The sequence below is a fragment of the Helicobacter rappini genome, from assembly GCF_900198625.1.
GTDB lineage: Bacteria > Campylobacterota > Campylobacteria > Campylobacterales > Helicobacteraceae > Helicobacter_A > Helicobacter_A rappini.
Window position 1 is genome coordinate 1 of record NZ_FZPK01000062.1, and the last position, 43,259, is coordinate 43,259.

A 43,259-nucleotide genomic window follows, 5' to 3' on the forward strand; every position below is an offset into this window, starting at 1 on the left:
TGTATTTTTTGTGGAATCTGCTATATTTTGTGGGATTTTACCCTGTGGCAATTTTGGTGGTAATTGTGTTGTTTGTGTATTCTGTGTGCTTAGATTAGGATTAATGGTAGTATCTTGTGATTGTTTTAAAAGGTTTGTGGTCTTTAAGCTTTCAAGTGTATTGTTAATGAGTTTATTATCATTTTCTGCTTGTGTTGGTGTGAGTATGTATCCCATGCAATGCCTTTTTTAAGTATTTGCATGAGAATAGCAGATGTTAAGAATTAAATATATGTCGGTTATTATCCACATCAAGTAATACTATGTGTGGCAATATTGCGAGACAATTTTAAGGGTTATTAAGCTTTTTGTGAGGGAGTGTATATATAATACATGACCGAAACAAAAAGTGAAAATTCCCTTAAAAGTGTCCGCCAAGATTGCCACACTAAGTTTTACTTATCGCATACACCTTTTGACACGCCCTAGTAAATAACTCTAGCAAGTCTTCTTTACTTAACTGATAGATACTCTCTTTTAGCTTCATCTTATAAGGTGCTACATCATAAGCTTCAAATAACTCATCTTTCATATCAGTAAAGTAGGCTTTTCTAAATATCTGCCCTATTGCCCCTACTTGAATATTATTTCCTACATTGATAAAATTTTGTCTTTTTTCAGGTGTATTGGATATATTGCTATCTCCAGCATGATTTTTTTGTGTTATCCATGTTTCTTTTACCTTTTGCATATCAAAACCTACTTTAGCTTCATCATATACAATAAACCAAAACAATTCATGTATATAATCAGTCTCTAGCGGGTCTTCCCAAACACAATTAAATCTATCTACCTTTAACTCATCGCTTGTTTCATTCCTTGCAATATAGCTATTTGGATTCTTAGAGAAAACTACATTTAAAGAGTCTAGCCCTTGTGGTGTTTGATTTATAGGGTCTTCAAGCCTTGTCCTTGTTATAACCCCTTGTGCTTCTTTAATCCATACTTCTAAATTATCTGTAAAATCAGCATTACTCATATTTTCCACTGCTTCGCTAAAAACATGCGTAAAAGTCATGCCTTGTTCTACACTCTCTTTTTCGATAATAAGACTCTCTAGTGTTTGCAAATGTGCTTCATCTTTGCTTTGTAAGAATGGATAAGCACTTATATGTGTAGAGAGTATTTGATAGCCAACAGGGGCATAACCTATTAGCGTTTGCTTTTGTGCGTAGTTTATTCTTTGTGTATCATATAAATCTTGCAATTCTTTCTTTCTCTTTTCAGTGATAGTTGTATGCAGCAAAGTCATATTATTATCATTTTGTGCGATTTTAAATAATTCCTGCCATACAAAGCCTATAACATACATATAAGCTAATTGTTCTGTATTCATTGTTTGCAAGTTAGGTAAAAGACTTGTGAAATTTATACTCTTAGGTGTGTTTTGTGGTGGTGTGGTAGTTGGCGGTGTAGGATTGATTATTACTTGTTTTTCAATCACTTTTATTGCTACCGCCCTTCTTATACTCTCATTATCCCTTATGCCCTCAATAGTTAGCATAGTATCACCTTGAATCTTTGCAGTGATTTCTTTTGTAGCTTCATTGAAACTTGCAATAGTATCATCTTGCATATTGCTTGTATAACTTGTAGCATTTGTGATAATCTCTATTGTTTGTGTAGCCCCTACTTCTAATTCTAGCTTATCAGGTTTTATCCCCAAAGTTAAAGGCAATGGCGGTGGCGGTGTTGGTGTTACTTGTGGTGGAGTAGGTGCAGGTAAAGGAATACCAGCAGTTACATCATTAGGCTGACTTGGTTTAGTGATAGCTTCATCATTGCCATTTCTTAATTCAAAATACACTATATCTACATGCCCTTTTACAAAGCCTTCCCCAACAGATATATTTACTACTTCATTAGGATTAAGTTTAAATACGCCAAATTTAATCTCGCCACTTGTGCCTAACAAATCCCCATCATACGCCCCACTAGAGAGTTTTACATTTTGTGTTTCATTCGCCCAATATGACCTTTTATATCTATCCCCTATTGCCCACCAGCCGTCCCACCCAGTGCAGAGCCATTGTCTATAAATCTGCTTATTTGTTATTGTATTTGCTTCTATACTCAATCCAGCATTAGAGCTAAGATAGCTTCCAAAGGTAGAAGGACTAGCAACACTTACAGGGGGATTGTGTATGTAGTTATTTTGTGTTGAGCTTTTATTATGTGCTTCAAACTTATGATTTACACCATTGCCTACCCCATGACTTGCGTTTGTTCGTATCTGCCACCCACCAACAGGATTGGTAAAAGCTACAGGAAACGCACCGCCAAAGCCTTTTGTATCAGTCCCATACCCATGTCCCCCAACACATAGCACAAAGACTACACAGCCATTATCTCCAGCTTGAAATATGCCATTTTCAGTATAGCTTTTACATACAGGGGCATAATAATCACTAGGATTTACACTCTCATTTTCAAACTTTAAAGTTTTAAAGACACTAGGCTTTTTTGGTATCCATTCTGTCTTTATCTCTGTGTTTGGTTTAAACTGACTTGTATATTCATCTCTTGGTTTAGCAATAGTTGAGACTTGAATTTTATTCATATTTTATCCTTGTGTATTTTTAAACAAATACTATACAAAAATAGCTAAAGAATAAATGTCGGTTAAGAGGGTAAGAAAGTGGTATCAAACAATGCCTCCTCTCTGTTACCTCTAGCATGTAACAAAAAGTAAATTAACTAGTCTATATATTAATAAATCGGTTTAGCTAATGCTAAAATAATTATAATTAATAGTATAATAAGCCTAATCAATCCCATTGATTGTTACCTCCTTTCTAACTTACCGCTAGAAAGTAAGTAAAACTATCCCTTTAAGTTGGTCGCTTAAAGGGACACTCTAATTATACATCATTTTTTCACTATAAATTCCAATGGCTGTTTTTAATTTCTTAAATATATAATCAAATGAGAATATATTGACTAGTAAGCATTCTACTCTCATGCGTTCGATAAATATCTCTCTGCAATTCCCTAATCTCACTCTCATACAATCCCCTATAAAATCCCACTTCTTGCAAAGCATTTTGACTAGGCTTTTTTTGCAATAATAAATACATTGCATAAAACAATAAAGCATTATTAGCAATAAGTGGCAGATTAAAGCTATCATGCTTATCTACAATCTTGTAATAACAATAATAAGTCATTACATAATCCCCAGCATGATTAAACACAATCTTATCATTACTAATACTCACATACTCACCACTTGTTATATGCTTTGCTTGATATGCCCTAAGTATTGGTATCTCTTTTTTGTTTCTTATTACATTCTTTACATCTAAAAAGTTTGTAGGCAAGTCTTGTATAAAGTCTTTTTCTACCTTATATTCTTTTTGTTGTAAAAATAGTCGTAACACCCTTGCTAGATTCACATAGCTAAGGTTAAGGCAGTCTAGTATTTCTGTATCATTCCACTTTTGCATAGATTCATCATGCAGCCTTGAGCGGATTTCGAGTAATAGGGTAAAGACTTCCATTTTCTTATTAAACCTTTCTTGTTAGAGATTTCACTTTGATTATACATTTAAGAGATTAAGCCTTTTTATAGTAGTCATTACCGCTTAAGGTAACTCCCACTATAAAAAAGGCTTAAAACTATTAAAGCCATAATGCAACCTTAAAAATCTAGTTTTGCTTACTTGCAAGGCTTTCACCCACACTTGCAAAAATGACAAGCACAAAGCCAACTCTCTGTGCGGCAGTATTTTGAGTCGATTTTGTTTGTTTTCGAGTAAAAGTCAAGGGAGTGTATATATAATACATGACCGCAGACTTTTACGCAGAATCAAACAAAAGCGACCAAAAGACAACGCACCCATAAAAAGCTAGTTATTCACAGAATAACTAATACTCACAAACCCACTACTTCTTCCACCCCCAATCGTTACATTCACACTAGTCCCCCCATCTAAACATGCAGCAAAAAATGCACACTCCCCATTACTTCCCCTACCAGCAGTAGAGCCAAGTCCCCCTTGAACGCTTTTTAAATCCCCAAAGCTAGTAATACCCCCATTATCAGCAGAGTTATCATACCCACTTCCCCCTTGTAAGAATATGAGATAATTCCTTTTTGCCCCTTGTGGTGCAGTCCAAGTTTGACTAGCAGTTAAGTGTTCTGTCCTAAAATCTTTACCAAAAGCTATTAACTCACCTTTAATGCCTAATATTTCAGCATTAAGCCTTGCCATTTCAGCCATAAATGTTTTACCAGCCCCAGCAAATGCTTCATTAATGCTATTTATAGAATCTGTTTTAGTATCTTGTAATTCTACAATATAATCAGCCTTATGCTGTGTTAATTCTTCTATACCTTCATCTGTTACATGTTTAATCAAATCAACTGCTATCTGTTTAGCACTATTTAAACTCGCAAGACTTGATAAAGTCGTAATGTTAATTTCATCTAAGGCTTCAAGCTTCTTATCATCTATTAATTCTATAATCTCTTTTGAGAGAGATTCCATTTCAGCAGTATAACTTTTAAAGTCGCCAGATAGTAATGCCCTATAATCTAGCAATATTTCTTTTAATTCAGCCTTATATCTATCCCCTAATAGCGTAATAGCTTCTAGCATTTCTTGCTTTTTAGCTTCCCCCATAGCATTAATGATAGCTTCTAATTGATTGACTTTAGCCACCAATCTATCATAGCCCATATTTACAAGGCTTGTATGCCAAAACTCTACTTGGTCTCTATAATTTCTTGCTTCTTCTTTGATAGCGTCAATATCTATCTGTATTGCTTTCATATCATCACGCAAAGTGATACAATCATTCTTTAAGTTAGCACATAAAGTAGCATAATCATCACATAAAGCATATAATGCAAAGGTTTCATTATAATAATATTCTGTCTCTTGCTTTAAAAGCTCATATTTTTCTCTCTCTTGTGTGAGTGTCTGCATAATCGCTTTTATATCTTTTACTTCAGTCTCTAAAGCAGTAATAATAGTTTCAAATTGCTTTAGGGCTTCATCTCTTTTATCTAAAATCTCTTGCAAGGCTTGTTTTAACTCTTCTTTAAACTTATTCACATCACCTTGAAAGTCATTATTCACATAATCAAGTGTAGCTAAAAGCCTTAAAAGCTCCCTTGAAGTATTGAGTGTCTCTCTTACTTGTGCGAATATATCACTATTTGCATCTACTAGTGGGTTTAAGTTAAAAGGGGGGAAGTTATGCGGATTTTTTAGAATCTCTTTTATAATCTCTTGTGCTTTTATAGGGTCTTTTAATATATCATTTAAGATAAAATCAGGGCTTAAGCCATTCTCTAAACCTTCAATCTGCTTTTTAATAGCTTCTAATTCTTGCTTAGTTACAATATCTTCATTGCTATTTGCTTCTAAATCCGCTTTAATCTTATCTTGTTCTAAAGCTTCAGCGGCAGCTTCTTGTCTTAATGTGTCAATCTGCTTTTTTAAATCCACTAAAGTAGCTGCAAGTGTTGGGTCATTAGGATTTACAGGCTGATTTAATAATAAATCATTAATCTGCTTTTCTAACTCTGCAATCTTGTCATTTTTCTCTTTTAATTGTTCTGCAAACTCTTTGTTTAATTGCTCTAGGGCTTCTTTTTGCTGTTCGATAATCTCTTTTAGGGCTTCATCGCCTAAGCTTTGATTTAACTTCTTAAGAATATCTGCTAGATTTTTCTCTGTTACATAAGTATCGCCTGTTGTTTTATCTGCCACTTGATTTTGTGCTTGTGGTGTAGTTTGTGGCACTTGTGGCGTTACTTGTTGTGCTTGAGTTTGTATCTGTGTTTGGTCTTGTGGTGTTTGTGTATTTTGTGTAGGCATTATAGTTTCTCCCATAATAAAATGCCATATTGTAGAGAAAAACGCATTAAAAACAAATATCGGTTAAAACTTGACGATATTTGTTTTATAATATTAAAGAAGCTTTACTGCTTGTAGGACATAAAGGATGAGTTATGGCAAATGTTGTAAATGTTGCAAACTATTTTTTGTTACTAAATAAAAGACGATATGAGAAAATATCTAGTGAGGACGATAAAGACAGCAGGTTTCAAACAGAGGCAGACATGATTACACATTTAAAATTACAAAAGCTAGTCTATTATGCACAAGGATTATATTTAGCATATTTTAATAAACCGCTTTTTACACAAAGTGTTGAAGCATGGCGGCATGGTCCCGTTGTTAATGATTTATATCATATATTCAAGCCATATCACAAAAATGATTTAATGCCACTCGCAGACAAAATAAATGAGAATGATTTACAATTGGATGATAATGAGAAATTCATTATTAAAATGACATTTAAGCGTTATGGAGGATTAAGTGCAAATACACTAAGAGATAAAACACACGAAGAACCGACTTGGTTAAATACTTATGAGCTAAACAAAAATAATGTTATAGATAACGAGCTAATGAAAAGCTTTTTTGTAGAACAAATTAAACAAGATTTAGATAGACTATATACAGAGAGATAGTATATGTCAATTGATATAGTAATCTTTATTTTGAGAGATTTAGTTATTCACTACAATATGAATGAAACACAGGAAAGAATGCTGTATGCGAAACGATATTTATTAGATAAGGCTTTCACAAATATATGCAATCTTAGCGACAAACTTACAAAAGATATGTTGCTTGGGGCTATATCAAAGATTGACGATGAGTTTTATAATATTTTGGACGATGATAGAGTAAATATTGAACCATTTTTATGCAAATTGGTTGTGAAACATTGCGATACTGCTAGAAACTTTTAAGATTACTCAAAAAAGTCTTTCGCAGAAATTCCTAACTTTTGCAAAAACTCTTCTTTTTCTGTTTGCGTATATGTAACTTCTGTATCTCTAGCATTCAATGTAACATCTCCTGTAGATTCAAGGTTACCGCAATCAATCTCGTCGCAAAATACACTATCATCTATATCGCATGTTGGCAGTAAAAATTTTTCACTCATACTATCAATTCCTAAAAACAAAATTCTTTAATGCTATCAATATCGACCTTAAATGTCAATATTTTGTCCTTCAAAGTCAAGTTAATGCCAAAAAATACACATTTCCCCTACTTATCCCCCCTTAGGTAGCTTTATATCATCTGCCTTAGCTTGAGCCTCATACTTCATAGCCTTAGCTTCTTTCTCTTTAGCAGTCGCATTTAAGACTTGTAATTGTAATTGCTGCATTTGCATTTGTAATTGCTGCATTTGCTTAGCCATAGGATTATTTTGTGCTTCTTCTGCTTTTTGAGCTAATACCTTTCTCACCTTAGCACTCACGCTAGAATCTGAATCATCTAATACTAAAGGTAATATATCATTCATAGCTTCTTGTGGCACAAATCCACTCTTAATGAGTTCTACCCATTGACTAAATCTCTCTTCTCTTGTAGAGTTATTCTTAGCCTTAGTTTCTATGACTATATCATAGCTTCCTATCTCTATTTTATTTGTATCATTTGTATTGATTTCAAAGTAATTCTCAAATGTATCTTCTTCTACAATCCTAAAGACTTGTGCCTTATCAAAGTATTTAGTAATATACTCTAAACATACAGAAAACACGCTTTTATCAAATAAATCACTCGCAGTTAAAAATCTCTGTATCCCCATAAGCCCTGCATTTGTTCTTTGTTGCACGACTACACCACTAGCACGACTTGTTACCTGTCCTAAGGCTTCATCATTAAAACCTGCCTGCATTCTTGCTATTTGTCTGTGTTCATTACTCTTTGAGCTAAGACTTGCTACATCATTTGAGTGATTTTGAAATTGTATTTTAGAGCTACTTAATGCCCCATCTCGCACACCTACAACAGCATTATCTAAGCTTACATGCTTACTGAACTCTTCAGCATTATCCACAGCACTCATCTCATAGAGTATCTTTTGAGAGCCTAGCATATTTGCCATTCTATTTTCTGCAAAATTTACATAGTCTTGGTGTGGCTTTACATTCCTAAAGATTCCATAAAAGGCATTTGCAGAATCTACATATAGCTTTCTTATCACAATAGGGCAATGTCTTAAGTCAAATATGCTTGTATCAGTCTGCATAATGCCTGTTTTATCCCATATAAACCTATCATATTTCCTTGTCTTAGGATTTAGCACAAAGCTTTCAAAGTATCTTACCCTTTCTCTGTAAGCATTCATGCCTACATTATTTATAATATCATATTCTCTTTTTCCATATAACTCTATCATATCATCTTTATCGTTATATAGCACTTTATGATAGTATTTACAATCGCTTCCATCTTCTTTTTGTGAATAAGGGTCAATATATAAAGCATTTATTGGTATATGCTTAATTGTTATTTTTAAATCATTATCTATTTCACTCTCACTAAGCCATACTTCAGCAGCACATATTCCACACATTAAGTCTAAATCGCATTTTTGCTTATTGATTTGATAATCCTTTGTTTGTGTTATGCTTTTTAATATATTTGTTAGAATCTGTGCTTTTTCTCTATCTTTCTTTTGAAAGCCTACTGCATTCATCTCTGTTGAAGCATTCAGCTTATAACCTAAAAGCTTTTCGCCTATTAAAGCATACATATTTTCAAAGAGTATAGGCTGTCCCCTACTTGCGAGTATGCTTTTAATATAATCGGGTAATTGATTACCCTCATAATACTCTTTTGCTTCTAAAAACTCATCATAGCTTTCTTGTAAGAGATTGAGAGATTCTTTAAGACTTTGGAGTAATTTATCGTGTGTTTCATTTGCATTCATTTCTTTACCTTTTAAAAGCTTTCACCTTGATTATACATTTAAGAGATTAAGGCTTTTTTATAGTAGTCATTACCGCTTAGGTAACTCCTACTATAAAAAAGCCTTAAAACTATTAAGCCATAATGCAACCTTAAAAAGCTAGTTTCCTTTTTGCAAGGCTTTATACCTTGCATTCCATTTTCCTTTCTCTGTTGTTATGTTACCCTTTCTTGTCATGTTGAGCCGAAGGCGAAACATCTATAACACTAAGATTTGCAAAGTAAGTCGTGGCAATCCACACTCGCACAAAGTAGATTCTATATGCGGCAATATGAGCTGTGGCAATTTTCAATGTTGTTGAGATTTTTGCGAGGGAGTGTATATATAATACATGACCGAAGCAAAAATTGATAACTCAATACGAAAAGTGTCCGCTAAGATTGTCGCACATTAAGAAGCCTCTGTGCCATCTTCTTCATAGTCGTTATTATCAGTATCTATACTCTCACTATGTCCCACAGGCATACCACCAGCACCACCAAGTGAGAGTGTAGGCATATTTCCACTACCTCCTAATTCTGTATTATCTGTGTTTGGAGTTTGCGTGGAGTCTATACTTCTTGCATTCGCATTTGAGTTAGCACCCATAACTTGCCCTTTTCCAGCACCACCAAAGATTAAGCCATTTCCGCCTAACTCATTTTTGATAGCTCCCATGCTATTTTGTTTCATGTCATAACTTGCATATTGTGAGTAATCTATCGTAGGGGCTACTTCACCACTACCGCCCCAAGCCTTATCAATACTTGCGGCTAATTGATTATTTGCTAGTTCATGTTTTTGTTGTTTTTCTAACTCTAAGTTAAAATTCTTTTTAGCTAAATCCATTTGTTCTTTCATCTGCTTGTTTGCTTCTATAGTATTGTATATATCCATACCTAAACCAGCGACACTTGTTAAAGCCTGAACGGGTGCGGCAAACTTGCCTACCTTATCTAAACCTTGAGATAGCTTAGAAACTTTTCCAACATCTGCTACATCGTCCAATGTATCTGCCATTGCTCCTATATCTTTAACACTATTTGCTACATTGTGTCCTTGTTTGGCTAAATCTTTTGTTTGTTGCATTACTTGTTGTGTCTGCCCTAATCCCAATCCAAGCGGGTCGTGTCTTTGCAATGCTTGTGCGGCTGCTTGTTTATTTATATAAGTTTTTTGTAAGACAGGGACAGAAACAGGTTTTATTATAGGTGGCATATTTCATTCCTTTAATATCAAAATAAACAAGATTATACATAATTTGCAATGATTAAAAAATGTCGGCTAAAATTACACAAAAGAAAAAAGGACAACAATGTATGCTATTGCATTTGATTTAAAGATTGATGACTTAAAAAAGCATTATGGTGAGCCTTACAACAAAGCCTATGATGAGATAAGGCAAGAGTTAGAAGCATTAGGTTTTGAATGGACGCAAGGCAGTTTATACATGAGTGTAAGTGAGAAAAACACTCTAGCAAGTGTGTATAAAGCAATCAATAGACTGCAAAATATTAAATGGTTTAAGCAATCTGTGCGTGATATAAGGGCGTTTAAAGTAGAGGATTGGTCGGACTTTACCGAGATTGTTAAAGGTTAGAATGAATTTGCAATTAAAGATAAACACGCAAACCCCCATATTCTAGCATTTGCATTATAACTTGAATTCGCCTTAAGGCTTTTAGAATCTGCACAAAGTTAGATTCTATATGCGGAAGTATTGCAAACCATAAAAACAGACTCTCGTGCGGTAATCGAATTGTAGCTACTTGCCTTGCGTTTAAGATTTTTGCAAACAAAACGCAAAAAGCAGATTCCATGTGCGGAAGTATTTTGAGTCGATTTTAAGTGTTTTCAAATAAAAGTCAAGGGAGTGTATTATACATACATGACCGCAGACTTTTATGCAGAATCGCTTAAAAGCGACCAAAAGACAACGCACTACTTATGTATAAATTCCTTAGCTACTATATATTCCAACATAAACGCCAAATTACTCTCTTGTGCCACAAAAAGCTGTGCTGTGCTTTTCATTAAATAGCTTGTTAATTCATAGTTTTTCACAAACTCTTTAAACAATACTTCAAGTCTTGGCAATACTTGCAATGAAAAGTCATAATTATCAAGGATACTTTTACTCTCTATGCGTATTCTTCTTATCATTGCATCTCGTATTTCACCTGTATAATTTTGCATGATATATTCAGTTACCGCCTTTGTGTCTAGATTCTTTGCTAGATACTCTTTTACCGCTTCATTGACTTGATTTCTATCTAAGTTTATAAGATTGCCTAAGCCATATTTATTGATTAAGGCTTGTCCTATATCATTATAGAAACTCTCACTTGTGAAATACTCATCTTTAATGAATTGTTCGTGCATAATATCTAAGATGTTCTCATCACTTATTTTCTCATCTACTTCTGCTTTTAAAACTTTGAATTCCTGCTTTGTAGATTGCAATTCTTGCTGTGTAGTTTCATTTGCTTGAATCATATTTTGGATTAAATCAGTTAAACTTGCCATATTTATCCTTTCTTATTTTAAAAACTCTGTATATTTTAATCTTTTACTACTAGCATAATCGCAGTAAAAAAGCTAAGTAAGCCAAATATAATAACACCACTTGCTAATATTTCCATTTACAGCTCCCCTATTTCTTTGATAATCTTTAGTATTTTCCTTTGCAACACAATTACACCTACTCCAAGCAAGACAACACCAAACGCACATAAACCTAAAAACCACAAATTAAGTTCAGTCATCTTAGTAAAAACAAAGCCTACTACTGCCAATAGCGAAGTAAGTGCGAAGTTCCTATACACTCGCAATTCATCAAGCCTTGCCTTTTTCTCATCTAACTTAGACACAAACAACCTTTAATATTGCTTCTTTATCCATTTGCGAACACCTGCCTTTTATTTTCTTTGCATGGATATTACTTGATTTTAACTTAACTTGCAATAAAAGACTTAAACCAACATGAAGCTATATGTAAAGTTGTTTCAAAGTATCACACACTAAGCTAGATTGAGTTCCTTTTTAATCTCTGCTAGATACACTTCACCTGCTTTATTATAACTCCATCTAGCCTTATAACCCCTTGTATCTAAATGCACGAATCCCCTAAACTCATCATTAGGATTTATGCTTATTGCAATCCCAAAAGGCTTGTCATTATATGTTTTTAATACATGCTCGAATACCTTTTTAGTAGGAATGCCTTTTACCACAAAATCCACAGCGTCCCCTGCTATATGCCTTGACTTTGAAGCTCCACCTATCTTTTTATTATGTGTAGGACAGCGATAACCGCTATTTATAGTAATAGGGGCGTTAAAATGCTCTCTAATCTCTACTAATGTATCGATTAACTCATCTGTTGGCATACCTTTTGGCAACTCACATTTACCACATTTGCATTTGAATTCAGATTCTTTAAAATACTTGTTCTCTTTCATTTCTCATTCCTTTATTAAAATTCAGTTTTGGCATTTCCACTTCGTATATTGTCGTGGCAATCCAAACACAAAGCATAACAAAGCTATAAATAAATTCAAATGTCGGTTAAAACATCGTTATATTCCTTTTTGCATTCAAAAATGGACTTATTCCAAAGTAAGTCGTTTTACTCTTATCTTTTTCTTTATGATATATCGTTACTTCCACATAGTCCTTGCTTGGTGTATCAGCCACTGCCACAAAAAATTTTTTATTGCTGCCGATGATGATAAACTCATCACCATATTCCCCATCGATATATGCAAAACGAGTTTTTGTGTCAAAATACCTGCATACATCTGTTCTTACGACTGCTTTTTCTATAATTTCTTTATTACCATTAGTAAAACTAGGCGGTATAACAATTTCCCCCTCTATTGCTTCAAAATGTGGCACACAAGGCGTTTTTAACTCTTCTGTTATAAATATCTTCTCTGTATAGGAAACAGGATATCCCCTTGCCCTAAATCGTATCCTAGCCTTTGCTTCTTCTCTTACTAGCCATTTATAGCATTTATAAGTCTGTGCGATAGGCTCTGTTTGCTTTATCCCTACTGCCTTATTTGTCCCTACTTCTTTTATACTCTTATAATATTTTACTTCCACTCCGCCATAATTCCATACTTCATATTCACATTCATAGCTTTTATTTACATCTACAATCCTTCTTCCATGCTTTACAAAAGCATTTGCCCCCTTTTTTTGTAATAGTATGTTATCCATAGCACTGAATCTATCACTACTCTTAAAAAGCCTATTTATGTTTCTATGATATGTATTAGTATCACTGAGAATATAAAAGAGTTGTATATCACTGCCTTTTAGTGTTTTCTTTTCACTCTTTACAAGCGTAATATTTGCATGTTCTGTTATATTATGTGTCTTTTTCTCTGTTTTGTTATCATTATCTTTATCCCATTGTGTCTTTGTGCTATGGATACAGCCTACAACTACTTGTATTTTTTCTAATGGTCGCCCTCCTAAGTCAGTAGCACTTAGTCCTAAATCACTCGTCTTTGCTTCCATATAATAAGTCGATACAATCGCAGTAAATCCCATGACATCATTTATATTCTCAAACTCTATGTTAGAGAATCTATTCAAATACTCATCATCATCATCATCAGGGTGATTCTCATACAGATAATATGTCCCTAAATCATTTTTAGATAGCCATTTAAAACACGCTTCTACAATCTTAGTCCGCATACTTAGATATATAGGCACAGCACCATTTAATACAGCTTTTAAGCTAGAAGGATTACTCCATTTTGCATCACTATATAGATTACTTAGATATTGGTCTCCTCCTGCACTCTTTTCATTCTTATTATTTAATATATCATACATATCGCTATCTTTAAACTTATCATCTAATGCTCTATAAGGCTCATGCGGCAACATTTGGTCATATCTCTCTCTACCTGCTGCCCCCTCTTTCCATAATCTACCATTTGCATACATAGAATAAGGGTCAGTTATAGCAGTATCTACAAAGTTAGCACTCTTAGGCATATTTCTTAGCATTAAATCATTTGTTTTTTGCGTTATCTCTTTCATTTCTTCTTCTTGTATGGCTGAAGATATCATATTATAGACTGATAGTATCATACTTGCAGCACTTGCTACATACCCTACAATCTGTGCGACGAGTAACCAGCCTGTTACAGCTTGTCCGCCCGGGATAAAAGCAGTCCCAATCGCTACAATAATGCTTACAACAAGCATAAATGCCTGCCAAAACTTCTTATCCTCTGCTACTTCTTCAAACCAGTCTTTTCTCTCTTGCATTTCAAGCAGGGCAAGTAATATCGCTTCATCAATCATTATATCATTTCGTAATATATGCCTTACTTTACATACATTAAGATTGCTTTCTAAGGCTTCTATTGCACTCTGTCGTTTTATAGGGAATCCATGCGTTTTAAAATACCTTAAAACATCATCATAAGTCCATGTGCTTTGGTATTTGAGAGTAGAATCAAACACCTTTTTATAACCGATATTTTTCCAATCACTTAAAACTTTATTTTTTTTATAATTTTTTAGGTAATTTTGGTATATATTGTCTCTATTGTTATGGATTGCTTGGATTTTTTCTTCTCTTTGTCTTATGCGTTCTTTTTTTGTTTCTTCGCTAACATTGTCATACCACTCCCATTGTTTCGTAGCTTCATTATACTTTTGATGAGCACTATAAAACCAAACCCAAACCCCTTGTATTTGCCTTTGTATCTCTTTCTCTGTTGCTAGACTTGCTTGTATTAACTCATTTTTAAAGTAGTCATCACCCTTGCCTAAAACCTGTTCTGCTATAAATAAATAATATGCAGTCTCATCATACACATTATTCATCTCACAATTTGCCATAAACATACTAGCGATATGGTCTTTGTCTATGAATTCAACTTCGCTTCGGTAGGTTTCTTGTTTTTTTAGCATGTTTTACCCTCTTGTAGATTCACACTTGATTATACATTTTGCAAAGTCCTAATACTTGTTACATATTCCCCCCTTATTGTCATGTTGCCTTTTTTCCTTGTTATGTTCTTTTCTCTTGTCATGTTGAGCGAAGCGAAACATCTAGCCCTTTTGCAAGTAAAGATTTTTCGTGCCATGCACTCAAAATATGACAAGTGGAAACAATCCATATTCTAGTATTTGCATTATGGCTTTACGAGCTTTAAGGCTTTTTTATAGTAGGAGTTACCTAAGCGGTAATGACTACTATAAAAAAGCCTTAATCTCTTAAATGTATAATCAAAGACGAATATCTACACTATAAGTTATCATTCCCTAGATACTCCCTAATCTGCTCGTCCGTAAGTCCTGCAATCTGTTCTTTACTAATAACCCCATTATTCAAAATAGCCTTAATATTTACCTGCGTATTATCTTGGTTAGGATATAAGCACTTTTTCATATCAGTAAAGATACTTACCACATCTTTTGCAGCTTGTATCACTTTAGGATTAGGCACACTTGATTTCACACTAAGACTTGCAAGTCTGTTAAACTCACTTTGTGCTATTAATGCAGTCTTTGTGATTTGAGTATGTATAAAAGTCTCACTCATCGCTTTTAATAGCAATTCATCAGCAGTATTATCAAGTATTCTTTCTTCATAAATGCTATATAGATTTTGCATATTTTCACGCATATTATGCTTTATTGCATTCTTTGCTATGCCTATATTATCTAATACATCTTTATCATTTAAAAGCTTATTTGTAATCGCCTTTAACTCTGTATTTTTAACGAGTTTTCCTTTTTCCCACTTCTCTGTTTGTATCCAATTATACAAAGTCCTTTCATTGACTTTAAAAAGCTTTGCTACTTGCTTTATATCTTCATAATGTGCTTCATAATATGTTCTTACTTCTTTTTTTAAAAGTTCTTTTTCACTTTTTGTCATAGCTTTATCCCATTATAAAATAAGATATGCTAATATATATAAAAGTGAGTGTAAATATCGGTAAGGCAAAAAAATGAGTGTAAATTTTAATGAGAGTTTTAAAGCTTTAGTGCGTGAAGTATTCCAAGATAAAAGCGAAGGTGTTATACATATTTTAGATGAAGTTGTAAGTAATAAGGCAAGTGAAGACACACAAAATATAAACAATCTTAAACAAGAAGCGATAAAAGATATAAGAAGTAATATTGCTACAAACGACTTTGTAAGAGCAGAAATTGCCGAGTTAAGAAGCGAATTAAAACAAGATATAGCAGATTTAAGAAGTGAGTTAAAACAAGACATAGCGGAGTTAAGAGAAGAAGTTCATGCAGAATTATCTAAAATGGATTCTAAAATTATGCAATTTAGAGCAGAATTAAAGCAAGATAATGCTAACTTAAAAGCAGAGTTAAAGGACGATATAGCAAAAAGCAAGGTAGATATTATAAAATGGGTGTTTGGTTTGCAGTTTGCTACATTAGCTCTTATTGCAGGTATGCTAAAATTAATGCTTTAAAGGTGTGTTTATGAGAATAGCAATATTATCTAGTCTGTTTATGTTTAGTGTATTGTATGCAAAATGCGATTGTCTTTGTGTAAATGGTAATGTAGAAGCAATATGTAGCAATGCTTATGAAGTCCGCCCTGTATGCAATCCTAGAGTATGTCCTATTGTCCCCCCAAGCATAGAGCCATTACAGACTCCACAACTCCTACCTTTAGGCACTACTTCATGTCATCAAGCACAAGTGTATAATGAATATACAAGGCAGTATGAATGGCAAAGTATTTGTAAGTAATTCTTACAAATATTCATCTTTGATTATACATTCATAAGATTAACCTTTAAAATAGCTACTATTTTAAAGGCTAAAACTCACAAAGCCATAATGCGAATATTAGAATATGGTTTGCTTTGTTAATCCTTTGTCATGTTGAGCATAAGCAAAACTCTTGCTTATGCTATTTTATCATCTTTCTATAAGAGCTTGTCTTAATTTAACAAAGCTATTATATTGTGCTTGAGCCATAGGCGTAAGAATTTGCACTCCACCAAAATTCTCTGTGCTATATTCAATATCTTTTATCATTTTATTTAAGGCACTTACTAACACACCTTCATTAAATGCCCCACTTTTTCTTAAATCACTCACTTGTTTCCTAATGATATTCATATCCATATTGCTTAGTGTTCCCTTTAAAGCACTTGTGCCAAGAGAAGTTAAGATATTGCTTTGTGCTGCACTTAATTCCCCATATTGTTTTGCGTTATCTCCGCCCACATACTGCCCTAAAAATCCAATAAAAGTATTTAACCTATCTTGCCCTGCAATTTGTTGCATTTGTTCTGCCGCTAAGGCATAACCGCCTACCTTTTTATATAATTCTTTAATGTCTTTTTCGGTAGCTAATGTAGCTCTAGCCTTTTCTTTTTGTTCTTCTGTTGCATTAGCGTCTCTAAAAATCTTAACAGCGTCAGCAACTTGTTCTCTAAAAGTCATATCATTTTTATTGTTTATACTCACCCCACCAATACCACCGCCATTTCCCCTAAGCATTCCATTACCTAACATACTTGCCATTTCAACAGACATTTTAGTTCCATTTCTTAATGTTATTTGAGATTCATTATTTCTAGCTGCTTCACCAAGTTTATACACAATGTCATCATAAGTATCCCCACTCGCTTGAATAGACGTTTTTGCTTCATCATACATTTTATTTTGCTGGTCTCCCATTTTCATATTAAATGTATTCTGTGCTTCTTGTGCTTGATTTCCTGCTACCACTTGTCTATTATCACTAGTGAATCTGTTTTGATATTCTCTTCTATTCTGCTCTTTTTCTGCATTTCTTTTCATTCTTGCTTCGGCAGTTGCAGAATCCATTGCTTGTGTGCGTTTTGAATTATAATAGTAGTTTCCTTTTCCATCTGTATAAACATTTTCTATCTCATAATTAGCTCTCTCCATATCACTATATTTTTTACTAGTTTTTGCTTGTGATGAAGTCGCATAATTTTGGTTATTAGTTGCATTAACTCTACTAGCACTTGTTAATTTTTGTTCTTCATTCAATTTTGCTTGATAGTTATTATTAAGTTTCATTTGTCTTTCAGCCTGTTGTTCCTGCCCCACTCTATAATCATGCGTATCACTTTTAAACTTAATATCTAAATCATTCATCATCTCTTGTTGGTGTGTCTGTGCCACTCTTGTATCATGTGTATCTGCTAGATACGCATTGTTATGTTTTGCAGTTTGTATTTGCTCGTCTGTTAAAGCACGATTACGCATTGCTTGTTCGTGGTTATCATGTGTTTGCACTGCATTACTTAAGCCTTGATTAAAGGCATTTGCCATTGCAAGACCTTGATTACTTGTCTTTGCCCTAATGCTATCGCTATAACCTTGCATAACAAGTTGCAGTGCTTGATTGTTGCCATCTCTAAACATTTTCTATCCTTTCTTTAATATAAACTATAAAGCTTTCACCTTGATTATACATTTAACAGATTAAGCCTTTTTTATAGTGGTCATTATCGCTTTGTCATGTTTTACTTTTTCCTTGTCATGTTGAGACAAAGTCGAAACATCTTTAACCTTTCCTAAAAGATCTGCATTCTCATGTATATTGACAATGACTTCTAAGCATTCTAATTTATTATTTTTTTGTAGCCATTATTTCTGTTGTTATAAATGCTTTGTAGCCTTGTGCCACAAATCTGCTTGAAATTCTGTTTCAATTTCTGGGCTTACAATGTAAAATGTATTTCTAACATACACTACTAAATTGAGTATCTTTTTTCATTGTAGCATACCCTACAATACATTCTCATAAGTCTTCGTGTCATTTTTATCGCAAAATCTACTCCATAGTTTCACTATATCGCTAGGCTCTAGAGATCATATCACAAAGTCTTAGGACCGACATTATTTTAGCCCCAGTATCTCATAATCTAAAATATTACTCACTTTTAATCTAGCATTTACTAAACTCTAGGCAGATAAACTTAAGAATAAAAAGATTTAAAATAAGCGAGATTCTAAAGCTTTAATATGATAGCTTTTGCGGTGGATTGGGCTGTAGCCATGTTTAGCGATAGATTCTATATGGGCTTTTGTGAGATAGCCTTTGTTGCTTTTAAGATTATATTGTGGATACAAGTCATGCAAAGTAAGCATTTCAGAATCTTTATTTGTTTTAGCAAGGATAGATGCCGCAGAGATTAGGACATGTTTGCTATCTCCCTTTATTAGCGTGTCAATTTCTTGCACACCAAAGTTTGTATTCCCATCAAATATAATACTTTTACATTGATGTTTTTTTGCGTGAAGTAAAAGCTCTTTTAAGCCCATTTGCATACATTGCCCTAAACCTTTAGAATCAATATTTACAGAATCAAAACTTACAATTTTTACCCTACCTCCATGCTCTCTCAAAAACTCTTGTATAGAATCTGCTCTTTCTTGTCTTTGTGTCTGTGTGAGTTGTTTGCTATCTCTTATATCAAGCTTTTTAAAAGATTCAAAATAGCATTCATCAAGCATAACACTTGCGATAAATAGACTACCAGCTACACAGCCTCTACCAGCTTCATCAATGCCACAAATTAAAGCCATATTAATAGCCCAATAAACCTGTAACTTCATGCCCGATAAATGCGAATGTATAGGCGGCAAGTGTGGTGAAAATAAAGAGATAGATTCCATAAATTTTCTTTCCGCTTTCATTAATAAAGGCGATAGTCGCAGCAAAGCATGGTATATACAGCATGATAAAAAAGATAAAGGCAACAGCAGCTTTTGTGTCGATACTAGCCCTTAGCTCTTCTTGCAGACTTTGATTTTTCAAATCATCATCGACTGCCTCTTCACCAAGCGCATAAAGCACACCAAGCGTTGTTACCACCATCTCTTTTGCGGAAAATCCTGTGATAAGTGCAACAGATAATCGCCAGTCAAATCCAAGCGGGGCAAATACAGGCTCTAGTGCATGTCCTAGTCGCCCTGCAAAGCTGTATTCAAGTTGTGATTCTAAAAGGTTGTTTTCATATATTTTTTGCTTTTCTTCAAACTCTCTCTCACTTAGATTCTGTGTTTCTAGTGCTTGTATGTCTCTATTAAATTCTTCTTGCAATAGTGTGCTTTTAGGAAAGTTTGCAAGTATCCACACAAGGATAGCCCCAATGAGTATCACGCTTCCAGCTTTCTTTAAAAAGAGATAGCTTTTACCCCATACGCTAAACCATATTACGCGAAGAGTTGGGATTCTATAACGGGGCATCTCCATGACAAAAGGCTCACTCTCCCCGCGAAATACAAATATTCTTAGAATCTTAGCAAGTATTAAAGCGATAATAAAACCGCATAAATAGATTCCAAAAAGTATAATTCCAGCGTATTCTGCCGAGAAAAATGCACCAACAAAAAGCAAATAAATAGGCAATCTAGCACTACAACTCATAAAGCCGATGATAAAAAGCGTGAGTAATTTATCCCTTTTATTCTGCAAAGTTCGTGTCGCCATATACGCAGGGACAGAGCAACCAAAGCCCATAACAAGCGGGATAAAACTCTTGCCATGCAGACCAAACTTAAAAAACAAGCCATCAAGCATAAACGCCACTCTAGCCATATAGCCACTACTCTCTAAAAGGCTCAATCCCAAAAATAAAGTAGCAATCAAGGGCAAAAAGCTAAGGACTGCCCCAACGCCTTTAATAATCCCATCACCTAAGAGTGAAGCTAAAAGCTCATTTGTTATAGAATCTTTTGTAAAAGTCGCAAGTGTGTCAATACCAGATTCTATCAATTCCTTAAAAAAATCCCCAAGCACAAAGCTAAGCTGAAATACAAGAAACATAGCAAGTAAGAAAATAGGAATACTCCAGATTCTATGTAGTAAAATAGAATCTAGTTTAGCACTCCCTGCGGCACGAGGCTTTGTAACCTTTTGGATATGATTGACTATAACTTGTGCATTTTGTGCGAGTGTGCTTGTAATGCCTATGTTGTTATGTTTATGCTCTTGTATCTCTTCTTGTGTATTGTGCCATTTTATATTATTAGAATCTTTTTGTATAGATTCTGTATCTCTAGTTTTCATATAAGATTCATGTGTGGCAATCAATGTATCAAGTAAGATATTTAGATTTTGCTTCTTTGTAGAAGACACTTCGCATACATTTACATGTAGCATTTGACTTAGCTGTTTTGTGTCAATCATTATGCCATCAATTTTAGCTTCATCAATCATGTTTAGGGCGATTAGCTTTGCTTTATCTAGCTGTTGTAATTGCAAGGTTAAGATGAGATTATGCTCTAGGTTTGTAGAATCAAGCACATTTAGGATAATATCATAACTCTCATTATCTAAAAAATCCTTGCAAACTCTCTCTTCTGTCGTATAGCCATTTAGAGAATATGTCCCGGGTAAATCAATCATAGTGATCGTGTAGTCTTTGTAGTTTAGTGTAGCTTCTGCCTTTTCAAGTGTAACGCCACTAAAGTTTCCCACTCGCATTTTTGCATTGCTTAATGCGTTGATTAATGAGCTTTTGCCGACATTTGGTTGCCCTACTAAAACGACTTTGAGTGTTTTCATGTTATATAAGCATTCCTAAAATGAGTGATTAAAATAATATTAATTTTTATTTTAACTTGTAAATATGAAGTTTATATTTACCTATAAAGCCCTATGACACAGGCAAAGAGAGAATCTTTATAAAATAAAAGTTTAAAATATATAAAAAGATAGGAATATTATATAAAAAATAGATTGTAGTGCTTATTTATTATATATTTTATAGTATTTAGTAGAAAAATATAATGAGATAGTGAAAAGCAAAACTTAATAAATAGTTTGTATTATCACAATTATAAGATATATGAGAATCTGTAATATATAAGATTTTCTAGCGTCCGCCCCTCACAGAATAAAAAATAACCTTAATAAAAATCGTAAAAAAGATTCCCTCAAAAGTGGCTGCAATAATGAGTGAATAATATTGCTCTTGTGTGATAGCGTGTAAATCTAGCCCAAGCTTTGCAATGGCGACTAAAAAAGTAAGCGGCATACAATCACTTAGGGCAAAAAGTGTAGTATTTTTAATGCTTTTAAAATACGACCCAAAGGCAATATTTGCGGCAAGTAATCGCACGGCAAGCATACCAAAGGCAATGTAGATTCCCTGTAACATAACATTGTAATTGCTTAGAATCTCTTTAAGGTTGAGCGTCGAGCCAACATATACAAAAAATAAAGGCACAAAGAATCCAAATCCTATATCATTAAGCTTATGCACCATATCGTGCTTATAGGCAAAAAAAGTAGCTATCACCATACCCGCTAAAAACGCACCAAGCACATCTTCAATATCCATGAAAGTTGTGATTCCAATGAGAATGAAAAAGAGCATAAAGCTAAAGCGAATGTCTTGATTATTGCTATCATTTGTCGGCATAAACCATAGCTTTATAGCGGGTTTCCACCAAAAGACAATTTTGCCTATACGAAAGATAATGAGAAATGCTATAACAAAAAGGGCTAAAAAAGCAAAGGCTTTATAAAAAGTCCATGAAGTGATTGTGCCTACATTTTGTGCGTAGCCATTCTGCACCACAACAAGGGCAGTAATGCTTACGAGTTCACCGACTATGCCTATTTTTAAGGCGACATTTAGCCACTCACGATTTTTCCCATAATCCCTTATAAGCGTTACTAACATGCCAAGACTCATCACAGGAAAAATAGCAATATAAATCCACTCAAGATTAAAGATTAAGACAATGCTTCCCGCTGCTGCATACAGAATAATAAAATATAAACATGCCTTTTTGTAAAACTCTTTGCCAAGCCGACTAAACCCACGCAAATCCACTTCCATACCTGCTAAAAGCATGAGATACAAAAAGCTTACATGTGCTACTACATTAAGTGTTTCACTGCCTTTAAAGATTCCAAAATAGCACGCAAAAGCACCAAGTAGAATCTCCACAACCGCAACAGGAATGCGAGTAAATCTACTCACATAAGGTGCTGCTACAATCAATAATGCAATAACCGCAAAAGTAGATAACTCTTGTTCGTGCATAGCTTTACTTTTCTTAGAATCTAAACATTATGTATGCCTTGAGCGAATGCCTTGAGAAAGGCTTGTGGATAGAGTCTATATTCCACATCATGCACTCTTTGTGTGAAGTCTTCAAGGCTTTCATTTGGAATCTTTTGAATCTTTTCTTGCAAGATAATCATACCAGAATCAAGCTCTTTTGTTACAAAATGCACACTGACACCGCCAAAGTCATTACTATCAGCATAGCTTTTTTCAATACCATTTAGCCCTTTATGTAATGGTAAAAAGCTTGGATGGATATTAAGGATTCTTATATGCTTTAATCTCTCTAAAAATTCAGCTCCTAAAATCCGCATAAATCCAGCAAGCAAGATACAATTAAGCCCATATTCTCTCTCCAGACTCGTTAAATATAGCAATAAAGCCTTATCAAATTCTTGTCTGCTTTTATCTGTGCTATCTATTATCTGTGTAGGCAGACCAAGCCTTTTTGCACGATGAAGAGCATGTGCGTCTTTATTATCACTTACAATGCTTAAAACATTGATTAAGGGATCTTTAGCAAGCATAGAATCTTGTATTGTCTCACTATTTATGATAAAGGCATTTGGGCTTGTTTGCAGGGGCGCTTTGTCTTTAGTCGTGCTATTCTTTGTGAGATTCACGCCATTTTGTCGCATGGCTTGAGTGATTGTTTTATTATGCAGAGATAGGACTAGATTCTCCATATTTGTGCCATTTCCGCTTGCAAGTATTACTACATTTATCGTTTGTCCCATAGAATTCCTTTTGTGATTAGTTTAGCGTGTCAAACCATTCTGGTTTGTCTTGTCTTATAAGCAAGATATTTGCAATAATTGTTTGTGCATTATAGGGTAAATCATCATCTTGAGATTCCATAACTTCCATATAATAGTTCAGAGCATCATCTAAACTGCTAGGCTTTAAACCTGCAAAATGAAATGCTACCTCAAACATATCAAGGATTTGAGATTCTAGCTCTTGTATTTCTTCATCTCGTATTTTATTTTGCAAGGCTTGTGTGTTGTGAGACTTTTTATGTTTTTTATCGTGTTGCTGCATTTACATATCCCTTTAATAGCCATCAAAGCGTAAGCAATAAAAGTGGCATTATAACAAAGTTTCATGGAATATGCAAACTCTAGTATTTATTAGGTTTATCTCTTATTAGTCATTTTATTTACACCCGAACAACCCTCAAGGCATTCAGCAAGGCTAAAAGGGCGACACCTACATCGCCAAATACAGCAAGCCACATATTTGCAATACCTGCGATACCAAGCAGGACTAAAATGAGCTTTGTGCCTAATGCAAATGCAATATTCTGCCAAGTGAGTGTTTGAATCTTTCTTGCGATTTTTATGGCATGGACTATACCCATAGGTGAAGGATTTGTAAGGATTATATCTGCACTCTCTTTACTAATATCGCTATGAGAATCTTTTGTGCCAACGCTTATGCCAATATCTGCACACTTTAACACAATAGAATCATTGATGCCATCGCCTATGAAGGCTGTGATTTTATGCTTTGTCTCTTTTGCAAGTTTGGACTGGTGCTTCGCACAAGTGGTGCTTTTTGTAGATTTGCAAGTATGGATTTTGCAGGTTTGGACTAGTGCTTCGCACGAGTGTTGCTTCGCAACTGCATCTGCGGTGTCGGCTTGGTCATTACCTACAAGGTAACTCCCTTCGCCTCCACCTTGAAAGCTACAAAACGAAGTTTCTTTAGAAAAATCACTCAAAGATACTTCCGCAGCATTTTTATCCACGCTTTTACTAGAATCTAGAATCTTGTCATATTGAGCGTTAAGCGAAATATCTTGTTTAGATTCTAAATTTGATTCTAATCTTTTAGATGTTTCGCTACGCTCAACATGACAAGTTGTAGATTCCATTTTCGTGTCATTTTGAGCAGTAAGTGAAAAATCTTTATTGTTAGAATCTAGAATCTTATCTTGTTGAGATTCTATACTAGATACTTCAGCTAACACCTTAGCATGACAAGCATTAGATTCTAATTTTTCATTATTTTTCACACTAACACTAGCTTCGCAATGAGATATAGAATCTAGCCCCATTAATTCCTGTAATTTTTCTGCTTTTTGTGTAGGGAGTAACCCTGCATAATAGCTTTGTATATTAAGCATTCTTGCGATATGTGCGACACTTTTTTCATTATCGCCACTTAAAATTGCAAGTGGATTTACTCCAAGATTCCTTAAAGCCTGCATACACTCTTTACTCTCTTCTTTTAGTATATCACCTAGCATAATGTAGCCTTGATAGATTCCATTTTTTGCAATATGGATTATGCTAAACCCGCTATCTTGTGTATCTTTATGCGTGTAGAATGGGCTTATATCTATGCCTTTATCTTTCATTAAAGCTTCATTGCCAACTAAGATTCTATCTCCGCAACACTTAGCATATACGCCTTTTCCACCTATCTCTTCAAAGCTTTCTATCTCACAAATATGCGTGTTTTTAGAGTCTCTCATATTTTTAGAATCTTGCATAATGGCTTTTGCTATTGGGTGATTTGAGAATCTTTGTGCCCTTTGTGCTATCTCTAGTAAAGATTCTTTGCTTATATCTGTTAGCGGATTTATAGATTCTATTTGAAATACGCCTTGTGTTAATGTGCCTGTTTTATCAAATACGACTTGCTGCAACTTAGCAAGGTTACTAAAATGCGTAGAGCCTTTAATGAGTATGCCCTTTCTACTTGCAATGCCTAATGCACCAAAATATCCAAGCGGCACAGACAGCACCAACGCACAAGGGCAACTCACCATAAGCACCACTAAAGAGCGATAAATCCACTCATGCCATTCCCCATCAAAAAGCGGTGGAATAAACGCAATGCCAAGTGCTATGAAAAATACAATCGGCGTGTAGATTTTAGCAAACTGCGTAATGATTTGCTCACTTTTTGCCTTTGTGTTGCTTGAGTCTTCTATCATGGCTTTTATCTTTGCAACTTGAGAATGAGAGAAAGGCTTACTCACTTTTATAGTTAGCACACTTTGCATATTAATAGCCCCTGCTAAAACCTCATCACCACTTGCTACATCAATAGGCTTACTCTCGCCACTTATTGCCTGCATATTGAGCGAACTCTCACCCTGCATAATAATGCCATCAACGGGGACTTTCTCGCCAACTTTTACAAGGATTATATCATCAACCTTTAATAACTCTGGGTGAGTATCCTGCCAAATAATCGTATTAGAATCTGCCTGTTTTATCTGTAAATGTGCTATCTCTGGTGTAATATCTAGCAAATCATACAAAGATTTTTTAGATCGCTTCAAGGCTAGAGATTCTAAAAACTCGCCTATACGGAAAAAGAGCATAACTGCCACACTCTCGCTTATCTCGCCAATGCAAAATGCCGCAATAGTCGCGATAAACATAAGCGTATTTTCATCAAAAAAGACTTTATTTTTCACATTACGCCATACTGCCCTAAATATAGGCAATCCCGCGATAATGTAGAGTAGCAATAAAATGATATAGATTAGAATCTGAAAGGGTGTAATTGCACTAAAAATGCTATGTAAAAATGATAGAGATTCCATATAATGCAAAAGCACTGCATAGCTAACACCAAGTATCATATTAAAAGACTTGATAAAAGAGCTAGATTCTAAAGGTGTATAATGCAAACATAACATACACACAGCAAAGCCAAAGAGAAGGGCTAAAAGCAGGGATAACTCTTTTTTATAAGACACATTATGTGTGTTTTCATGTGTGCTACGCACGATTATATCTGGTTCTATCTTAGCAATTTGTGCTTTTATCGCTTCTATATCGCTTGTCTTTATATAGAGTGTATTTGTGCTAAAGTTTATATTTGCACTCTCTACACAAGGCATAGATTGCAAGGATTTCTCAAGTTTATTCGCACATGAATTGCAATCAAGATTTTCTAAAATAAATTTTTGCATATAAACTCACTTATATTTCAATCATATCTTAATCCATATAAAATAAAAGCAGAGTATAACATAAACATGATTAATATACCCATAGGGGTATATGTATATTTGGAATTTTTATTTAAGTCGTATAAGATTATGACAATCAAATGGCTATCTGCACATAATGATACAATGCAAATATTACCATAATGGCAAGTCAAATACAAAAGTGTTGCCGATCTGCATGATTTTCAATATGCAATTGATACCTTAGGTTTCATGCAATATGCTTCATCGCTAATTTCACCAAAAAGCCCTTGGCAATAAGCACACAATCAGCAACAATGATATTATATGTGTTAAAAAGTGTAAAATGGCAGCTTTTGTGCGATACGATATGTTAGGAGCATAATACTCTATTCCTCTCACACCAAAAATTTTTATACTTGTTGTTTTTGTGTATATGTATTCTAGTTTTTATAAACATAGCTTAATATTGCAACGATCTTGCATACTTTGTTTTCGGTTATTTTGTAGTTTTTGCAAATATCTAGCTGTTGCAATACGCTGTTTATTTTTATAATATCAATTTCAAACAAAACAGATAAAAAGGATTCTCTGCTTCAATCCTTTTTTGTGTCCATTTTGTTAATTGGTTGTGGTAGCATTTTTTGTCATCAAATAGCCACTTTGGGTAGTGATTAAAAAGGTATATTCACAATAAGGTTTTGGTTTGTATTGCCGATAATATTGTCGCTTTAAATTAAAAAAATCTTTAAATAGGAACAACATGCAAAGCATTTTTCACAGCACAAACACAAAAGAACAGCTGAATGAAATTATAGGTTTTATCAAGTTATTGCAACAGCAAAATAACTACACTAAAAAGCCTATAAACATTATCCTTTTAAAAGGGGAAGTTGGCATGGGGAAAAGTCATCTCGTGCATGAGTATTGCAAACACAAGGGCATTGCAAGTAGCTCCCCTACCTTTGCCTTTTTGCATGAGTATAATAACGAAATATTTCACTATGATTTATATTTGAAAAATGATGAATACGCTATGATGAGACTTTATGAATCTTTAGCAAATAAAGGCTTACATTTCATAGAATGGGGCAGTGAAACCCTATATCTACAACTACAAAATATGGGCTTTTCTTGCATACTCTTAGAGATACTCCCTACTGATAACACCAACACAAGAGACTATAACTTTTTAGTATAAATTTTAGATTCTATCTCACTTAAATAATAGCAAACCTAAAAGGTAAAAAAATAAATTTAGAATCTTCACACATTCTCAAAAGATAATCTAAACACTACACAAAACCATAGAAATAAAATCTTAGAATAAGCGGTACTTCATAGACTAGCATAAAGCCCTATTTAGATTTTATTCAAATAGAACCTTATGATATGTGCTAGAATAAATGCTAAATATATTTTAACTACTTTTAGTTTAGACTTTTAGATTCTAAATTTCATTTATTTTTCACATATACTGTTCCAATAATGACTATCCGATTGAAATCCATTTATATCACTTGTTAGCTTCATGAGATGTGCATTTGTCATAACCTTACCACTAATACATTTTCCACTAATAAGCTTTCCGTTTTGTGCGTTTGCCTGCCAAATAAGATTTTTTCCTTTATCATAAGCTTTTATAATGCCATTTATATTGTCATCCGCATTATATGGGATTTCAGCTAATATATCCCCACTTTCATAATAATCTATTCTTGCATTTTTTACGCTATCATTTTCAAATGATATTTCAATCCAAAGATTTCCGTTTTCAAAATACTTTTTTGCAATACCTTCTCTTTTCCCATTTCTGTATGATAATTCAGATGCAAGTTTCCCGCTTTTATAATAAAATCTCCTTGTACCCTCTTCTTTATCATTTTTATATGGCGTTTCTTCCTCCAAATTCCCATTATCATAATATGTTTTCAAAACACACCCCCTGCACTTTTTCTTCTAGACTCTCACATTCTTTTAAATTATCCGCATACAAGAATGAAAAAGAAGTGGTGCCACATAAAATCATTGATAAAATCACATTTTTAACATTAAACATTCTAAATTTCATAACTATCCTTTAAGCCAAAATAAAGCTAGACTTCACAAACCAAAATCTCCCCAAGCAACACTAAGAAACAAAATATTAATAACTCATAAATGGTGTGCAGGCTTTAAGCATTTTATTATAATAACCTTGTGATTTTTGGATAATCTCTTTAGAATCTGTAAAATACAATGATTCATAGTTGTTTTCAAACGCATTCTTACTCCAATTTGCACTACCAAATCCCACTAAAGCCCCATCGATAATAATCATTTTATGATGCATAATGCCTTTATATTTGCCATTTTTTGCGGGATTTCCTTCTAGCAAACAAGTATGGATATTTGCAAATTTCTCAAGGTAGCCAATGGTGCTATTATTGACACTTTTTTGCCCCATATCATAGATAATATTTATTTTTACACCCTTACTACTTGCATCACGCAGGGCTTTTGCTATCTCTCTATTTGTAAAGCTATAAATGGCAATATCAATGCTTTTATTTGCTTGTTTAATCACTCTAAGCAATTCGCCTAATGCCTCTTGTTGTTCGTAGGGCATGAGATAGATTTTCTCCATCGCTGATAATGGCATAAAAGCACACATTGCACTTAAGCATGTTATTATAACTTTTTTCTTCATTTTATTGAATCCCATGTTTCTTGTCGGTAAAAAGTGTGTATTTTCTTGCATTTAAATCCTTACTATATAAAAATAAAACAATTTTGTATTATAATGCTAAATTTATCAGTTTTTGTCATAATCATCATTATTTTCTTAAGAGAGCGTATATGAAAGTCTTACTCATCAATCAGAATCCAGTTATTAAAAAGCTTGTTGGCATGGCAAGTAAAAAGCTAAACCTTGAGGTTGAAAATGTAGCACGCATTGCTAATGATTTTAGACCAAAAGATTATATATGTATCATTGTAGATGATGAGAATGTAGGCAAAAATCTTGAGCGACTAACCGCCCTGCAAGACCAAGTGAAAGTCTGCTTACTTTTTGCGCGTAAAACACAGATTAAAAAACATGAATTTAATATTGCGATACAAAAACCCTTTCTCCCCACAGATATTTTAGAAATACTCAATGACTGCATACCAAAAGAGGGCGAGATAAAAGAAGCAGATGATAAAATATCAAATGATGGGCTAGAAGAATATGATAATGTAAAGTCTATTAATGAAATTGATATGGACTTAAAATCAGCAGAAATTACCCCGCCAGATGGCATAAATATAGACACAGCAAAACTTCAAGCAGAAGCCGAAGAGATTGCGGGTGAAGATACAGATTCTATGCTTGATTTTAATCCAGATTCACTTGATTTTTCAGATCTTCAAGCCGCTGGTGAAGTAACGAGTGAAGAAGAAGTTGCAGATTCTGCAGATGATGAAAACACAGAAGAAGAAAGCGATACTACCAATAAAGAAGATTCTATTAAAGAGAGTGAAGAAGAGCCAGAACACAGAGTTGGCTCAATATTTGATAGCGATTTAAGCGATTTGAAACCAAGTAGTGATAATCCGCTTGATTTAGCAAACTTTGATCTTGATTCTATTGTAGATTCATCAGCCCTAAAGGCTGCTAGTTTAGGTATCCCAGCACAGATAGAAGAGGAAGCAAAAGAAGCAGCAGATAGTCTTGGCGATGATGAAGATGATTTGTTTTTAAGCGATGATGAAAGGGATTTATTGCAGCCTAGCCCTAAGAAATTCATGCAGGCAAAAAAAGAGGAAGAAGAACTCAGGGCAAAAGAGCAAGAAAATAATGCAGATGATACAGCAGATACACAATCCTTAGAAAATGAAAGTTTAGATGATATATTAAATGATGAGAGTTTAAAAAATGTAAGTGATGATAATATAAGCGAGAATTCCGGCACAACAGATATAGAAGCGGACGCAGACACAGAATCAGCAAGTAGTGATTTAGACAATATTGATTTAGAATCTTTAGCTTTGCAAAGCGATATAACGCAAGAAAAAGATGATAGCATAGAATCTGGGGCTAATACCGCAGAAACAAGCACAGATAATCTTACAGCAATAGATAAAAAAGAGTTAGATGATATGGGGCTAATGGATATGGATTTAGATACACAAGCCCCTAAATCAACACCCAAACCAAGTGTAGAACATGATATAGATTCCATTGATTTAAGCGGACTTGATGAGACACTAAGCAAACAAGCCACACAGGATACCGCAACCACAAATACGCTAGATGATGCCTTTGATGAATTGAGTGCTGCTCTAAATAGTGCTTTTGATAATATGATATTAAGTGGAGAATCTAGCGATGAAGTAAAAGATTCTAAAGTAGAGAGTGATTCTAATTTACAAAATTTAGAAAATATAGATTCTACAACACAAACAAAAGATTTAGATTCTAAAGAAACAGATAATATACAACTTGATGACTTAGACTTGCAAATAGATGAAACTACAAACACAGATAACAGCACAGAATCTAGTCTAGATTCTAATCCTAAAGAAATGGACAAGCTAGCACAAGATGAGAGTTTAGAAACCAAAGAATCTGATGATTTATTGCTTGACTCACTTGATTTAGATTCTATGGGTATAACAGAAAATACAGAATCTAAAAATACCGAAAATAAAGAAGATGATATTAACTCTTTATTGCAATTGGATGATGATCTCAATTTGCAATCACAAGAGAGCAAAGAAGTAGAAACAAATGATACGCAACAGCTAGATAGTGATTTATTAAATGCTTTAGAAACAGATGATTCTATATCTAGTAAATCTAGCGTAAGCGATGAATTACCAAATGATTTCATAGATGATCTCAATATAGACACAGATTTAACACCAGCAAAGACAGAAGAAAGCATTGATGATACACTCAACATGCAAGAAGACCAAAGTAAGAATACGAATGCAAACACTCTAGATGATGCGTTTGATGATCTCACAGAAGCCCTTGATAACGCATTTGATAGTGCAATAAATGCAGAAGAAAGTAAAGATTCTAAAGAAGCAGATAATATGAGTCTTGATGATTTAGACTTGCAAATAAATGAAACTGCAAATGAGACTGAAAACACAGATGATAGTATAGAATCTAGTCTTAATTCTAATCTTTTAGATATAGATTTAGACAACAAAGCCAAAGATGATGAAAGTTTAGAATCTCTTTTAGATTCTGATTCTGAAACAGCAAATACAGACAATCTAGCGCAAAATGAGAGTTTAGAATCTCTTATTGATGATTCTAGTGAGTTGCTAGAATCTAAAACACAAGATAGTGAAAATATGGATTCTAATGATTGTCATGTTGAGCAAAGCGAAACATCTAAAAATCTAGAATCTAAAGAATCTGATGAACTATTGCTTGACTCACTTGATTTAGATTCTATGAATATAACAGATAATGCAGAATCTGACACACTACATACTGAAAATAAAGAAGATGATATTAACTCTTTATTGCAATTAGATGATGATCTCAATTTGCAATCACAAGAGAGTAAAGAAGTAGAAATAAATGATATGCAACAGCTAGATAGTGATTTATTAGATGGGCTAGATTCCAATGATTCTCCAATTAGCACCCCAGATTTAGAATCTAATACATTAGATGATTTAAATGGGGATTTAGACAAAGATTTAAGCATAGAAATAGATGACACAAAAGCACCAGATTCTAACCAAATAGATATGGATTTAGAAGCAATGCTGAATATCGATGAAGAGCTAGGCACACAGAATCCAGATAGCAAACCACAAGTATTACAAGAAGACACTTTAGCAGAAGTGAATGAAGCCTTAGAAGCCTTAAATGATGAAGTGGCTTTAAATGATAATACAGATTTATCTCAAGCAGATGATATAAAAGATGAATTGCTAGATTCAGAGAATAAAGACAGCACGGATTTAGATAATGCAGATGACTTACTCACAGATTTTTTAAGCAATAGCGATTCTAGTGAGCTAGATTTGCAAAAAGACTCAACCGATGAAGACTTATTGCATACACAAGATGGCATAGACACAGATTCTAATGCGCTTGATGATATGTTAGCAGAGCTAGATTCCAAAAATTCAACTGACACTTTAGAATCTAGTAATATTACTTCTACTAATAACTCAACAAAGTCTCTAGAAACTAACCCCGATACACTCTATGTCGCCCTACCTTCCAATGAAGAAGCACTTGAAAATCTCACAGAAACAGAGTTAGCAGAAGCACTAGGCGAGATTACAGATTTAGATATTGTGCGTATTGATCCAAATGATATCAATCCAAATCAACTCAATCAAAATAAGCTTGATGAAACACAGGATACACCAGCCATTAACACAGAATCTAGCATAACAGATACACAAGAAATAAAATCTAGTCTTAATGAAACGCAACTAGATGATACAATGCCATTAAATAATGAAGCACCGCTAGACACTCTCAGCACAACAGATACTATCAATAAAGACAATGTAAAAGAGCTTGATGCGAATTCTCTTATCGATTTTTTCAAAAATACACCAAAAGAAAAATTACATGAAATTCTTGATGGTTCTGAAATCAACTTTAGCATTCATTTTGGTAAGGATAAATAGAGGTTGTGAGTCTATAAGATATGTAATATTGCTTGGTGTTTGCTAAACACTCTAAGCTAGATTCTAGAATAATAAAGCGATAATCTAGAAAAAGGAAAAATATGGTTATTTCAATCTTATGTGGTGGTAGTGGGACGCGTCTTTGGCCCCTTTCAAGGAAGCTTATGCCAAAGCAATTTGCAAAACTAATTGGCGAAGATTCCCTTTTTAAGATGACGCTAGAGAGAAATGCTAAGCTTTTAAGCGTAAATGATAGTTGGCAGGTTATCACAAATGATAAGCATTATTTTCTAGCCCTTGATATAGCAAAATCGCTCAATATAGACATAGATATGTTTATCCTAGAAACCTTGAGTAAAAATACCGCAGCAGCCCTGACACTAGGGGCAATGCTTGTGGCAAAACAAAATCCAAATGAGATTATCCTAACACTTCCAAGTGATCATATTATCCATGATGATAATGCGTATAAGGCTTGTGTAGAGATGGCATGTCAGTTTGCAGAAAAGGGTAATATTGTAACATTTGGCATTACCCCAGATAGACCACACACAGGATATGGCTACATTCAAGTTGAAAATAATGAGACAAAACAAGCGCATAAAGTTATAGCATTTCATGAAAAACCAGATGAAAAACAAGCAAAAATCTACCTAGAAAAAGGTGGATATTACTGGAATAGTGGCATGTTTTGCTATCAAGCAAAAACACTCTTAGATGAGATGAAGGGTCATGCAAAAGAGATTTATGAATGCTGTAATATCTTATTAGAATCTTCTTTGCGTAATAATAAGGGCGAATTTGTGCGACTTGATAGAAAACTAAGTGAGGATTTACTCGATGAAAGCATTGATTATGCTTTGATGGAAAAGACTGATAAACTTTATATGATTCCAAGTCGTTTTACATGGAATGATGTTGGGAGTTTTGATTCTTTATGCGAAGAGTTACCAAAAGATTCTAATAATAATGCGATGAATGAGCAAAGCATTGCCCTTCATTCTTGCAATAATCTTATTATGTCTAATAAAATGGTAGCAACATTAGGGATAGATGATTGTGTCATCATCGATACGCAAGATGCGCTTTTAGTAGCAAAAAAAGGCTATACACAAGATGTAAAAAAGATTGTAGCCAAGCTAGATTCTATAAAAAGTCCATTAGTTGAGATACACAATCAAGCTTTTAGACCATGGGGTAGTTACACCGTGCTGCAAGAAAGTCCTACATACAAGTTAAAAAGCATTGTAGTAAAACCAAAGCATAGACTAAGCTTGCAAAAGCACTATCACAGGAATGAACACTGGATTGTTGTAAGTGGGAGCGCATTAGTCCAAATTGAAGATAAAGAAATCTTTCTATCACCAAATCAATCCACATATATCCCTATGGGACACGCACACAGGCTAACAAACCCGGGGACAATCGATCTTGTTATGATAGAAGTGCAAGTGGGAGAATATTTAGGCGAAGATGATATTGTAAGACTTAGTGATGATTATGCAAGGGATGACTGCTAGATAAAGATAATTTAATAGATAATCGCATAAAACTTTATCTAAAAATAGCATTATTTACAGGCATGAGAGTAAATGAAATACTTGCCTTGAAATATGAGGATATAGATTTAAAACGAAATATCATTCATGTTTGTAAAACACTAAGTAATGGCAAAATAACGACTACAAAAACACAAAGTGGCACAAGAGAAGTAGAGATTATTGAAGCCTTGCAATATGCACTCCAAGAATTAAAACAAGAGAACAAAATAGGCTATATTTTTGCAAATCACAATAATAAATTTATAGCTAAACAACGCATTGCAAAGCAATTCAAAGAGATACTGACAAAACTGCATATAGAAACAAGAACACTATATTCAACAAGACACACATTTGCTAGTCTCTCTTTAAGTTATGGAGAGGATTTGTTGTGGATAGCAAACATGCTAGGACATAAAGATGTATCAACAACTTGCAAGAGTTATGCAAAATACATTAAGACAGACAAAAAGAGAGCTACATTTTTTACTGAAAATGACAAACATAGAAAGGTAGGATAATGAAAAAATTTGTAATTGTAAAAAGAGATTGCAGAAAGAAAATACAAGAATTGCAAGATAGGGGACAAAAAATTCCACTTCTTGTAGAAATAGCAATAAGAATTTTGTATCAACAAGAGAAAAATAAGGAATTACAACATGTTAAATAGAGAAAGCTTTGATGATATTGTAAAAAATTTAACGAAAACAAAAATAATAAAAAAAGAACCAAAAACAACATATTCGTTTCATTGGGAACACAAAAGTAGTGTATCTCTAAATTGCATAAAATATTTAAGAATGCAACTTAAAGAGAGAAATACAGGCAAAATAGTAGAAATGGCAATAGATAACTTATATAAAGAAATGCAAGAAAATGGAAAGGAGTATATAGAAATGAAAATTTTGATTGAAAAAATAAAAATATACATTGAAAACTCAATACCAAAAGATACACATAGTTATGACAAAGAGGAAGTTATCAATGATTTAAACCTATTAACAAGCAAAATTGACATGCTATATAAGCAAAACAAAGTGTCAAACACCACAAAAAAGAAAAGCATTAAAGAAACAGAGGGATATGACAATACACCAAGTCTATTTCCAAACTTAGATGAAACATGTTTAGAGACAAAATAGAATATCAATAAACAAGAGAGGTAAAACATGAGTAACAATATGCAAATACAAACAACATTTTACGAGCAAGAGTTACATGGAGATATTGCAAATAGAATAGAAACAATCATAATTTCATCAGTGTTAATATCCCCACAAACACAAGCAACAAATTTTCTTTTAAAAGTCCCAAAGTATTGGCTTACAGAGGAATATTATCCATATTATGAAGCCATACAAAAAGCCTATGAGAATAAAAGTCATAAATCCCTTTAGGGCTTTGTAAATATACATTTATGGATATTTCATTACGATTAGAATCCAGCACCAACTCTTTTTCATTGCGAATCGCTAAAATCAAAGGCAAAACATCAAAAGCCCTAGCATACTCATTAAAAAGCAAAGTAATCTTATCTTGCAAATTCTCCTTTGATACGCCCAACAAAAGATTTAAATGATTAAGGCTAATACTTAATTTATCTTTATTTGCTAGACATTTTTGCCAATCCACAAAAAAGCCCAAATTCCTATTTGTCGCCCTAAGAGTGTTTAGAAAAGTTTCAAATGCTAATGTATTTTTCACAATTATTTCTTATGTGTTGTGCATTTTAGATTTACTTCCCCGAACACCCGTTTGAAAATAGAATCTACTTATTCCTCAAACTGCAAAGGTTGCTATTTATATTGTTAAAATCCTTTTGTGCCTACAATCTTTTAAAAGCTAGATTCTACCCTTTTCCCTTAATTTTTATCTCGTTTATAAAAAATAACAAAAATTAGAAGTAAAAAAAAGTTATAATAACATTTACCATACAATTAAAAGTCTTATTTACTATATTTTATAATCTAAAAATTAAAGGATATAAATGTTTTTTCGCTCAAGTCTTGAACTCATCGGTAATACGCCACTTGTAGAACTCTCTCGCATACAGATTCCAAATAATAATCGCATTTTTGCAAAACTTGAATCCTACAATCCCGCTGGTGGCGTGAAAGATCGCGTAGCCTTGCATATTTTGCAAAAGGCAAAAAAGCAGGGTAAGCTACAAAAAGATTCTGTAATTATAGAAGCAACCGCAGGAAACACGGGGCTAGGCATTGCCTTTGTATGTTTGCATTTTAATATCAAGGCGATTTTAGTCGTGCCGGATAAATTTTCCATTGAAAAGCAGATTCTAATGCGGGCTTTAGGGGTGGAAGTGATTAACACGCCAAAAGAGCTAGGCATACAAGGCGCGATTGATAAAGCACAAGAATTGCTAGATTCTACCCCGCATTCTTTTAGCCTGCATCAATTTGAAAATCCGCTAAATCCTGAAGCACATTATCTTACTACCGCAAAAGAGATTTATGCGGATATGCAGGGAGTGCGGGATTCTAATATACGAGATTTTGGGGGGAATATAGAATCTTGCGAAACTAGCTTAGAGAAGTCAAGTAGCAATCCGTGCGGCAGTATTTGCGAGGAAAAATCGTGGTTTTTGCGTAATACGGGTTTGACTTCGTCTGCACCAAGCGAACAAACAAGGAGTTTATTAAACATAAATGACGCAGTTTGTGAGCGTAGAATCCACGATTTTAACCGCGTGCAGACAAAGTCAAACCCGTATTACGCAAAAGACAACGCACAAAAGCAAAAGCCAATTTTTGATTACTTTGTGGCAGGTGCTGGGAGCGGCGGCTCTTTCAGCGGCATAGCAAAATACCTAAAAGAGCAGGATTCTAGGATACAAGCCGTGCTATGCGATCCTATCGGCTCTGTGATTGGCGGGGGGCAAGAGGGGTGTGCGAATATTGAGGGCATTGGCAATAACTTTATCCCAAAGACTATGGATACAAGCCTTATAGATATGGTGCAAAAAATTAGCGATGAAGAAGCGTATCAAGGGCTAAAAATCTTAGCTAGAGAGGAGGGAATCTTAGCTGGAATCTCATCTGGAGCGTGCTTACAGGCGTGTTTAAAACTCGCCCAAACCATAGAAAACAAGCTCATCGTTACGCTCTTTGCCGATGATTTAAGCAGGTATTTTAGCAAGAATCTTGTGTAGCAGGATAGTGAGTAGCAAAAAGATTCTATAAACCTGCTACAATGGTAGTTTTACAAAATTGCCACATTGCTAGGAAAGATTTATGGACTTCACACAAGAAAAAGACTTGCAAAGGGATATTTGCTCCGTGCTTGATATGGACTTTTATCAAATAAAACACTTCAATACTATTATTAAAACAATAATTTTTAAATACCTAATAGGGCTTCAACAATGACAATACCATTACACAATACATCTTTTAGCTACAAAAACACAACATTATTCAATCATACTTGCCTTGATAAAACGATTTTGCAAGAAAACTCGCTTGATTTAATCATCACTTCCCCACCTTATAATGTAGGTATTGAATACAACTCCAATGAAGATTCTAACTCTTATGAAAGCTATTTAGAATTCTCTCAAAAATGGATAGAAAATTGCTATTTTTGGGCAAAAGATGGGGCAAGATTCTGTCTTAATATCCCACTTGATAAAAATAAAGGCGGAAGTCAAAGCGTGGGGGCGGATTTAACCACTTTAGCAAAGCAAATTGGCTGGAAATATCATAGCACGATTATTTGGAATGAGGGTAATATCTCACGCCGCACAGCTTGGGGGAGTTGGCTTAGTGCATCTGCTCCTTATGTTATCGCACCTGTGGAGCTTATACTTGTGCTTTATAAAGGGGCTTGGAAGAAAAAGTATAAAGGAGAGAGTGATATAAGCAAGGAAGAGTTTATGGCTTGGACGAATGGATTATGGAGCTTTAACGGGGAGTCTAAAAAACGCATAGGACACCCAGCCCCCTTTCCTAGAGAGCTGCCTAAGCGGTGCATTAAACTTTTTTCTTATGTAGGTGATGTGGTATTTGATCCATTTTGTGGGAGTGGCACAACAATGATAGAATCTTATCTTAACAATCGGCAGTTTATAGGCATTGAGCTAGATAAGGCATATTGCGAGTTAAGCAAAAAACGATTTTTAGAAACAATCCAAAAGGAAAGGGGAATTTTTGATGAAAAACAATGGCTCTCAACTTGATTTAATAATGGAGTTTTTTAAGGCAAATCCAAAACGAGATATTAAACACCCTGAAGTGGTGGATTGGGTTGTTAAAGAATGGCAAAAACGCACAGGGAAAGTTTTTAGAGACCCAGATAGAGGTATTAGAAGTTTGCACCAAAAAGGCTATTTGCAAAAGATTGCAAAGGGAGTTTATCACTATGACCCAGATTCTATCAATTTAAGGCAAGATTTAGAGGATTTTAGTCAAGCTTTAAAAAGCAAATTTTAGAGCGAGATAATTATAAATGTGTGATATGTGGAATGGGTAAAAAAGAAGGAGTTGAGCTTCATATAGACCATATAAAACCAAAGGATTTAGGTGGAAAAGCGGTTTTAGAAAATGGGCAAACTCTATGTAGTAGACATAATTTTTTAAAGAAAAATCTAAAGCAAACTGAAACGGGCAAAAAGATGTTTATCCAAATGTTAGAATCTGCAAAAGATTCTGGTGAGAGTGAGCTTGTGGCATTTTTAGAAGAGGTTTTAAGCATTTATGAAAAGCATAATATCAATGGGCATATAGTATGGAAAAAGTCAAGTGGTATATAATCTTAGAATCTTATTTTATTCTATGTGCTAGAATCTTTGCATTTAACAAACAAAGCAAAGGCGGTGATTTATGGGCGTTTTTATAAGATTATTTAAGGTTAGCACAAAGGCTAAGATTCTAATGCCTTTGGCGTTTATGGCGTTTATGGCGTTTGCTGATAGTGAGAGTTTGCAAAAGTTGTTTAAGGAATACAATGTAAGCAAAGACAAGCAAGAGTATATCAAAAAGCAATGCGATAGGGCTAATTTTGACTTCAATCCTAAAAATAAGCAAGAGCAAATCTATCTCTTTGAAACAACGCAAATTGATTGTTGGGTGCAAAACTTAGGCGAAGTGCTAGGCTCAACACAAGGCATTCTAGCTTCACTTAATTATGGCTATGATGAGTATGACAAGCTTTTAAACAAATACTACAAACTCTACCGCGCTGAAGTAAAAAAGCAAAACAAAACCACACCAACAGGGGCTTTCTCTCACGAGCCCAATATCCAAAGTATAAAAAATGGGCAAGACACACTGCTAGAAGAGCAAAGAGCGTGGCTTAAGCTCCGCGATAGCTATGAAGCATACACAAAGGCACACCACGCACATATTTATGACATAAATGGCGGTGGCACGATATATAGCATTGAAGCAAGTAATGCTCGGTTAGGACTCTTAAAAATGCGTGTAAATGAGCTATTTCACGCTATTTGATGATGATAACAGATGGTGGCGTAGGGTTTGATAGTCTCTTTGGGTGTAATGTAGATGGGGATATATAGCGACTTAATAGTGTGCTTCAATGCTACAAAATCACTGAGTTAAGAATATATTTTCTATACTAAAAACACATTAAAACCCATCGCAGTTTTTTTGCAATTTATCATTGCTATGAAATAGCAGAAAAACTGAACGACATTTAAAACTAAAGTTGTAAAACTAGCAAATATACGCATAAAATAGACTAAAAAGAAAACAGCAAAGAAACTACAATAGATTTGATGTGCGCAATGAAAGCTAAATATTTATGCAAGTAAGATAGAGAGATGGCCTCTATCTTATTCCCAATGCTCTGCTTTTAAGCACAAATAATTTGAAAGCAGAGTTGTTACGAAATCACATCAATAAATACAAATGCAGAATTATCCTAGCTAGAAAATTAGAAGCATATTTACTATTGATATCTGCATATAGTTTTTATAGCGGTTATAGTCACATGAGTTAATTGAATAATGCGCGATTTTAGGAGTTGAATGTTGTTTATTTTGCAATAATCGCATACCAAAAAGATTAATTAAGCTCCCCTAAAGTATCATCGCACCAATCACACCAGCGACTAAAAGCGGGACATTATACACAAAAAATGTGGGGATACAAGTATCATAAATGTGATTATGCTGTCCGTCCATATTTAGCCCAGAAGTAGGTCCCAAAGTGCTATCACTCGCAGGACTCCCCGCATCGCCCAACGCCCCAGCTATGCCGATAAGCAAAATTATCGCAGGGACACTAAAGCCAAGTGAGATTCCAAAAGGCACATAAATTGCCGCGATAATGGGTATCGTCCCAAAGCTCGTGCCAATGCCTATGGTGATTAAAAGCCCCACAAGCAGCATTAAACTCGCCCCTATAAATTTCACCCATAAAGACGCCCCATTAGAATCTAAAGTTGCAGGATTTGAAGCCATAGTCGCATTAGAATCTAGCCCATTTGAAGCGATAGTATTCATAGCACCATCACCGACTTGATGTGTGAAGTTTGCCACAACTTGCACGAGATTCTGCACTTCTCCACTTGCACGCAGCACCTCCCCATATCCAGCCGCCACAAGCATAACAAAGGCAATGAAAGCCATCATTTTTAGCCCACCCTCCATAACAGAATCTATCTCATTCCACTTTACCCCACGCAGCACAATCATACACATAAGCCCAGCAAACGCCCCAAGCGCCAGAGAATGCGTAACAAGCTGCACGACAAAAAGCACAATAATGCCAAAAAGTGTCGCATATTCACGCCAACCCATACTCGCATCGCCCATAGAGCATTCCTCTTTTTGTGCGTATTCACGCGGCTTTGCATACAGCACAAACACCGCAAAAAGCAGCCCAAGCAGCATAGCCGCCCCGCCAATCCACATCACAGAGCTAATCTCACCAAGACTTACAGGCATACCATTTGCCTTCATCTGCTCGCTAATAGTCGTGTGAAAAATCAGCCCAAAGCCCACGCCAAGGGTTACATAAGGGGCTTGTAACCCAAAAGTAAGCGCACACGCCACAGCGCGTCTATCAATTTTCAAGCGATTCATAAGGCTTAGAAGTGGAGGGATAAGAATGGGGATAAAAGCGATGTGGATAGGCACAAGATTCTGCGAAAAACACGCAATGAGAGCAATGCTAAGGATAAAAATAAACTTCCTATTGCTTATCACATTTGCAATGGCGGAGAGCAAAAAAGTCATTAAATGTGTGCGAGAAATCGCCACCGCAATGCCGCCTAGCAGGATATAGCTTAATGCGATATTAAGATTACTTGCCATACCTTTGATGAGAATCTCCCCTGTAGTCGTGGTCTTAAGCAGGAAATATTGCCAAAGCGAAGTGTGTGAATCTGCCCCAGAAGATAAAGATTCTAAAGGTAGTGGAGATAGCCACCCAGCCACAAGTGCAGCTATAATAATGGATAGCAAAACATTTAATCGTAAAACGCACAACACCGCCATAACAAGCACAGATAACACCACCGCATTTGTGAGAAGAGACATTAGATTCCTTTAGTGAATTAATATGTAGATATTTAAAGAAAATAAAAGTGTGATTATAGCTTATTATTAAAAAGATTTACGATGGAGTTTGATTGTTTTGGATGGTTTTTAATCCATAGCATTTTATTAAATTCTTCTAAAAAATAAAACTATTGATAGCTAATATTATAGTTTTATCACACAAAAATTAATATGTATTTTACAAATTTGCTTCTCGCATTACATTTATAAAACACAACTTAAATACTCAAAAACAATATGATAAAATCTATATAAGAAAACAAAATGCACCTATACACGACAAATAGAATCTACATTCCATAAACTTGCGTGTTTAATGGACTTCATAGTAATAGATGTGGCAATTTTTTTAATGTTACCAAAAATCCTTAGACTTGTTTGTTTTTGCATTTTTATTTTTACTTCTCAAATTTTCCTTTAACTGAAAACTTGAGTATTTATTAACATTAACCTTTTTACTTTTAAAATTGACTACGCAAAAACATATCAGCCCCCCCCCCCCTTTTTTTTTTACTTTTCTTTGTTTATGTTGAAATAAGTTTTTATCATTATTTTAAATATTAAATCTATTACTTTATTGATATATTAGCACTAATATAATGCGTATTATTTGTATAATAAATGCTACATTAATACTATTTTGTAGTTTATTTGATTAATTTTTATTATTAAATAAGATATATTATTATGTTAATAAAATGTTTATTTTTGATTATTTTTAT

General features: G+C 34.3%; 43 protein-coding genes. 16 read left to right on the forward strand and 27 right to left on the reverse strand.

Annotated features, from left to right (window positions below; genetic code table 11):
• From C6H17_RS10560 to C6H17_RS10575, 5 genes are all read right to left on the reverse strand, one after another.
• Positions 1-216, reverse strand: a 216-nt coding sequence (locus C6H17_RS10560) for a hypothetical protein (protein WP_158655021.1), incomplete at its 3' end; no start/stop codon positions are given.
• 211 nt (positions 217-427) lie between these two features.
• Entirely contained in the window at positions 428-2,599 is a 2,172-nt protein-coding gene (locus C6H17_RS10565) for a hypothetical protein (RefSeq protein WP_005218661.1), read from the reverse strand.
• A gap of 361 nt (positions 2,600-2,960) precedes the next feature.
• On the reverse strand, positions 2,961-3,539 hold the full coding sequence (locus C6H17_RS10570; protein WP_004089064.1) for a hypothetical protein: 579 nt from the start codon (positions 3,537-3,539) through the stop codon (positions 2,961-2,963).
• Positions 3,540-3,687: 148 nt separating this feature from the next.
• A complete protein-coding gene (locus tag C6H17_RS12335; RefSeq protein WP_155243510.1) occupies positions 3,688-3,825 on the reverse strand; it encodes a hypothetical protein in 138 nt (45 codons plus the stop codon).
• 62 nt (positions 3,826-3,887) lie between these two features.
• Positions 3,888-5,882, reverse strand: a complete 1,995-nt coding sequence (locus C6H17_RS10575) for a hypothetical protein (RefSeq protein ID WP_005218662.1) — start codon at positions 5,880-5,882, stop codon at positions 3,888-3,890.
• A 119-nt stretch (positions 5,883-6,001) separates the two neighbouring features.
• Here C6H17_RS10575 and C6H17_RS10580 point away from each other — a divergent pair, with 119 nt between their 5' ends.
• Both C6H17_RS10580 and C6H17_RS10585 read left to right on the forward strand, forming a co-directional pair.
• Entirely contained in the window at positions 6,002-6,529 is a 528-nt protein-coding gene (locus tag C6H17_RS10580) for a Panacea domain-containing protein (RefSeq protein ID WP_005218663.1), read from the forward strand.
• 3 nt (positions 6,530-6,532) lie between these two features.
• On the forward strand, positions 6,533-6,814 hold the full coding sequence (locus C6H17_RS10585; protein ID WP_005218664.1) for a hypothetical protein: 282 nt from the start codon (positions 6,533-6,535) through the stop codon (positions 6,812-6,814).
• Between the two features lie 2 nt (positions 6,815-6,816).
• Here C6H17_RS10585 and C6H17_RS10590 read toward each other — a convergent pair whose 3' ends face one another.
• The 4 genes from C6H17_RS10590 to C6H17_RS10600 form a co-directional block, all read right to left on the reverse strand.
• The gene (locus C6H17_RS10590; RefSeq protein WP_020995863.1) at positions 6,817-7,011 is read right to left on the reverse strand and encodes a hypothetical protein; all 195 of its coding nucleotides are present in this window, start codon (positions 7,009-7,011) and stop codon (positions 6,817-6,819) included.
• A 111-nt stretch (positions 7,012-7,122) separates the two neighbouring features.
• Complete coding sequence (locus C6H17_RS10595) at positions 7,123-8,793, reverse strand: hypothetical protein (protein WP_005218666.1); 1,671 nt, start codon at positions 8,791-8,793, stop codon at positions 7,123-7,125.
• A gap of 38 nt (positions 8,794-8,831) precedes the next feature.
• Entirely contained in the window at positions 8,832-8,966 is a 135-nt protein-coding gene (locus C6H17_RS13345; protein WP_267892801.1) for a hypothetical protein, read from the reverse strand.
• A 256-nt stretch (positions 8,967-9,222) separates the two neighbouring features.
• Positions 9,223-10,029, reverse strand: a complete 807-nt coding sequence (locus C6H17_RS10600; RefSeq protein ID WP_005218667.1) for a hypothetical protein — start codon at positions 10,027-10,029, stop codon at positions 9,223-9,225.
• Positions 10,030-10,126: 97 nt separating this feature from the next.
• Here C6H17_RS10600 and C6H17_RS10605 point away from each other — a divergent pair, with 97 nt between their 5' ends.
• Entirely contained in the window at positions 10,127-10,411 is a 285-nt protein-coding gene (locus C6H17_RS10605) for a virulence associated protein VapD (protein WP_005218668.1), read from the forward strand.
• Between the two features lie 13 nt (positions 10,412-10,424).
• Here the strand turns inward: C6H17_RS10605 and C6H17_RS12340 are convergent, their stop codons facing one another.
• From C6H17_RS12340 to C6H17_RS10630, 6 genes are all read right to left on the reverse strand, one after another.
• Positions 10,425-10,631, reverse strand: coding sequence for a hypothetical protein (locus tag C6H17_RS12340; RefSeq protein ID WP_148374304.1), 207 nt, complete (start codon positions 10,629-10,631; stop codon positions 10,425-10,427).
• Between the two features lie 121 nt (positions 10,632-10,752).
• Complete coding sequence (locus C6H17_RS10610; protein ID WP_005218669.1) at positions 10,753-11,337, reverse strand: hypothetical protein; 585 nt, start codon at positions 11,335-11,337, stop codon at positions 10,753-10,755.
• Between the two features lie 116 nt (positions 11,338-11,453).
• On the reverse strand, positions 11,454-11,681 hold the full coding sequence (locus C6H17_RS10615) for a hypothetical protein (protein WP_020995862.1): 228 nt from the start codon (positions 11,679-11,681) through the stop codon (positions 11,454-11,456).
• Positions 11,682-11,831: 150 nt separating this feature from the next.
• Positions 11,832-12,272, reverse strand: coding sequence for a D-Ala-D-Ala carboxypeptidase family metallohydrolase (locus C6H17_RS10620; RefSeq protein WP_005218671.1), 441 nt, complete (start codon positions 12,270-12,272; stop codon positions 11,832-11,834).
• 106 nt (positions 12,273-12,378) lie between these two features.
• A complete protein-coding gene (locus C6H17_RS10625) occupies positions 12,379-14,754 on the reverse strand; it encodes a hypothetical protein (protein ID WP_005218672.1) in 2,376 nt (791 codons plus the stop codon).
• A gap of 337 nt (positions 14,755-15,091) precedes the next feature.
• Positions 15,092-15,727, reverse strand: coding sequence for a hypothetical protein (locus C6H17_RS10630; protein WP_005218673.1), 636 nt, complete (start codon positions 15,725-15,727; stop codon positions 15,092-15,094).
• A gap of 73 nt (positions 15,728-15,800) precedes the next feature.
• Between C6H17_RS10630 and C6H17_RS10635 the strand changes: the two genes are divergently transcribed.
• Positions 15,801-16,283 carry a coiled-coil domain-containing protein gene (locus C6H17_RS10635; protein WP_005218675.1) on the forward strand — a complete coding sequence of 161 codons (483 nt, stop codon included), beginning with the start codon at positions 15,801-15,803 and terminating at the stop codon, positions 16,281-16,283.
• A 10-nt stretch (positions 16,284-16,293) separates the two neighbouring features.
• Positions 16,294-16,566, forward strand: a complete 273-nt coding sequence (locus C6H17_RS10640; protein ID WP_005218676.1) for a hypothetical protein — start codon at positions 16,294-16,296, stop codon at positions 16,564-16,566.
• Positions 16,567-16,737: 171 nt separating this feature from the next.
• Here C6H17_RS10640 and C6H17_RS10645 read toward each other — a convergent pair whose 3' ends face one another.
• From C6H17_RS10645 to C6H17_RS10675, 7 genes are all read right to left on the reverse strand, one after another.
• Complete coding sequence (locus C6H17_RS10645) at positions 16,738-18,222, reverse strand: hypothetical protein (RefSeq protein ID WP_005218678.1); 1,485 nt, start codon at positions 18,220-18,222, stop codon at positions 16,738-16,740.
• A 573-nt stretch (positions 18,223-18,795) separates the two neighbouring features.
• Positions 18,796-19,389 carry a ribonuclease HII gene (locus C6H17_RS10650; protein WP_020995861.1) on the reverse strand — a complete coding sequence of 198 codons (594 nt, stop codon included), beginning with the start codon at positions 19,387-19,389 and terminating at the stop codon, positions 18,796-18,798.
• A gap of 1 nt (position 19,390) precedes the next feature.
• Positions 19,391-21,373: a ferrous iron transport protein B gene (gene feoB / locus C6H17_RS10655; protein ID WP_005218681.1), complete on the reverse strand. Its 1,983-nt coding sequence runs from the start codon at positions 21,371-21,373 to the stop codon at positions 19,391-19,393.
• A gap of 310 nt (positions 21,374-21,683) precedes the next feature.
• Positions 21,684-22,862: a cation:proton antiporter gene (locus C6H17_RS10660; RefSeq protein ID WP_005218683.1), complete on the reverse strand. Its 1,179-nt coding sequence runs from the start codon at positions 22,860-22,862 to the stop codon at positions 21,684-21,686.
• Positions 22,863-22,882: 20 nt separating this feature from the next.
• On the reverse strand, positions 22,883-23,623 hold the full coding sequence (locus C6H17_RS10665; protein ID WP_005218685.1) for a formyltransferase family protein: 741 nt from the start codon (positions 23,621-23,623) through the stop codon (positions 22,883-22,885).
• Positions 23,624-23,639: 16 nt separating this feature from the next.
• Complete coding sequence (locus C6H17_RS10670; protein ID WP_005218690.1) at positions 23,640-23,927, reverse strand: hypothetical protein; 288 nt, start codon at positions 23,925-23,927, stop codon at positions 23,640-23,642.
• A gap of 118 nt (positions 23,928-24,045) precedes the next feature.
• Positions 24,046-26,820: a heavy metal translocating P-type ATPase gene (locus tag C6H17_RS10675; protein WP_005218691.1), complete on the reverse strand. Its 2,775-nt coding sequence runs from the start codon at positions 26,818-26,820 to the stop codon at positions 24,046-24,048.
• Positions 26,821-27,583: 763 nt separating this feature from the next.
• Between C6H17_RS10675 and tsaE the strand changes: the two genes are divergently transcribed.
• Complete coding sequence (gene tsaE, locus C6H17_RS10680; RefSeq protein ID WP_005218693.1) at positions 27,584-28,021, forward strand: tRNA (adenosine(37)-N6)-threonylcarbamoyltransferase complex ATPase subunit type 1 TsaE; 438 nt, start codon at positions 27,584-27,586, stop codon at positions 28,019-28,021.
• A gap of 260 nt (positions 28,022-28,281) precedes the next feature.
• Here the strand turns inward: tsaE and C6H17_RS10685 are convergent, their stop codons facing one another.
• From C6H17_RS10685 to C6H17_RS10690, 3 genes are all read right to left on the reverse strand, one after another.
• Complete coding sequence (locus C6H17_RS10685) at positions 28,282-28,755, reverse strand: toxin-antitoxin system YwqK family antitoxin (RefSeq protein WP_005218694.1); 474 nt, start codon at positions 28,753-28,755, stop codon at positions 28,282-28,284.
• A complete protein-coding gene (locus C6H17_RS13110) occupies positions 28,739-28,891 on the reverse strand; it encodes a hypothetical protein (protein WP_223808376.1) in 153 nt (50 codons plus the stop codon). The genes C6H17_RS10685 and C6H17_RS13110 overlap by 17 nt, the downstream gene beginning before the upstream one ends.
• Before the next feature lie 75 nt (positions 28,892-28,966).
• Entirely contained in the window at positions 28,967-29,560 is a 594-nt protein-coding gene (locus C6H17_RS10690; RefSeq protein WP_020995860.1) for a phospholipase D-like domain-containing protein, read from the reverse strand.
• Positions 29,561-29,658: 98 nt separating this feature from the next.
• On the opposite strand from C6H17_RS10690, the gene C6H17_RS10695 reads away from it, so the two are divergent.
• The 5 genes from C6H17_RS10695 to C6H17_RS10710 all read left to right on the forward strand — a co-directional run bounded on the left by C6H17_RS10695 (position 29,659) and on the right by C6H17_RS10710 (position 36,139).
• Positions 29,659-33,456: a hypothetical protein gene (locus C6H17_RS10695; protein ID WP_190318786.1), complete on the forward strand. Its 3,798-nt coding sequence runs from the start codon at positions 29,659-29,661 to the stop codon at positions 33,454-33,456.
• A 101-nt stretch (positions 33,457-33,557) separates the two neighbouring features.
• Positions 33,558-34,976: a mannose-1-phosphate guanylyltransferase/mannose-6-phosphate isomerase gene (locus C6H17_RS10700; RefSeq protein WP_005218699.1), complete on the forward strand. Its 1,419-nt coding sequence runs from the start codon at positions 33,558-33,560 to the stop codon at positions 34,974-34,976.
• 26 nt (positions 34,977-35,002) lie between these two features.
• The gene (locus tag C6H17_RS10705) at positions 35,003-35,518 is read left to right on the forward strand and encodes a site-specific integrase (RefSeq protein WP_263363188.1); all 516 of its coding nucleotides are present in this window, start codon (positions 35,003-35,005) and stop codon (positions 35,516-35,518) included.
• A complete protein-coding gene (locus tag C6H17_RS12595; RefSeq protein ID WP_005218704.1) occupies positions 35,518-35,667 on the forward strand; it encodes a hypothetical protein in 150 nt (49 codons plus the stop codon). The genes C6H17_RS10705 and C6H17_RS12595 overlap by 1 nt, the downstream gene beginning before the upstream one ends.
• The gene (locus C6H17_RS10710; protein WP_005218705.1) at positions 35,657-36,139 is read left to right on the forward strand and encodes a hypothetical protein; all 483 of its coding nucleotides are present in this window, start codon (positions 35,657-35,659) and stop codon (positions 36,137-36,139) included. The genes C6H17_RS12595 and C6H17_RS10710 overlap by 11 nt, the downstream gene beginning before the upstream one ends.
• Before the next feature lie 181 nt (positions 36,140-36,320).
• Here the strand turns inward: C6H17_RS10710 and C6H17_RS10720 are convergent, their stop codons facing one another.
• Positions 36,321-36,701, reverse strand: coding sequence for a DpnII family type II restriction endonuclease (locus C6H17_RS10720; protein ID WP_005218707.1), 381 nt, complete (start codon positions 36,699-36,701; stop codon positions 36,321-36,323).
• A gap of 283 nt (positions 36,702-36,984) precedes the next feature.
• Here C6H17_RS10720 and C6H17_RS10725 point away from each other — a divergent pair, with 283 nt between their 5' ends.
• The 5 genes from C6H17_RS10725 (at position 36,985) to C6H17_RS10740 (ending at position 40,462) form a co-directional block, all read left to right on the forward strand.
• Positions 36,985-38,166, forward strand: a complete 1,182-nt coding sequence (locus tag C6H17_RS10725; RefSeq protein ID WP_005218708.1) for a PLP-dependent cysteine synthase family protein — start codon at positions 36,985-36,987, stop codon at positions 38,164-38,166.
• Positions 38,167-38,379: 213 nt separating this feature from the next.
• On the forward strand, positions 38,380-39,192 hold the full coding sequence (locus C6H17_RS10730; RefSeq protein WP_005218709.1) for a DNA-methyltransferase: 813 nt from the start codon (positions 38,380-38,382) through the stop codon (positions 39,190-39,192).
• Entirely contained in the window at positions 39,167-39,445 is a 279-nt protein-coding gene (locus tag C6H17_RS13115; protein ID WP_223808375.1) for a type IV toxin-antitoxin system AbiEi family antitoxin domain-containing protein, read from the forward strand. Before C6H17_RS10730 ends, C6H17_RS13115 begins: the two co-directional genes overlap by 26 nt.
• A 32-nt stretch (positions 39,446-39,477) precedes the next feature.
• A complete protein-coding gene (locus tag C6H17_RS13120) occupies positions 39,478-39,765 on the forward strand; it encodes an HNH endonuclease (RefSeq protein ID WP_223808374.1) in 288 nt (95 codons plus the stop codon).
• Between the two features lie 70 nt (positions 39,766-39,835).
• Positions 39,836-40,462, forward strand: coding sequence for a lysozyme inhibitor LprI family protein (locus C6H17_RS10740; RefSeq protein ID WP_005218711.1), 627 nt, complete (start codon positions 39,836-39,838; stop codon positions 40,460-40,462).
• 590 nt (positions 40,463-41,052) lie between these two features.
• Here the strand turns inward: C6H17_RS10740 and C6H17_RS10745 are convergent.
• Positions 41,053-42,516 (reverse strand): Na+/H+ antiporter family protein, encoded by a 1,464-nt coding sequence (locus tag C6H17_RS10745; RefSeq protein WP_020995857.1) that lies wholly within the window; start codon positions 42,514-42,516, stop codon positions 41,053-41,055.
• Between the last annotated feature and the right edge of the window lie 743 nt (positions 42,517-43,259).

Bases quoted from the DNA above. Each gene is read 5' to 3' on its own strand.
- C6H17_RS10695 (WP_190318786.1), top strand. From the start codon at position 29,659: ATGAAAGTCTTACTCATCAATCAGAATCCAGTTATTAAAAAGCTTGTT.
- C6H17_RS12595 (WP_005218704.1), top strand. From the start codon at position 35,518: ATGAAAAAATTTGTAATTGTAAAAAGAGATTGCAGAAAGAAAATACAA.
- feoB (WP_005218681.1), bottom strand. From the start codon at position 21,373: ATGAAAACACTCAAAGTCGTTTTAGTAGGGCAACCAAATGTCGGCAAA.
- C6H17_RS13345 (WP_267892801.1), bottom strand. From the start codon at position 8,966: ATGCAAGGTATAAAGCCTTGCAAAAAGGAAACTAGCTTTTTAAGGTTG.
- C6H17_RS10600 (WP_005218667.1), bottom strand. From the start codon at position 10,029: ATGCCACCTATAATAAAACCTGTTTCTGTCCCTGTCTTACAAAAAACT.
- C6H17_RS10580 (WP_005218663.1), top strand. From the start codon at position 6,002: ATGGCAAATGTTGTAAATGTTGCAAACTATTTTTTGTTACTAAATAAA.
- C6H17_RS10625 (WP_005218672.1), bottom strand. From the start codon at position 14,754: ATGCTAAAAAAACAAGAAACCTACCGAAGCGAAGTTGAATTCATAGAC.
- C6H17_RS13110 (WP_223808376.1), bottom strand. From the start codon at position 28,891: ATGAAATTTAGAATGTTTAATGTTAAAAATGTGATTTTATCAATGATT.
- C6H17_RS10670 (WP_005218690.1), bottom strand. From the start codon at position 23,927: ATGCAGCAACACGATAAAAAACATAAAAAGTCTCACAACACACAAGCC.
- C6H17_RS10675 (WP_005218691.1), bottom strand. From the start codon at position 26,820: ATGCAAAAATTTATTTTAGAAAATCTTGATTGCAATTCATGTGCGAAT.
- C6H17_RS10635 (WP_005218675.1), top strand. From the start codon at position 15,801: ATGAGTGTAAATTTTAATGAGAGTTTTAAAGCTTTAGTGCGTGAAGTA.
- C6H17_RS10730 (WP_005218709.1), top strand. From the start codon at position 38,380: ATGACAATACCATTACACAATACATCTTTTAGCTACAAAAACACAACA.
- C6H17_RS10640 (WP_005218676.1), top strand. From the start codon at position 16,294: ATGAGAATAGCAATATTATCTAGTCTGTTTATGTTTAGTGTATTGTAT.
- C6H17_RS10610 (WP_005218669.1), bottom strand. From the start codon at position 11,337: ATGGCAAGTTTAACTGATTTAATCCAAAATATGATTCAAGCAAATGAA.
- C6H17_RS12340 (WP_148374304.1), bottom strand. From the start codon at position 10,631: ATGGAATCTGCTTTTTGCGTTTTGTTTGCAAAAATCTTAAACGCAAGG.
- C6H17_RS10700 (WP_005218699.1), top strand. From the start codon at position 33,558: ATGGTTATTTCAATCTTATGTGGTGGTAGTGGGACGCGTCTTTGGCCC.
- C6H17_RS10605 (WP_005218668.1), top strand. From the start codon at position 10,127: ATGTATGCTATTGCATTTGATTTAAAGATTGATGACTTAAAAAAGCAT.
- C6H17_RS10745 (WP_020995857.1), bottom strand. From the start codon at position 42,516: ATGTCTCTTCTCACAAATGCGGTGGTGTTATCTGTGCTTGTTATGGCG.
- C6H17_RS10660 (WP_005218683.1), bottom strand. From the start codon at position 22,862: ATGCACGAACAAGAGTTATCTACTTTTGCGGTTATTGCATTATTGATT.
- C6H17_RS10650 (WP_020995861.1), bottom strand. From the start codon at position 19,389: ATGGCTTTAATTTGTGGCATTGATGAAGCTGGTAGAGGCTGTGTAGCT.
- C6H17_RS10585 (WP_005218664.1), top strand. From the start codon at position 6,533: ATGTCAATTGATATAGTAATCTTTATTTTGAGAGATTTAGTTATTCAC.
- C6H17_RS10645 (WP_005218678.1), bottom strand. From the start codon at position 18,222: ATGTTTAGAGATGGCAACAATCAAGCACTGCAACTTGTTATGCAAGGT.
- C6H17_RS10595 (WP_005218666.1), bottom strand. From the start codon at position 8,793: ATGAATGCAAATGAAACACACGATAAATTACTCCAAAGTCTTAAAGAA.
- C6H17_RS10570 (WP_004089064.1), bottom strand. From the start codon at position 3,539: ATGGAAGTCTTTACCCTATTACTCGAAATCCGCTCAAGGCTGCATGAT.
- C6H17_RS10575 (WP_005218662.1), bottom strand. From the start codon at position 5,882: ATGGGAGAAACTATAATGCCTACACAAAATACACAAACACCACAAGAC.
- tsaE (WP_005218693.1), top strand. From the start codon at position 27,584: ATGCAAAGCATTTTTCACAGCACAAACACAAAAGAACAGCTGAATGAA.
- C6H17_RS10740 (WP_005218711.1), top strand. From the start codon at position 39,836: ATGGGCGTTTTTATAAGATTATTTAAGGTTAGCACAAAGGCTAAGATT.
- C6H17_RS13120 (WP_223808374.1), top strand. From the start codon at position 39,478: ATGGGTAAAAAAGAAGGAGTTGAGCTTCATATAGACCATATAAAACCA.
- C6H17_RS10590 (WP_020995863.1), bottom strand. From the start codon at position 7,011: ATGAGTGAAAAATTTTTACTGCCAACATGCGATATAGATGATAGTGTA.
- C6H17_RS10710 (WP_005218705.1), top strand. From the start codon at position 35,657: ATGTTAAATAGAGAAAGCTTTGATGATATTGTAAAAAATTTAACGAAA.
- C6H17_RS10690 (WP_020995860.1), bottom strand. From the start codon at position 29,560: ATGCAAGAAAATACACACTTTTTACCGACAAGAAACATGGGATTCAAT.
- C6H17_RS10665 (WP_005218685.1), bottom strand. From the start codon at position 23,623: ATGGGACAAACGATAAATGTAGTAATACTTGCAAGCGGAAATGGCACA.
- C6H17_RS10630 (WP_005218673.1), bottom strand. From the start codon at position 15,727: ATGACAAAAAGTGAAAAAGAACTTTTAAAAAAAGAAGTAAGAACATAT.
- C6H17_RS10565 (WP_005218661.1), bottom strand. From the start codon at position 2,599: ATGAATAAAATTCAAGTCTCAACTATTGCTAAACCAAGAGATGAATAT.
- C6H17_RS10725 (WP_005218708.1), top strand. From the start codon at position 36,985: ATGTTTTTTCGCTCAAGTCTTGAACTCATCGGTAATACGCCACTTGTA.
- C6H17_RS10620 (WP_005218671.1), bottom strand. From the start codon at position 12,272: ATGAAAGAGAACAAGTATTTTAAAGAATCTGAATTCAAATGCAAATGT.
- C6H17_RS12335 (WP_155243510.1), bottom strand. From the start codon at position 3,825: ATGTATTATATATACACTCCCTTGACTTTTACTCGAAAACAAACAAAA.
- C6H17_RS13115 (WP_223808375.1), top strand. From the start codon at position 39,167: ATGAAAAACAATGGCTCTCAACTTGATTTAATAATGGAGTTTTTTAAG.